General features: G+C 69.6%; 51 protein-coding genes (1 of these 51 running past the window's edge). 28 read left to right on the plus strand and 23 right to left on the minus strand.

The features are described from left to right. Window positions 1-255 precede the first annotated feature (255 nt). A complete protein-coding gene (locus ACFV2O_RS35705; protein ID WP_379256130.1) occupies window positions 256-765 on the minus strand; it encodes a DUF3558 domain-containing protein in 510 nt (169 codons plus the stop codon). 394 nt (window positions 766-1,159) lie between these two features. Between ACFV2O_RS35705 and ACFV2O_RS35710 the strand changes: the two genes are divergently transcribed. The 7 genes from ACFV2O_RS35710 (at window position 1,160) to ACFV2O_RS35740 (ending at window position 9,627) form a co-directional block, all read left to right on the plus strand. Further along, window positions 1,160-3,583 carry a nitrate- and nitrite sensing domain-containing protein gene (locus ACFV2O_RS35710; protein ID WP_379256131.1) on the plus strand — a complete coding sequence of 808 codons (2,424 nt, stop codon included), beginning with the start codon at window positions 1,160-1,162 and terminating at the stop codon, window positions 3,581-3,583. 41 nt (window positions 3,584-3,624) lie between these two features. Continuing rightward, on the plus strand, window positions 3,625-4,008 hold the full coding sequence (locus tag ACFV2O_RS35715) for a roadblock/LC7 domain-containing protein (RefSeq protein ID WP_355080712.1): 384 nt from the start codon (window positions 3,625-3,627) through the stop codon (window positions 4,006-4,008). Then, entirely contained in the window at window positions 4,005-4,349 is a 345-nt protein-coding gene (locus tag ACFV2O_RS35720; RefSeq protein WP_355080657.1) for a DUF742 domain-containing protein, read from the plus strand. The genes ACFV2O_RS35715 and ACFV2O_RS35720 overlap by 4 nt, the downstream gene beginning before the upstream one ends. A 37-nt stretch (window positions 4,350-4,386) precedes the next feature. Beyond that, window positions 4,387-4,935 (plus strand): ATP/GTP-binding protein, encoded by a 549-nt coding sequence (locus ACFV2O_RS35725; RefSeq protein ID WP_379256207.1) that lies wholly within the window; start codon window positions 4,387-4,389, stop codon window positions 4,933-4,935. A gap of 94 nt (window positions 4,936-5,029) precedes the next feature. Further along, window positions 5,030-5,449 (plus strand): VOC family protein, encoded by a 420-nt coding sequence (locus tag ACFV2O_RS35730; RefSeq protein WP_356968964.1) that lies wholly within the window; start codon window positions 5,030-5,032, stop codon window positions 5,447-5,449. A 66-nt stretch (window positions 5,450-5,515) separates the two neighbouring features. After that, window positions 5,516-8,287, plus strand: a complete 2,772-nt coding sequence (ppc, locus tag ACFV2O_RS35735; protein ID WP_379256133.1) for a phosphoenolpyruvate carboxylase — start codon at window positions 5,516-5,518, stop codon at window positions 8,285-8,287. A 35-nt stretch (window positions 8,288-8,322) separates the two neighbouring features. Beyond that, window positions 8,323-9,627, plus strand: a complete 1,305-nt coding sequence (locus tag ACFV2O_RS35740; protein ID WP_379256135.1) for an amino acid deaminase — start codon at window positions 8,323-8,325, stop codon at window positions 9,625-9,627. A 34-nt stretch (window positions 9,628-9,661) separates the two neighbouring features. Here ACFV2O_RS35740 and ACFV2O_RS35745 read toward each other — a convergent pair whose 3' ends face one another. Beyond that, window positions 9,662-10,219 carry a TetR/AcrR family transcriptional regulator gene (locus ACFV2O_RS35745; RefSeq protein WP_379256137.1) on the minus strand — a complete coding sequence of 186 codons (558 nt, stop codon included), beginning with the start codon at window positions 10,217-10,219 and terminating at the stop codon, window positions 9,662-9,664. Between the two features lie 104 nt (window positions 10,220-10,323). Here ACFV2O_RS35745 and ACFV2O_RS35750 point away from each other — a divergent pair, with 104 nt between their 5' ends. Then, complete coding sequence (locus tag ACFV2O_RS35750; RefSeq protein WP_379256138.1) at window positions 10,324-11,424, plus strand: FAD-dependent monooxygenase; 1,101 nt, start codon at window positions 10,324-10,326, stop codon at window positions 11,422-11,424. Between the two features lie 4 nt (window positions 11,425-11,428). Here ACFV2O_RS35750 and ACFV2O_RS35755 read toward each other — a convergent pair whose 3' ends face one another. After that, window positions 11,429-12,385 (minus strand): helix-turn-helix transcriptional regulator, encoded by a 957-nt coding sequence (locus ACFV2O_RS35755; RefSeq protein WP_379256139.1) that lies wholly within the window; start codon window positions 12,383-12,385, stop codon window positions 11,429-11,431. A 62-nt stretch (window positions 12,386-12,447) separates the two neighbouring features. On the opposite strand from ACFV2O_RS35755, the gene ACFV2O_RS35760 reads away from it, so the two are divergent. Beyond that, window positions 12,448-13,635 (plus strand): epoxide hydrolase family protein, encoded by a 1,188-nt coding sequence (locus ACFV2O_RS35760; RefSeq protein WP_379256141.1) that lies wholly within the window; start codon window positions 12,448-12,450, stop codon window positions 13,633-13,635. Window positions 13,636-13,795: 160 nt separating this feature from the next. On the opposite strand, the gene ACFV2O_RS35765 is transcribed toward ACFV2O_RS35760, so the two are convergent. Together ACFV2O_RS35765 and ACFV2O_RS35770 are read right to left on the minus strand one after the other, a co-directional pair. After that, complete coding sequence (locus ACFV2O_RS35765; RefSeq protein ID WP_379256143.1) at window positions 13,796-14,542, minus strand: phosphotransferase; 747 nt, start codon at window positions 14,540-14,542, stop codon at window positions 13,796-13,798. Between the two features lie 5 nt (window positions 14,543-14,547). Then, window positions 14,548-15,519, minus strand: a complete 972-nt coding sequence (locus ACFV2O_RS35770) for a helix-turn-helix transcriptional regulator (protein ID WP_379256144.1) — start codon at window positions 15,517-15,519, stop codon at window positions 14,548-14,550. A gap of 62 nt (window positions 15,520-15,581) precedes the next feature. Here ACFV2O_RS35770 and ACFV2O_RS35775 point away from each other — a divergent pair, with 62 nt between their 5' ends. Further along, window positions 15,582-16,073 (plus strand): pyridoxamine 5'-phosphate oxidase family protein, encoded by a 492-nt coding sequence (locus tag ACFV2O_RS35775; RefSeq protein ID WP_379256145.1) that lies wholly within the window; start codon window positions 15,582-15,584, stop codon window positions 16,071-16,073. A 15-nt stretch (window positions 16,074-16,088) separates the two neighbouring features. Here ACFV2O_RS35775 and ACFV2O_RS35780 read toward each other — a convergent pair whose 3' ends face one another. Beyond that, window positions 16,089-16,997: a LysR substrate-binding domain-containing protein gene (locus ACFV2O_RS35780; protein WP_379256146.1), complete on the minus strand. Its 909-nt coding sequence runs from the start codon at window positions 16,995-16,997 to the stop codon at window positions 16,089-16,091. A gap of 107 nt (window positions 16,998-17,104) precedes the next feature. Here ACFV2O_RS35780 and ACFV2O_RS35785 point away from each other — a divergent pair, with 107 nt between their 5' ends. After that, window positions 17,105-17,842, plus strand: coding sequence for an SDR family oxidoreductase (locus ACFV2O_RS35785; protein ID WP_379256147.1), 738 nt, complete (start codon window positions 17,105-17,107; stop codon window positions 17,840-17,842). A gap of 10 nt (window positions 17,843-17,852) precedes the next feature. On the opposite strand, the gene ACFV2O_RS35790 is transcribed toward ACFV2O_RS35785, so the two are convergent. The 4 genes from ACFV2O_RS35790 to ACFV2O_RS35805 all read right to left on the minus strand — a co-directional run bounded on the left by ACFV2O_RS35790 (window position 17,853) and on the right by ACFV2O_RS35805 (window position 20,969). Then, window positions 17,853-19,097, minus strand: coding sequence for an RNA polymerase sigma factor (locus ACFV2O_RS35790; RefSeq protein WP_379256149.1), 1,245 nt, complete (start codon window positions 19,095-19,097; stop codon window positions 17,853-17,855). Then, window positions 19,098-19,436 carry a YciI family protein gene (locus ACFV2O_RS35795; protein WP_379256151.1) on the minus strand — a complete coding sequence of 113 codons (339 nt, stop codon included), beginning with the start codon at window positions 19,434-19,436 and terminating at the stop codon, window positions 19,098-19,100. A gap of 14 nt (window positions 19,437-19,450) precedes the next feature. Beyond that, window positions 19,451-20,035, minus strand: a complete 585-nt coding sequence (locus ACFV2O_RS35800) for a dihydrofolate reductase family protein (protein ID WP_379256153.1) — start codon at window positions 20,033-20,035, stop codon at window positions 19,451-19,453. A gap of 124 nt (window positions 20,036-20,159) precedes the next feature. Then, complete coding sequence (locus ACFV2O_RS35805; RefSeq protein WP_356968986.1) at window positions 20,160-20,969, minus strand: isocitrate lyase/phosphoenolpyruvate mutase family protein; 810 nt, start codon at window positions 20,967-20,969, stop codon at window positions 20,160-20,162. A 64-nt stretch (window positions 20,970-21,033) separates the two neighbouring features. Here ACFV2O_RS35805 and ACFV2O_RS35810 point away from each other — a divergent pair, with 64 nt between their 5' ends. From ACFV2O_RS35810 to ACFV2O_RS35840, 7 genes are all read left to right on the plus strand, one after another. Further along, complete coding sequence (locus tag ACFV2O_RS35810; protein WP_379256155.1) at window positions 21,034-21,741, plus strand: ArsR/SmtB family transcription factor; 708 nt, start codon at window positions 21,034-21,036, stop codon at window positions 21,739-21,741. Window positions 21,742-21,889: 148 nt separating this feature from the next. Beyond that, on the plus strand, window positions 21,890-22,948 hold the full coding sequence (gene argC / locus ACFV2O_RS35815) for an N-acetyl-gamma-glutamyl-phosphate reductase (RefSeq protein ID WP_379256157.1): 1,059 nt from the start codon (window positions 21,890-21,892) through the stop codon (window positions 22,946-22,948). Continuing rightward, entirely contained in the window at window positions 22,945-24,162 is a 1,218-nt protein-coding gene (gene argJ / locus ACFV2O_RS35820; protein WP_355080694.1) for a bifunctional glutamate N-acetyltransferase/amino-acid acetyltransferase ArgJ, read from the plus strand. Before argC ends, argJ begins: the two co-directional genes overlap by 4 nt. Beyond that, a complete protein-coding gene (gene argB, locus ACFV2O_RS35825; protein ID WP_355080696.1) occupies window positions 24,159-25,094 on the plus strand; it encodes an acetylglutamate kinase in 936 nt (311 codons plus the stop codon). Before argJ ends, argB begins: the two co-directional genes overlap by 4 nt. Beyond that, window positions 25,091-26,293: an acetylornithine transaminase gene (locus tag ACFV2O_RS35830; RefSeq protein ID WP_356968995.1), complete on the plus strand. Its 1,203-nt coding sequence runs from the start codon at window positions 25,091-25,093 to the stop codon at window positions 26,291-26,293. The genes argB and ACFV2O_RS35830 overlap by 4 nt, the downstream gene beginning before the upstream one ends. Continuing rightward, a complete protein-coding gene (gene argF / locus ACFV2O_RS35835; RefSeq protein WP_379256160.1) occupies window positions 26,290-27,234 on the plus strand; it encodes an ornithine carbamoyltransferase in 945 nt (314 codons plus the stop codon). The genes ACFV2O_RS35830 and argF overlap by 4 nt, the downstream gene beginning before the upstream one ends. A 213-nt stretch (window positions 27,235-27,447) precedes the next feature. Then, on the plus strand, window positions 27,448-27,963 hold the full coding sequence (locus tag ACFV2O_RS35840; RefSeq protein WP_379256161.1) for an arginine repressor: 516 nt from the start codon (window positions 27,448-27,450) through the stop codon (window positions 27,961-27,963). A gap of 106 nt (window positions 27,964-28,069) precedes the next feature. On the opposite strand, the gene ACFV2O_RS35845 is transcribed toward ACFV2O_RS35840, so the two are convergent. Beyond that, window positions 28,070-29,983 carry a glycoside hydrolase family 15 protein gene (locus tag ACFV2O_RS35845; protein ID WP_379256163.1) on the minus strand — a complete coding sequence of 638 codons (1,914 nt, stop codon included), beginning with the start codon at window positions 29,981-29,983 and terminating at the stop codon, window positions 28,070-28,072. Between the two features lie 207 nt (window positions 29,984-30,190). Next, window positions 30,191-30,622: a hypothetical protein gene (locus ACFV2O_RS35850; protein ID WP_379256164.1), complete on the minus strand. Its 432-nt coding sequence runs from the start codon at window positions 30,620-30,622 to the stop codon at window positions 30,191-30,193. A gap of 453 nt (window positions 30,623-31,075) precedes the next feature. On the opposite strand from ACFV2O_RS35850, the gene ACFV2O_RS35855 reads away from it, so the two are divergent. Next, the gene (locus ACFV2O_RS35855; RefSeq protein ID WP_379256165.1) at window positions 31,076-31,996 is read left to right on the plus strand and encodes a diacylglycerol/lipid kinase family protein; all 921 of its coding nucleotides are present in this window, start codon (window positions 31,076-31,078) and stop codon (window positions 31,994-31,996) included. On the opposite strand, the gene ACFV2O_RS35860 is transcribed toward ACFV2O_RS35855, so the two are convergent. Beyond that, entirely contained in the window at window positions 31,964-32,659 is a 696-nt protein-coding gene (locus tag ACFV2O_RS35860; RefSeq protein ID WP_379256166.1) for a phosphatase PAP2 family protein, read from the minus strand. The two genes, ACFV2O_RS35855 and ACFV2O_RS35860, sit on opposite strands and share 33 nt — an antisense overlap. Window positions 32,660-33,386: 727 nt before the next feature. On the opposite strand from ACFV2O_RS35860, the gene ACFV2O_RS35865 reads away from it, so the two are divergent. Together ACFV2O_RS35865 and argH are read left to right on the plus strand one after the other, a co-directional pair. Then, window positions 33,387-34,589 carry an argininosuccinate synthase gene (locus ACFV2O_RS35865; protein ID WP_355080705.1) on the plus strand — a complete coding sequence of 401 codons (1,203 nt, stop codon included), beginning with the start codon at window positions 33,387-33,389 and terminating at the stop codon, window positions 34,587-34,589. A gap of 459 nt (window positions 34,590-35,048) precedes the next feature. Then, on the plus strand, window positions 35,049-36,458 hold the full coding sequence (gene argH, locus ACFV2O_RS35870; protein WP_355080707.1) for an argininosuccinate lyase: 1,410 nt from the start codon (window positions 35,049-35,051) through the stop codon (window positions 36,456-36,458). A gap of 39 nt (window positions 36,459-36,497) precedes the next feature. Here the strand turns inward: argH and ACFV2O_RS35875 are convergent, their stop codons facing one another. Next, entirely contained in the window at window positions 36,498-37,763 is a 1,266-nt protein-coding gene (locus ACFV2O_RS35875; protein WP_379256168.1) for a hypothetical protein, read from the minus strand. 119 nt (window positions 37,764-37,882) lie between these two features. On the opposite strand from ACFV2O_RS35875, the gene ACFV2O_RS35880 reads away from it, so the two are divergent. Further along, on the plus strand, window positions 37,883-38,206 hold the full coding sequence (locus tag ACFV2O_RS35880; RefSeq protein ID WP_355080710.1) for a multidrug efflux SMR transporter: 324 nt from the start codon (window positions 37,883-37,885) through the stop codon (window positions 38,204-38,206). Window positions 38,207-38,241: 35 nt separating this feature from the next. On the opposite strand, the gene ilvA is transcribed toward ACFV2O_RS35880, so the two are convergent. Together ilvA and ACFV2O_RS35890 are read right to left on the minus strand one after the other, a co-directional pair. After that, window positions 38,242-39,462: a threonine ammonia-lyase gene (gene ilvA, locus ACFV2O_RS35885; RefSeq protein ID WP_379256170.1), complete on the minus strand. Its 1,221-nt coding sequence runs from the start codon at window positions 39,460-39,462 to the stop codon at window positions 38,242-38,244. Window positions 39,463-39,492: 30 nt separating this feature from the next. Then, window positions 39,493-40,662 carry a serine hydrolase domain-containing protein gene (locus tag ACFV2O_RS35890; RefSeq protein WP_379256171.1) on the minus strand — a complete coding sequence of 390 codons (1,170 nt, stop codon included), beginning with the start codon at window positions 40,660-40,662 and terminating at the stop codon, window positions 39,493-39,495. A gap of 187 nt (window positions 40,663-40,849) precedes the next feature. Here ACFV2O_RS35890 and ACFV2O_RS35895 point away from each other — a divergent pair, with 187 nt between their 5' ends. The 3 genes from ACFV2O_RS35895 to ACFV2O_RS35905 all read left to right on the plus strand — a co-directional run bounded on the left by ACFV2O_RS35895 (window position 40,850) and on the right by ACFV2O_RS35905 (window position 43,874). After that, window positions 40,850-41,572, plus strand: a complete 723-nt coding sequence (locus ACFV2O_RS35895; protein ID WP_379256173.1) for a GntR family transcriptional regulator — start codon at window positions 40,850-40,852, stop codon at window positions 41,570-41,572. Between the two features lie 86 nt (window positions 41,573-41,658). After that, the gene (locus ACFV2O_RS35900; RefSeq protein WP_379256175.1) at window positions 41,659-43,146 is read left to right on the plus strand and encodes an NCS1 family nucleobase:cation symporter-1; all 1,488 of its coding nucleotides are present in this window, start codon (window positions 41,659-41,661) and stop codon (window positions 43,144-43,146) included. Next, entirely contained in the window at window positions 43,146-43,874 is a 729-nt protein-coding gene (locus ACFV2O_RS35905; protein WP_379256177.1) for an aspartate/glutamate racemase family protein, read from the plus strand. Before ACFV2O_RS35900 ends, ACFV2O_RS35905 begins: the two co-directional genes overlap by 1 nt. Before the next feature lie 7 nt (window positions 43,875-43,881). Here the strand turns inward: ACFV2O_RS35905 and ACFV2O_RS35910 are convergent, their stop codons facing one another. The 5 genes from ACFV2O_RS35910 to ACFV2O_RS35930 all read right to left on the minus strand — a co-directional run bounded on the left by ACFV2O_RS35910 (window position 43,882) and on the right by ACFV2O_RS35930 (window position 49,005). Next, a complete protein-coding gene (locus ACFV2O_RS35910; RefSeq protein ID WP_355080795.1) occupies window positions 43,882-44,232 on the minus strand; it encodes a hypothetical protein in 351 nt (116 codons plus the stop codon). 295 nt (window positions 44,233-44,527) lie between these two features. Then, window positions 44,528-45,103 (minus strand): isopentenyl-diphosphate Delta-isomerase, encoded by a 576-nt coding sequence (idi, locus tag ACFV2O_RS35915; protein WP_355080797.1) that lies wholly within the window; start codon window positions 45,101-45,103, stop codon window positions 44,528-44,530. Continuing rightward, a complete protein-coding gene (locus ACFV2O_RS35920; RefSeq protein WP_379256179.1) occupies window positions 45,100-45,972 on the minus strand; it encodes a geranyl diphosphate 2-C-methyltransferase in 873 nt (290 codons plus the stop codon). The genes idi and ACFV2O_RS35920 overlap by 4 nt, the downstream gene beginning before the upstream one ends. Window positions 45,973-46,015: 43 nt before the next feature. Then, window positions 46,016-47,584: a family 2 encapsulin nanocompartment cargo protein terpene cyclase gene (locus ACFV2O_RS35925; RefSeq protein ID WP_379256181.1), complete on the minus strand. Its 1,569-nt coding sequence runs from the start codon at window positions 47,582-47,584 to the stop codon at window positions 46,016-46,018. A 14-nt stretch (window positions 47,585-47,598) separates the two neighbouring features. Beyond that, window positions 47,599-49,005, minus strand: coding sequence for a family 2B encapsulin nanocompartment shell protein (locus tag ACFV2O_RS35930; protein WP_355080802.1), 1,407 nt, complete (start codon window positions 49,003-49,005; stop codon window positions 47,599-47,601). 805 nt (window positions 49,006-49,810) lie between these two features. Here ACFV2O_RS35930 and ACFV2O_RS35935 point away from each other — a divergent pair. Both ACFV2O_RS35935 and ACFV2O_RS35940 read left to right on the plus strand, forming a co-directional pair. Beyond that, entirely contained in the window at window positions 49,811-52,762 is a 2,952-nt protein-coding gene (locus ACFV2O_RS35935) for an acyl-CoA synthetase (protein WP_379256183.1), read from the plus strand. A 56-nt stretch (window positions 52,763-52,818) separates the two neighbouring features. After that, window positions 52,819-53,418, plus strand: coding sequence for a class I SAM-dependent methyltransferase (locus ACFV2O_RS35940; protein ID WP_355080806.1), 600 nt, complete (start codon window positions 52,819-52,821; stop codon window positions 53,416-53,418). An 18-nt stretch (window positions 53,419-53,436) separates the two neighbouring features. Here ACFV2O_RS35940 and rffA read toward each other — a convergent pair whose 3' ends face one another. Together rffA and ACFV2O_RS35950 are read right to left on the minus strand one after the other, a co-directional pair. Next, on the minus strand, window positions 53,437-54,576 hold the full coding sequence (gene rffA, locus ACFV2O_RS35945) for a dTDP-4-amino-4,6-dideoxygalactose transaminase (RefSeq protein WP_379256185.1): 1,140 nt from the start codon (window positions 54,574-54,576) through the stop codon (window positions 53,437-53,439). Then, entirely contained in the window at window positions 54,566-55,666 is a 1,101-nt protein-coding gene (locus ACFV2O_RS35950; RefSeq protein WP_379256187.1) for a glycosyltransferase family 2 protein, read from the minus strand. Before ACFV2O_RS35950 ends, rffA begins: the two co-directional genes overlap by 11 nt. 269 nt (window positions 55,667-55,935) lie before the next feature. Here ACFV2O_RS35950 and ACFV2O_RS35955 point away from each other — a divergent pair, with 269 nt between their 5' ends. Then, window positions 55,936-56,375: the 5' end (the start) of a hypothetical protein gene (locus ACFV2O_RS35955; protein ID WP_379256209.1), read on the plus strand. The gene runs 1,732 nt beyond the window's last position; 440 of the gene's 2,172 nt are visible here — the first part of the coding sequence; its start codon is at window positions 55,936-55,938; its stop codon lies beyond the right edge, outside the window.

Raw genomic sequence — 56,375 nt, forward strand, 5'->3', positions numbered from 1 at the left:
GTTCGCGGCCCCTTCATGGCTCGCGTCCGAGCGACCGCCGCTTGCTCCTTCGTCGCGGACGCGACGGCCACTCGGACGCGAGCCGGGCCGCGAACGGCGCATGCTCGGTCTCGCTTCGCTCGAAACCGGTGGTTGAGCTGGTGTGGTTGCGTGCGCGAGTAACCGTCTGAGTTTGCCGATGCCGCCGCGAGATGGTCGTGGTTGTCGGGTGCGCCAGGCGAATGCGTACCCGGTCCTGCGCCGAGGGGGGCGGTGCTATTTCGGCAGCGCCGGGACGATCGCTTCGCCGATGGTCGCGAGGCGATCGCAGGGGTTCTGGTCCGCGGTCTTGTTGACCAGGGTCAGTTGCAGCAGGCCCTGCCGGGCGGGGAAGAGTACGTCGCACATTTGGTCTTTGGCGGCGTCGTCCACGCGGAACTGGCGTCCGGTGCGTCCGGCGATGGTGACGTCCTGGAAGTCGACATTGCCCGGCTTCCGCTCGAACTCGGCCACGGACATGTTGTTGGAGAACACGCCGAGGGTGAAGTCGGCGCCCTTCCATCCGCAGATCTCCCAACCGGGCTGCTTCACCCCGCCGACGCCGACCTGCTTGCTCGCCGGGTCGAGTCCGGCGCTCGTCAGCGCGGCGTCGGGGATGCCGGTGCAGGGATCGAACAGCTGGGTGGCCGTGCCCGCGGCGCTCGCGGTCTGCGTGGTGGTCGTCGCGGGGGACCCGCCGGACTCGTCGCCGCAGGCGGCCAGTCCTAACGCGAGTGCGATCGCCAAGGGAACCAACGTAATTCGGTGCGCCATCCAGCCCTCTTGCCATCCGGTTTGTCGCGCCGGACTGTATCAGAGTCGGGCCGCGAGGTTTCGCGGCGGGCGAAGGTGGGTAGGACACAACGAGTCTCGGCATTCGTTCGCGGATGCCGGTTTTGTCGCGCTCGTAACTCTTCGTTGCCAGTGTGTTTAGAAGTCCGCACAGTGTCCGTTTTGCCCGATTCTCGCGTTGACGACGGGTAGGCCGTGTGACAGTTTCCCCTTGATTTCCGCGTGCTCGCTGTGGAGCAGGCGCGGCGGCTGATCGGAGGAGCAGAGGGTGGTGCGGTCACCTGGACGACCGGAGAATTCCGGCGGCACACCGGTTGTCCCCCTCCGCATTTCCGATGGTGAACGCCAGGTGTCCGGCAGCGGAATTGTGCGCCCGCGAACCATCCGCGGGCAGCTGGCCCGCATCCTGGTGGTGTCGCTCGTGCTGGTGCTCGCGCTGTTGGGCACGCTGGTGGCGCGCGAAGTGGACGCGTACCGGAAGAGCCGGGACACAGTCGCCGCGGTGACGCTCGCGCTGGCGGTGCAGGACCTGGTGCACGAGACGCAGCGCGAGCGCGGCCTGACCAATGGCCTGCTCGGCGGCGACCAGCGCTTGCGCCAGCCGGTCGACGACCAGCGCGGTGCGGTCGACCGCGCCTTGCGCGCCCTGCGGCAGGCGGTGGCGGACGGTCCGCCCGGCGCGGAGCGGGTGCGGGAGGCCGCCCGGCCGCTGGCCGATCTGGACGCGACCCGATCCACGATCGACCAGCGGCGAGAACCCCGGCAGGCGGCGTTCCAGTACTACACCGACGCGATCGACGCCCTGAACCACCTGTCCCTCGGTCTGGATCAGGCCGCCGACCCGGTGGTCCGGCACGGGCTGCAAGCGCTGTACGCGCTGGGTGAGGCGAAGGAGCAGACGGCTCGCGAGCGCGGCTTCCTCAACGGCGTCTTCGCCGCGGATGCCTTCGGGCCGGGCGAGTACGTGCAATTCCTCGACATCCGCGCGGCCAAACTGGCCGGACTGGCCGCGTTCGCCCGCGACGCGACCGGCGCTCAGCAGGCGCGCTTGGACGCCGTGCTGGACGGCGCGGACGCGGACGCGGCCGCGGAGTCGGAGAACGTCGCGATCGCCGCGGGCGGCGGACCGCTGGCGCGCCCGGTCGATCCGATCGCCTGGTGGACCAGGATGACCGCGGTCATCGACGAGCAGCGCACCGTGCAGCAGACGGTCGGCGCCGACGTGCGGCAGCGGGCAGAGGTGTTGCGCGGCGACGCCGCGCTGGCCCTCGGCGCGTTCGTGCTCGCCGCGCTGGCGGCGATCGCGCTGGAGGTGGCGCTGGTCGTCGCCGCGGTGCGCGCGATCGTCCGGCCGCTGGCCACGCTGGCCGCGGACGCCGACGACGTATCCGGTCGGCGGCTGCCCGACGTGATCTCGGCCTGGCGCACCGGCGACGACACCCGGCCGCCCGACCCGCCCGCCCCGGTGCGACCACCGCCGGGGGCGGGCGTCGAGATCGTCGCCGTGGCCCGAGCGCTGGATCGGGTGCAGTCCACCGCCTTCGACCTCGCGTCGGAGCAGGCGCTGGTGCGCCGCAACACCACCGAGTCGATGGTCAGCCTGGCCCGCCGCAACCAGAACCTCGTGCGCCGCCAGCTCGGCCTGATCAGCGAATTCGAACGCGAGGAGCTCGATCCCAAGGCGCTGTCGAACCTCTTCGAGCTCGACCATCTCGCCACCCGCATGCGCCGCAACGCCGAAAGCCTGCTCGTGCTGGTCGGCGAGGCGAGCCCGCGCCGCTGGGCCGAGCCGATCCCGCTGAGCGACGTGATCCGCGCGGGCCTGTCCGAGGTCGACGACTACCGCAGGGTGGTGCTGCGCCGGATGGACGACGTGCTCATCGCCGGCGCGGCGGCCAGCGAACTCGCGCACATACTCGCGGAGCTGATCGAGAACGGGCTGGCGTTCTCCCCACCGGATGTCGAGGTGGAGATCTACGGGCGCGCCGGGCCCAACGGGTACCTGCTCGCGGTGGTCGACCACGGCGTCGGCATGCCCGCCGACCAATTGGCCCAGGCCAACGCACGATTGCGCGGCGAACAGGACTTCGTCGTCGCACCGACCCGCCACCTCGGCCACTACGTGGTCGGCAGGCTCGCCGAGCGGCTCGGCATCACGGTCGAACTGAGCGTCTCGCCGGTGAGCGGCATCGTCGCGCGCCTGACGCTGCCGCCCGGCATGGTCGAGACCGAGCCGGATCGGCGCGACGATCCCGCCACCTCCCACACCGCCACGGTGGGCGATACCGCTGGGTCTCCGAGCGGTTCGAGGCCACAATCGCGCGCTACCGCTACCGCTACCGCTACGACCGCCGACGGCCCACCGGCGCACGCGGTGAACGCCGGGTCGTCGCCCTACACGCAGTTCGTTTCCGCACGGACCGAGCCGACAGCGAGCGCCGGTCTCATCGAATCCCGCCGCGCACAAGAGCCATCCGGCCCGGCGCCGAGCGAACCCGCGGCGCGGCACACCAAGAACGGCTTGGTGAAACGGAACAAGAAGGCCCGCGCTGCCGCCACCGGCGCGCGGCCCGACGCGCCGCCCCGCATGGAGCCCGCCCCCGCGGTCGAGCGCTCACCCGAGGAGATCCGCAGCATGCTGTCCTCCTTCCGGACGGGACATCAGCGTGGCGCGCCCGCACGGCACGCCGCCGCGCGGGACGACCGCGTCCGCGCCGCCGACGCGGCGCCCGAATTCCAGCCCGCCGCGACCATGGCAGAGGAGATCCGGTGACCACCCACATATCGAGCGCCGACCCGCACACGTTCAATTGGATGCTGGCCAACTTCGTTCGCGAGACCGACGGTGTGCGCGAGGCGGTCGCGGTGTCCTCGGACGGCCTGCTCATCGCCATGTCCGAAGGATTGGACCGCGCCTCCGCCGACCGGCTCGCCGCCATGGTGTCCGGGCTGGTCGGGCTGGCCCGCAGCGCCTCGCGCAGCTACTCCTTCGACGGCCTGAAACTGATCATGATCGAGATGAGGCGCGGGTTCCTGCTCGTCTCCGCCATGGGCGACGGCAGCTGTCTCGGCGTGATCGCCGACAGCGGTTGCGACGTCGGTCTGGTCGGCTACGAGATGGCGGTGCTCGCCGACCGCGCTGGTGCGCTGCTCGATCCCGCGCTCATCGCCGAACTGCGTGAGTCGCTGCGGCGATGAGACACGAATTCGCCTCCGGCGAGGACCGATTCGTGCGGCCCTTCGTGGTCACCGCGGGACGCACCAGGCCGCTGCTGGACGGACTGCGCATCGAGACGTTGGTGCGGGCCGAGCCCGCAGCGCTGTCCGCGCCGCTGCGTTTCGAGCAGCGCACCCTCGTGCGGTTGTGCCAGCGGCCGCACTCCATCGCCGAGATCGGCGCCGCGCTCGGCGTGCCGGTCGGGGTCGCCAAGGTCGTGGTCAGCGACCTGGCCGCCACCGGACACGTGACCGTGCGCTCGGCCGACCAGCTCACCGCCGCCGCCATCGAGAGGATCAGGGACCTTGTCCGGGCACTCTGACATGCGAACGCCTACCATGCCGTCCTCGGTGAAAATCGTGGTCAGCGGTGGTTTCGGCGTCGGGAAGACGACATTCATCGGAGCCATCTCCGAAATCGAGCCGCTGGTGACCGAGGCGGCGATGACCGAGATGGCCGTCGGCGTGGACGACGCGGGGCATCGGGCCGACAAGACGCAGACCACGGTCGCCCTCGACTTCGGGCGCATCACCCTGGACAGCTCGCTGCTGCTGTACCTGTTCGGCACGCCGGGCCAGGACCGTTTCGTCTTCCTGTGGGACGACCTGGTCGACGGTGCGCTCGGCGCGGTGATCGTGGTGGACACCGGCCGCGTCGACGACTGCTATCCGGTACTGGACTATTTCGAGGCACGCGGCACGCCGTTCGTCATCGCGGTCAACCGCTTCGACGGCAGCACGCGTTTCGACCTCGACGAGGTCCGCGAGGCGCTCGAACTGGAGGATTGGATCCCGGTGCTGGAATGCGATGCCAGGCAGCGCGATTCGGTCAAGGAGGTGCTGGTCTCGCTACTCGAACAGGTCCTGTTGCACCGGACGGATCACCTGACCGCAAGGGACGCGGGCTGAGAATCGCCGCGAGATTGCGCCGCGACCGATGAATTCGCCGCGCGTGCGTCGTCCGTACTGTTGCCCGGCCCTGACGAACAGAAGGAGCATCATCATGAGCAACGGCGCGGACCTCGGCCTCACCCACATCGGCGTGCTGGTCGGTGACCAGGACAAGGCCTTGGAGTTCTATCGCGACGTGATCGGTCTGGAAGTGCGTGCGGACCTGCCGTTCGCCGGTGGGCGCTGGCTGACCGTCGGGCCGGCGAAGCAGCCGGGCATCGAGTTCATTCTGGAGACCCCCGAGATGGTGCCGGACGAGGCGGCCGCCGCGGCGGCGCGGGCCCGGCTGGCCAACGGGGCGCAGGGCACGTTGATCTTCACCACCGATGCCGTGGACGCCACGTTCGCCCGGCTGCGCGACGCCGGGGTGGAGGTGACGCAGGAGCCGATCTCGCAGCCGTACGGCGTCCGCGACTGCGGGTTCCGTGACCCGTGGGGCAACCACCTGCGCTTCTCCGAACTCCCCGGCTGAGCCGGGCGCGGCCGGTGTGGGCCGCGTCGCATTTCCCGGCGGGCCGGAGGACAATACTGTCTGATCATGGGTGAAACGACGAGCGAGACCCAACAGGACGCCATCCGGCCGCTGCGCGACGACATCCGGTTCCTCGGTGGCGTGCTCGGCGACACCATTCGCGACCACGAGGGGCCGGAGGTCTTCGACCTCATCGAGCGCGTGCGCATCGAAGCGTTCCGGGTGCGCCGCGAGGAGGTCGGGCGCAGCGCCGTCGCGGAGATGCTCGACGGAGTGGACATCGCGGTGGCCCTTCCGCTCATCCGCGCGTTCAGCTACTTCGTGCTGCTGGCCAATCTGGCCGAGGACATCCAGCGCGACCGCCGCCGCGCCGCGCACGAGACTGCGGGCGAACCGCCGCAGGACTCGTCACTGGCGGCAACCTACCGCAAGCTGGACGCGGCGGCGCTGGACGGAACCCGGGTCGCGGATCTGCTGGCTGACGCGCTGGTGTCGCCGGTGATCACCGCGCACCCGACCGAGACGCGCCGCCGCACCGTCTTCGACGCGCAGGCCCGGATCACCGAGCTGATGCGCCTGCGCCAGCGCTACGCCGAGAACGAGCGCGAGCGCGCCGACCTCGAGCGGCGGATCCGCCGCCAGGTGTTGAGCCTGTGGCGCACCGCGCTGATCCGCTTGGCGCGCTTGCGCATCCAGGACGAGATCTCGGTGGGTCTGCGCTACTACGACCTGACCCTGTTCGACGTGATCCCGGCGATCAACGCGGAGGTGCGCGCCGCGCTGCGCTCGCGCTGGCCCGGCGTCGAGCTGCTGCCGCGCCCGATGCTGCGTCCCGGTTCGTGGATCGGCGGCGACCGCGACGGCAACCCGTACGTCACCGCCGAGGTGGTGCGGCAGGCCGCCTCCCGCGCCGCGGGCGTCGCGTTCGAGCGCTACCTGCGCGATCTGGTGGAACTGGAGAAGACGCTGTCGTTGTCGGCCCGGTTGGTCGCCGTGACGCCCGAGGTCGCCGCGCTCGCCGAGACCGGGTACCCCGATCCGGCGACGCACGCCGACGAGCCGTATCGCCGTGCGCTGCACCACGTCCGGGCCCGGCTGACCGCCACCGCGCTGGCGGCGCTCGAGCAGGTGCCGCCGAACGGCCTCGATGCCGGGGCGCGGCCCTACCCGACTCCGCAGGCCGTCCTGGACGACTTGGACGCGATCGACGCCTCGCTGCGGCGCAGTGGCGACGGCCTGCTCGCCGACGATCGCCTCGCCACGTTGCGCCACGCCCTGGAGACGTTCGGCTTCCATTTGCAGAGCCTGGACATGCGCCAGAACTCGGAGGTGCACGAGCAGGTCGTCGCCGAACTGCTGGCCTGGGCCGGGGTGCACTCCGACTACGCGAGCCTGCCGGAGTCGCGCCGGGTGGAACTGCTCGCCGCCGAGCTGCGCACTCGCCGCCCGCTGCTCGGTCCGCACGCCCGGCTGAGCGAACTGGCCGTCAAGGAACTCGGCATCGTCCGCGCCGCCCGCGACGTGGTGGACACGCTCGGCGCGGCGGCGGTGCCGAACTACATCATCAGCATGTGCACGTCGGTCAGTGACCTGCTCGAAGCCGCCCTGCTACTGAAGGAGGGCGGTCTGCTCGACCCGGGGGAGCCGGACGGGCCGCCGAGTTGCCCGGTGGGCATCGTCCCGCTGTTCGAGACCATCGAGGACCTCGGCGCTGGTGCGGCCACGCTGTCGGCGGCGCTGGAGGTGCCGGTCTATCGCGAGCTGGTGGCCGCGCAGGGCATGCGTCAAGAAGTGATGCTCGGCTACTCCGACTCCAACAAGGACGGCGGGTATCTGGCCGCCAACTGGGCGCTGTACCGGGCGGAGCTGGATCTGGTCGAGGTCGCCCGCAAGACCGGCATCCGGTTGCGGCTGTTCCACGGCCGCGGCGGCACGGTCGGTCGCGGCGGCGGCCGCAGCTACGACGCGATCCTCGCCCAGCCGGCCGGAGCGGTGCGCGGCTCGCTGCGGCTCACCGAGCAGGGCGAGGTGATCGCCGCGAAATACGCCGAACCCGGTGCGGCGCATCGCAATCTGGAGTCGCTGATCGCGGGCACCCTGGAGTCGACGCTGCTGGACGTGGAGGGTCTCGGCGCCGACGCCGAGCCGTCCTACGGCATCATGGACGACCTGGCGGCCCGCGCCCGAGCCGCGTACGCGCGGCTGGTGCACGAGACACCCGGATTCGTCGAGTACTTCCGGCAGTCCACGCCGGTCGCCGAGGTGGGCGATCTGAACATCGGCAGCAGGCCTGCCTCGCGCAAGCCGACGAATTCGGTCGCGGACCTGCGCGCCATCCCGTGGGTGATGTCGTGGAGTCAGGCGCGGGTGATGCTGCCGGGGTGGTACGGCACCGGTGCCGCGCTGGAGGAGTGGATCGGCGGCGACCCGGAACGTCTGGCGACCTTGGCGGATCTGTATCGCCGCTGGCCGTTCTTCCGCACGGTGCTGTCCAATCTGGCGCAGGTGATGGCCAAGAGCGATCTGGACATCGCCGCCCGCTACGCGGAACTCGTGGACGACGTGGCGTTGCGGGAGCAGATCTTCGGCATGATCCGCGACGAACACGCCCGGACCGTCCGCATGCACGCCGCGATCACCGGCAACGATCACCTGCTGGCCGACAACCCGTCGCTGGCCGAGTCGATCCACAACCGCTTCCCCTACCTGGAACCACTGAACCAGATGCAGGTGGAGCTGCTGCGCCGCCTCCGGGCCGGGGACGACTCCGAACTGGTGAAACGCGGCATCCTGCTGACGATGAACGGCCTGGCCACCGCCCTGCGCAACTCGGGATAGCAGCCGAAGGGCCCGCGTCCGGTAGGAAGGACGTCGTGTCGATCGACGAAGCAGCCGTGGCGGCGCTGGCGGACCGCCGGATCGGTCCCGAGCACAAGGGCATGCCACCCGCGTTCTGGGGGCGGACCGTGCGCGAACTCCGCGCTGCCGCACCGGCGCTCGATCAGCTGGAGACGCCGGTGCTCACGGTCGATCGCGCGGCCCTCGCGGAGAACATCACGGTCATGGCCGAGTGGGTGCGCGCGGCAGGCGTTCGGCTGGCGCCGCACGGCAAGACGACGATGGCGCCGCAGGTGTGGGCCGATCAGCTGGCCGCGGGCTCATGGGGCATCACCCTCGCCACCATCTGGCAGACGCAGGTGGCGCGGTCCTTCGGTGTCGCGCGGGTGCTGCTGGCCAACGCGCTGGTTGACCCGGTCGGATTGCGGTGGGTCGCGGCGGAATCGGCGCGCGATCCGTCTTTCGAGTTCTACTGCTGGGCCGACAGCGCCGAAACGGTCGCTTTGATGGACGCGCACCTGCGCACCGCCCCCGAGTCGGCGCGGATCCGGGTGCTGGTGGAACTCGGCGGCCCGCACGGCAGAACCGGCGCACGCACGGTGGAGCAGGCGCACGCCGTAGCTCGGGCGATCGCCGGCGCGTCCCGGCTGACGCTCGCCGGGGTGGGCGGTTACGAGGGCGCGCTCGCACACGACCGCACCCCGACCGGCATCCGCGCGGTGCGCGACTACCTCGGGGAACTCGCCCGGCTGCACCGGGAACTCGACGCGGCGGGGCGGTATCACGGTCCGGCCGTCGTCACCGCCGGTGGGAGCGCCTATCCCGAGCTGGCGCTCGAGTACCTCGCCCCGCTGTCCGACGAGCGGGGCAGGCAAGGTGTCGCGACGACGGTCGTGCTGCGCTCGGGCGCGTATGTCATCCACGATGACGGCTTCTACGCGAGCATGTCGCCACTGGCGGCTCCCGAGTGCGCGCGGCCGCTGCGCTCGGCGATGCACGGCTGGGCACGCGCACTCTCGCGCCCGGAGCCCGGCCTCGCATTGCTCGACGCGGGCAAACGTGATCTGCCTTTCGACGAGGGGATGCCGGTTCCGCAGCGCGTCGCGGGACTGCGGGGCGGTGCGCTCGACTCGGACGCGACGGTCTCCGCGCTCAACGACCAGCACGCCTTCCTCCGGTTACCGGGCGGCGCCGCCACCGAGTTGCCCATCGGGGCGGTCGTTCGGCTCGGTCTGTCGCACCCGTGCACGGCTTTCGACAAATGGCGGCTGATCCCGGTGATCGATGACGCCGACGCGCCCTCGCCGCGAGTGGTGGATCTCCTGCACACGTTCTTCTGACGGTGGCGGCGGGCTTCGGCCGCGACGCCCGGCGCTAGTCGTTCGAAGCGATCAGCGCGCGCACCAACCGGTCCAGCACCGGACGCGGATCGAAATCCGGCGTCGGATCGACCAATTGGTGCAGGATGATGCCCTCGAGCTGGCCGACCAGGATCTGCGTCGTCGCCCGGTCCCCGCCGACGTTCGCCAGCAGGCTCGCGGCCCATTCGGTCAGCCTGCGGTGGCCGCCCCGCACGGTCTCGCGCAGCGCGGGCGAGGTCCGCGCTTCTTGGAACAGCGCGTAGCGCGCCAATGTCCGTGCGCGGTCGGTCCGCACCGCGTGGACGACGAAGGCGGCCGTGCCGTCGACGAGTTCCTCGATGGTGGCGGGGGCGGGTCGCCGGTTGAGCGCCTCCCAATCCGCGTAGTCGCGAGCTTCGAGGCGCTCGGCGATGCCGGTCAGCAGCGCCGCACGGGTGCGGAAGTAGTTGGACGCCGATCCGGCGGGCATGCCCGCGACCTCGTCCACCGCGCGGTGGGTGAGCGCTCGGATCCCGCGGGACCCGAGCAGCTCGATCGCCGCGTCCAAGACGAGTTCGCGCTTACCGGACATTCCTCGATACTACAACGGTAGTGATACCGGTTACAGTCCGGCGCGCGACACTACATACGTAGTAATGTTCCGGGAAGCCGAGTGGTCCGTAGAAAGGGGAAACGATGCCCGAGGTGGTCATCGTGGGCGGTGGCATCGGTGGTCTGGCGACCGCGGTCGCCTTCCTCCGGCAGGGCCTGCGCGTCGAAGTGCTCGAGCGGAGTGCCGAGATCACCGAGGTCGGGGCGGGGTTGTCCTTGTGGCCCAACGCCCTGCGTGCTCTCGATGTACTCGGCCTGGGCGACGCGGTGCGGGCACGGGCCGTCGAGGAGGGCGCTGCGGGTATTCGCGACCGCACCGGGCGGTGGCTGACCAGGATCGACGCCGAGAAGCTCCGGGCGGCGTACGGCAGCCCGATCATGCTGCACCGCGCCGATCTGGTGGACATTCTGCGGTCGGCCATCCCGGCGGAGGCGCTGCGCACCGGTGTCACCGTGGCCGAGGCGAGGGTGGACGGCACGGTGGTGCACTCGGTCGGGACGTCCAGCGGAGACTTCGTCGTCGGCGCCGACGGCATCCGCAGTGTGGTGCGCCGCGCCGTCTGCGGCGAGATTCGGCCCCGCTACGGCGGATACACCGCATGGCGTCTGGTCGTCACGCCGCACCAGCCGGTCACCGATATGGGCGAAAGCTGGGGGCGCGGTGAGCGTTTCGGGTACGCGCCGCTCGCGGACGGCCGGGTCTACTGCTTCGCCACCGCGAGCATGCCCGCGGGCACGGCGAGCGGCGGGCTCGCCGAGTTGCGCGCGCGGTTCGGCGGCTGGCACGAGCCGATTCCCGCCCTGCTCGCCGCGGCCGGGGACGCCGAGGTACTGCGGCACGATCTCTACGACCTGCCCGCGCTGAAAACTTTTGTGGCAGGACGGATCGCGCTCGTCGGCGACGCCGCGCACGCGATGATGCCCAACCTCGGGCAAGGCGCCTGCCAGGCGCTGGAGGACGCCGTGGTGCTGGCCAGGGTCGTGACCCGCGACGGTGACCTGACCGCCTACGACCGGGAACGCGGGCCGCGTACCCGGATGATCGCGTCTCGCTCGCGCCGGATCGGCGCGGTGGCGCAACTGTCGTTCCCGCCCGGCGTCGCGCTGCGGAACGCCTTGCTGCGGGCGATCCCCGATTCGGTGCAACTCAGGTCGTTCGCGCCGGTCCTGGATTGGCGCTGCTAGCTCGCTACGATCCGAAGTCGCGTACCGCGCGCTCGCAGCGGGCGGCCTGGGCGCGGAGCGCGTCGAGGAGTTCCGGTGGGCCGGTGAGCACGGTGAAGTCGAGATCGACCGAGGTGATCATCCAGACCAGCTGTTCGGGCGTCTCGCTGCCGACGTGCAGGCGGCAGCTGTGCTCGTCGACGGCTTCCACGACGCCCGCACCGGGCCAGACGCGCCCGGCGGCGTCGTCGGCCGATCGGTGCAGCAGCACCGTCGCCTGATATGGCCACGAGTGGGCCGACAGCCGCATCGAAAGATATGCCACGACATCGCCTTCCGGCGGCTCCCGGGGCGTGAAGCGCGGCCCGGTCGGAATCCGCGGGGTCATCCGGTCCACCCGGAAGGTGCGCCAGTCGGCGCGGTCGACATCCCAGGCGACCAGGTACCAATGCCTGCTGAAGTGCACGAGGGTGTGCGGCTCGACGGTGCGCGGGCCGAGCGCGCCGTTGTGCGCGCGGTAGTCGAACCGGAGCCGTTCGTGGCGCTGGCACGTTTCGGCGATGGCCATGAGCGTGTCCGGATCGACCTGCGGCGCCGGTGCGCCGACGCGCACGGTGGCGCCGCGCAGGGTGCGGATCCGGTGCCGCAAGCGCGGCGGGAGCACCTGCTCCAGTTTGGTCAGCGCGCGCAGCGATGCCTCTTCGAGCCCGGTCACGGTGCCGCCGCGCAGCCCCACCGCCACCGCGACCGCTTCGTCGTCGTCGAGCAGCAGCGGCGGCAGCGCTGTCCCCGCGCCTAGCCGGTAGCCCGCGGCGCCGCGGGCGGCATGGATCGGGTAGCCCAGCTCGCGCAGCCGGTCGACGTCGCGGCGAAGGGTGCGGCCGGTGACGCCGAGCCGTTCGGCCAGTTCGGCGCCCGTCCGGTCCGGACGGGTCTGCAGCAAAGTCAGCAGGGCGAGCAGGCGGGCCGACGTTTCCAGCATGACGCCAGCATGCCCGGAAGTTAGGAACGCTCCCGTCCTAAGCGCTTCCTACCGTGGCCGATATGACTACCGAACCGGACATTCGCCCCTTCCGCATCGCCATCCCGCAGGAGCGGATCGACGATCTGCACCGGCGCCTCGCAGGCACGTCGTGGCCGAGCGACCTGCCCGGCGCCGGATGGGACAAGGGCATGCGAGTGTCCTACCTGCGACCGCTGGCCGAGTACTGGCGTACCGAATTCGATTGGCGCGCAGTGGAAGCGGAGCTGAACGAGCTGCCGCAGTTCGTCACCGACATCGAGGGGCGGCAGGTGCACTTCTTGCACCTGCGCTCTCCGGAGCCGAATGCCATGCCGCTGGTGCTCGGGCACGGCTGGCCCGCGTCGTTCGTCGAGTTCCTGGAGTTGCTCGGACCGCTGAGCGATCCGCGCGCACACGGCGGCGACCCGGCCGACGCGTTCCACGTGGTTGTGCCCTCGCTGCCGGGTTTCGCGTTCTCCACGGTGGCCCCGGACCCGGGCGCGGGCTCGACCGAGCGGTTCGCGGAGGTGGTCGCGGCACTCATGGCGCGTCTGGGCTACCACCGCTACGGCGTGCAGGGCGGCGACGCGGGGTACTTCGTCGCCGCCCAGCTGGGCCATATCGACTCCGAGCATTTGGTAGGCCTGCACGTGAACGGCCCGATCACGATTCCGTCCTGGGACGGCGACGCCGAAAACTCCGGCAGCCCGGACGAATACGTGGCTCAGGCGGAATGGTCCGCGGCGGATCAGGCGAAGCTGGACACGATGACCGGTCCGGACAGCTACGCCCGCTACGACTACGCGACCGTGCAGGCGAACCGTCCGCAGACGCTCGCGATCGGCCTCCAGGACTCACCCGCCGGGCTGCTGGCTTGGATCGCCGACCTGTTCCGGCAGTACACCGACCCGGCGATCGAGCTGCCCGACGACGCGGTGGGCCGGGACGCGCTGCTGACCAACGTCAGCCTGTACTGGTTCACCGGAACCTTCGCCTCCTCGCTGCGGCTCTACAGCGAATCCGCGGTCTGGGGCGCGCCGACGCGGAAGTCCGATGTGCCGACCGCGGCGGCGATCTTCCCCGGCGACATGTCCGTCCGCAAACTCGCCGAAGACGCGCACAACATCGTCCGGTGGACCGAGTTCGACCGCGGCGGGCATTTCGCGGCGATGGAGGCGCCGGATCTGCTGATCGCGGACGTGCGCGAGTTCTTTCGCACGCTGCGCTGATCCGGCCCACTCGTCCACAGAGCTGACCGGGCCGGACATCACCCGGCGGCCGCGCACGGCCGGTGAGTGGTCCATCCGCCGATGGACCTCGGCGGATCCGCTTGTTTCGCCGGGCTTTCCCGGGCCGAATGTCGGTACGGCGGCACGCTCGAGACCCGGATCATCCGTCGTGCCGGAGTGTCGCTTCGAAGGCGACGCGGTGGGCGCTGGTGTAGGCGTGCTCCCGTTCGGACCAGGCGATGCGGGAGGCGATCTGCTCGGGGCTGGTGTCGCGATGGCCGGGTTCGGTCAGCTGTGCTGTCCACCAGTGGGCGTTGCGAATCTGGCGGTCGAGCATCGCGTCGACGACGTGGGCTCGCTCTGCGGTGGTGAGGCCGTAGGCGTCGGCGAGGATTCGCACCTGGGCTGCTTGGGCGGGGGCGGGTGGTGCGTCGGGCTTCGAGGAGACGCACCACGTCCAGGCCAGATACCCGAAGTCTTCGAGCGGATCGCCGGGGGCGGCGGTGTCGAAATCGATGAAGGCGACCGGTCGGGCGTTCCGGAAGACGGTGTTGTTGGGGCCGGGGTCGTGGTGGCAGACGACCGGTCGGCCTGCCGTGAGGCCGCTGTCGCGGGTCGCGTCGTGGAGCGAACGGAGCAGGGCCCCTGCTGCGGCGACCTGGGTGTCCGTCCAGCGCTGGAACCTGGCGGGCACCCATCCGGGCAGGTAGGTGAAGGTATCGCGGCCGGTGTCGTCGAGTCCGAGATAACGCGGTGCGCTGGCGAAACGGACTTGCTCGAGGTGCGTGAGCAGCTCGGCGACGAAGGCCGACGAGGCGGTGGTTGGTCGTCGCACCGTGTCGCCGACGCGGACCACGCCGGGGGTGATTCGTCCTCCGGTCAGGGGGACTTCAGCATCAGGTGGCATAGGAACTACTTCCCGGAGTAGCGCGCGTGCATGGCGGCTGCGGTCGCCGCGAGTCGCGCGCGCAACTGCGGTGGGTCGAGAACCTCGACGTGCTCGCCGAGCGGCAGCAGGCCGTGGGCGAGCACGTCGTAGGACTCCGACGGAACCACCACCTCGACCCAGCCTTCGGCATCGGGCGGTCCCGCCGAGGCCAGTGCCTCCGCGACCGCCGCCGGATCGTTCGTCAGCCGCAGCAGGCGCAGGTGGGTGGCGGCGATCCGGCAGCGCGCCCGCACGCGCAGCATCGAGCGCGCGAATTCGTCGGCGGCCTCGGACCAATGTGTGCGCAGATCGAATTGTGCTGGGCGGGAGAAGGTTTCGCCGGTCGGCTCGGCGGCGAGTATCCGGCCGACCCGGTACGAGCGCGGTGTGGACCCGCTGCGCGCCACCAGATACCAGGTGCCCGCCTTGAGCACCAGACCGAGCGGGTCGAGCAGGCGCTCGACCACCTTGTCGTTGCGGCGGTAGCGCACCCGCAGCCTGCGGTCGTGCCAGAGCGCGTCGGCGATCGTCGCGAGCATCGGCGTCTCGTCCGGCCGGTGGAACCAGCCCGGCGCGTCGACGAGCACCCGCTCGGCGATGCGCGTCGCCCGCCCGCGCAGTTCCGGCGGCAGCGCGGCGAGCACCTTCAACTGCGCGGTGGCCAGCACGGTCCCGAGCCCGAGATCGGCGGCGGCGCCGGGCAGACCGGTCAGCAGCACCGCGTCGGCTTCGTCGGTGGTGAGGCCGGTGAGCCGGGTGCGGTAGCCGTCGACCAGCCGCACGCCGCCGGCCCGGCCCGGCTCGCTGTAGACCGGGACACCGGCCGCCGAGAGTGCCTCGACGTCGCGGTAGACGGTGCGCACCGACACCTCCAGTTCCCTGGCCAGTTCGGGCGCCGTGAGCCTGCCCCGCGTCTGCAACAGCAAGAGCAGCTGCACCAGTCGACTCGCCCGCACGTAGGCGACACTAGCCGGAAACCGGACAGGAGATGGCAAGTATTCGCCGTACCGTCGCCGGTATGACCACTTGGAGCCGGTTCACCGAAGAAGCGCCGCACATCGCCGAGATCTTCCTGCGCAGGCACCGCGCGGCGGGCAATCTCTGCATGCTCGGCACCATCCGTTCCGACGGATATCCACGGATCAGTCCGATCGAGCCGCGCGTCTTCGATGAACTCCTGGTGATCGCGGGGATGCCGGGCACGACCAAGTTCCGCGATCTGGCGCGCGATCCGCGCTTCTGCCTGCACACCGCCACGGTGGACACGAACGTGTCCGACGGCGACGCCAAACTCTTCGGCACGGTCGTCGAGCTTCCAGACCGCGACGTGCACGTTCGCTTCGCTCAGCACCTGTTCGACGAGACCGGTTTCGACATCAGGGGCCAACAGTTCGACCACTTCTACGTCGCCGATCTCACCGGCGCGTCGACAGTGGAGGTCGCGGGCGACCACCTCGACATCACCATCTGGAAGCCGGGCGAAGGCGAACGCGTGGTGCGCAAGCACTGACCCGGCGCCGCCGCCTCACTCCGGTCCCGTCAACTGGGCGGCGATCGGGCTCGGGACCGGGACACCGCGACGGCGCAGGTCTTCCAGGAATCGGCGGACGAGAGGATCGCCCGGGGTGGCGGTGAGGCAGACGACCTCGCGCACCAAGGGCGGACGCAGGCTGCGGACGGCGCCGGAGAACGTGGCCGTCAGCGCGCTGGTCGGCACGAGTGCGGTGCCGAGTCCGGCGGCGGCCAGCTGGGCGGCGGTGGTGGCCTGCCGGGTCCGGGTGGACGCGGTCAGCGCCACGCCCCTGCCTGCCGCGATTTCGTCGAGCCAGGCGCCGAGACCGTTGTCGGAGTGGTAGTGCACCACCGGTCGCGCGGCGATGTCGGCGAAAGTGACCGTGGCCGTGGGCTCTCCGGCTGCCTGCGGCGATACCGCGACGATCTCCTCGGTTCCGATCACCACGAGGTGGCCCTCCCAGCGGGACGGCCGCGGCCCGAGGGCGAGGTCGGCCGTCCCGGCGGACACCATCTCGGCCATGGCGTCCGCGCTGGACAACTCGGCCAGGACGAGGTGTACCTCGGGGCGGCGGCGGTGCCAGGCGCGCAGCACAGGCGCGAGCAGGCTCGCGGACATGCTGTCCGCGCAAGCGATCCGCAGCTGTCCTCGCGCGCCCGCGGCGACGGCGCGGCCTGCCGTGACCACCCGTTCGGCGGCGGCCACGGCGGCACGCGCGTCCGCGGCGATCGCGCGGCCCGCCGCGGTGGCCCGCACACCGCGCGGCAGCCGCTCCAGCACCGGCGTGCCGAGTTCGCGTTCCAGCGCGGCGATCTGATGCGACAGCGCGGGCTGCGACAGATGCAGCCGGCCGGCGGCTTCGGTCACCGATCCGGAGTCCAGCACGGCGACCAGGCACTCCAGCGCGCGCAAAGTAGGCATTCGAGAATTTTATGGCAAAGCGAGAAAATATCGATCTCACGACGGGATGGCCGATGGTCTCCCTGCTTGTTCCTTCTCGGTGGGGGCGACTACCGAGGAGGCAACTCATGACAGGCACGATGCATGGCAAGAAACTCGTCATCGTCGGCGGCGCGTCGGGCATCGCGCGACAGATCGCGCGAGACGGCGCCGCCGAGGGCGCGGACGTGGTGCTCGCGGGCCGGGACGAGAATGCCGTCGCCGCCGCGCGGCGGCAGGTGGCGGCCGAGACACGTGGTCGCGCGGCGATCCATGCCCTGCGCATCGATCTCGGCGACGAGGACTCCGTCGTCCGGGCGGCCGAGGAAATCGGTGAACTGGACTATCTGGTGTCAGTGGCGGCGGCGCACGCGAACGGTCCCGTGGCCGAGCTGGACCGCGCGGCGGTCGTGCGGTCCTTCGACGCGAAGGTGATCGGCCCGATCCTGCTCGGCAAGCACTTCGCCGCCCGGATCAGGCCGGGCGGTGCACTGCTGCTGTTCTCCGGGGTCGCCGCATGGCGGCCGGCGCCGGGCCGGACGGTGATGGCCGCGACCAACGGCGCGGTGCGTTTTCTCGCCGAGGCGCTGGCGGTCGAGCTGGCGCCGGTCCGGGTGAACGCGCTGTCGCCGGGCATCGTCGACTCGGGCGCCTGGGACGGTCTGGGCGAGCGGAAAGAGCAATTCTTCGAGGAGGTGGCGGCTCGCAATCCGGCGCGCCGGGTCGGAAGCACCGCCGACATCTCCGCCGCGGCGCTGTCGGCACTGACCAATCCGTTCATGACCGGGACGACCCTCCACGTCGATGGCGGTGGCCGCCTGGCGTGAGCGCGGGCCGTCAATCGCTCCGGCGTGGTTGCCCACCGAGTTCGGCGCGCCGACGCGCCAGGAAACTGCGCTCGGCGGCGTTCTCGGTGCGGGCGATGGCGGCGTCGTAGGCGGCGGTGGCCTCCTCGGTGCGGCCGAGCCGGGTCAACAGGTCGGCGCGGATGGCATGGAACAGGTGGTACCCCGCCAGGGGCAGGGCGTCCACCTGTGTCAAGGCCGTTGCCGGACCGTGTATTTCGGCGACCGCGACCGCGCGATTGAGCGCGACGATCGGACTCGGCGTGAGTGCGGCGAGCTGGTCGTAGAGCCGCAGGATCTGGGTCCAGTCGGTGGCCGCGGCGGTGGCCGCGTCGGCATGCACGGCGTTGATCGCCGCCTGCAGCTGGTACTGCCCCGGCCGGTTGCGGCGCAGGCACTGCCGGACGAGTGCGTGTCCTTCGGCGACGAGGTCGCGGTCCCACCGGCTGCGATCCTGCTCCGCGAGCGGGACGAGAGAGCCGTCGGCACCCGTGCGGGCGGCCCGGCGGGACTCGCTCAGCAGCATCAACGCGAGCAGTCCGGTCACCTCGGGCTCGTCCGGCATCAGCCCTGCCAGCAAGCGCCCGAGGCGGATCGCCTCGGCGCAGAGGTCGGCCCGGACCAGCCGCGCGCCGGAGGAGGCGGTGTGCCCCTCGGTGAAGATCAGATACACGACGGCGAGTACCGCGCGCAGCCGGGCGGGCAGCTCGGCGTCGGCGGGCACCCGGTAGGGAATGCGGGCATCCCGGATCTTGCCTTTGGCGCGCACCAAGCGTTGCGCCATGGTCGCTTCCGAGACCAGGAAGGCGTGGGCGATCTCGGCGGTGCCCAACCCGCCGAGCAGCCGGAGGGTCAGTGCCACCCGCGCCTGCTGCGCGAGGGCGGGGTGGCAGCAGGTGAAGATCAACCGGAGGCGGTCGTCGCGCACGGCGCTCACGGGCTCCAACGGTTCGTCCTCGGCATGCAGGAGTGCGGCCTGCGCGTGCCGGTCCGCCCGGCAGGCGTCGCGGCGCAGGCGGTCGATCGCCCGGTTGCGCGCGGTGGTGATGATCCAGCCGGGCGGGCTCGGCGGGACACCGTCGGCGGGCCAGCGCTGGACGGCGGCGGCGAACGCGTCCTGCACCGCGTCCTCGGCGACGCCGATGTCTCCTAACACGCGGATCAAGCTCGCCACCGCACGGCCGTAGTGCTCGGCGAACACCGCTTCGATCACCGAGCCGGTCACGGCCTCGCTCATCTATTCGTCTCGGATCGGACGGACTTCGATGGGCAGAGCGACGACGGCGGCGAGCCTGCGGCCCCACTCCAGAGCCTCGTCGAGATCGGCGGCGCGGATGACGGTGAACCCGCCGATGTGCTCCTTACCCTCGACATACGGGCCGTCGGTGATCAGTATGTCGTCGCCTTCGGCGCGCAGCACGGTGGCGGTGCTCGGCGCGTGCAGGCCCGCCGCGAACACCCAGGCTCCCGCCGCCCGCATCTCGTCGTTCAGCGCCGCGAGATCGCGCATGATCTCGTCCAGATTGTCCGGCGCGCCTTCGTCGGGCTGGTAGATGCAGAGCAGATAGTTTTTCATTCCGTCGTCCTCCCTCACGCACGCCGGTAGGTGGTGATGACGACACCGGTGCCGGTCACCACGGTGTCGACCGACCGCAGGCCGACCGGCCCCACGCCGTCGAACAGGCGGCGACCGGTGCCGAGCACCAGCGGGTGGGTCAGCAATAGGTACTCGTCCACGAGATCGTGACGCATCAGAGAGCGCAACAGGTCACCGCTGCCGAGTACCACCAGGTTCCGGTCCGGCTGCCGCCGCTGTATTCCGGGCACCGCCGTCGCCGCGTCGCCGCCGAGCCAGGTCGAATTCTGCCAGGCCAGCGGCCCGCTTCCGGTGCGAGAGGCGACGATCTTCTCGGTCTTGTCCAGCGCCTCGGCCATCGGATCGCCGACCTGTCGCGGCCAGTATCCCGCGAAATCCTCGTAGGTGCGCCTGCCGAGCAGCAGCGCGCCGCGGTTGGCCGCCATATGCCTGCCCATGACCTCTGCCTGCACCGGGTCGTCGTGCCGGTGTGCCCAGCCGCCGTGGGCGAACCCGTCCCTGCTGTCCTCATCCGCCCGGCCGGGCGCCTGCATGACGCCGTCCAAGCTCAGATGCTCCACCGCGATGATCTTGCTCATCTCCGCTCCTTCCGCGACCGGCGCGGCGCCGGTCTCACCACGTACACGAACGGACGACCGGCGTATCGACAGCGAGCGCGGAATATTTTCCGCCCAATTTCCGGCACCGCGGCATCGCGCGGACTCACTTGTCAGGCAGCAGGCGTTGGATGTCGGAATAGCTGACGATGCCCGGCGCGACGGGAGCGTCGTGCCGCACGGCGCGGGCCACGTCCACCGCGGCCGACAGCGCCGCGCGGTAGAGCAGCGATCCGGTGCTGATCCGGCGGACGCCCAGGTCTGCCAGCGTCGCGATCCCGGGGCCGGTGGCCGAATAGAGGACGTTCACCGGCAGCTCGGTCGCCGCGACGATCCGCTCGACGCGGGCCGGGTCGGCCACGCCGGGCACGAACACGCCGTCGGCTCCGGCCGCGGCGTAGCGCCGCGCACGCTCGTGTGTGGAGCCGTGGTCGAGGCCGAGCCAGTAGGTGTCGACGCGGGCATTGACGAACAGCTGCGGTGTGCGGTCCTTGATCGCGCCGATCAGCGCTGCTTGGTGCCGTGGGTCGGCCAGAGCGGAACCCGCGCGGCCGTCTTCGAGGTTGATACCTGCGATCCCGCAGGCGGCGAGCTGTCCGGCGAAATCGGCGACCGCTTCGGGCCGCTCGTCGAACCCGCCCTCGATGTCGACGGTGATCGGGATGGGCAGCCGGCCCAGGCGCCGGGCGGCGTCGAAGGTCTCCGCCTTCGTGACGCCCGCACCGTCGGCGAGCCCCGCCGCGGCGGCCACGCCCAGGCTGGTGGTGCCGATCGCCGGGAATCCCTCGGTCGCCAGCAACGCCGCCGAGGCGAAATCCCAGGCGTTCGGCAGCACCAGGGGCAGGTCGCGGTGGTGCAAAGCGCGGAAGATCTCGAACTTGGTCGGCGCGGGCGCCGCCGGAGAAGACGAAGTCATGCCGCGACCGTAGCCACGGGACGTTTCGGCGCCCGCCGAAACGACGACGCGCCATGATGAGGTGATGTCCGATCGAGGAGCCGAACTGGCGGGCCTGGCCGCTCTGCTCGCCGACCGCACCCGCGCCGACATCTGCCTCGCGCTGCTGGACGGACGGGCCTGGACCGCGGGCGAACTCGCGCGCCATACCGGTGTCGCGCCGTCCACCGCGACGCAACACCTGGACCGGCTGCGCGACGGCGGGTTGGTGCTCGAGCATCGGCAAGGCAGGCACCGCTACTTGCGGCTGGCCGGGCCACGGGTCGCGGGCCTGCTCGAGGCCATGGTCGCCCATCTCGGCCCGCCCGCCGCCCCGGCGACCGGGCTGCGCACCGCGACCGCCGCTGCCGCGCTGGCCCGTGGCCGCACCTGTTACGACCATCTCGCGGGTCGGTTGGGTGTGGCGGTCACCGACGCCATGACCGCGCAGGGCCTGTTGCGCGGCGACAGCGGATTCGCGCTGACGGAGTCCGGCTCGGCGTGGCTCACCGGGCCGATGGGCGTCGACCCCGCCGCGCTGCGCGCCACGCGACGGCCGATCGTCCGTCCGTGTCTGGACTGGACCGAGCGCCGCGTTCATCTGGGCGGCGCGGCGGGCGCGCAACTCTGCCGCCGCATGATCGAGCTGGCGTGGATCAAGCGGATCGGTAGCGGGCGCGCCGTGCGCGTGACGGCGCGAGGCGAGGCCGGGCTGGCGGATACGCTGGGCATCGCGCCCGAACTACTGCGCTGACCTGCGGCGGAACAATGCGCCGTTGCTCGCGGGACCGATACCGCGAGCTCGCCGTTTCGCCTGACGACGCGGCGGGTATCTGGTGGTCGTGAACCGCTCCCGGCGACCAGGCTGTGAATGAGCTTGCATAGTCATGCATAATCATCACATGGTTGATTCCTCGGGCGGACCCGCCGTGCGGGTCGCGGTAGCCGGTGCCAGCGGGTACGCGGGCGGCGAAGTGTTGCGTCTGCTGCTGGGGCATCCGGCCTACCGAACCGGGCGCCTCGTCATCGGGGCGCTGACCGCGGGCTCCAATGCGGGTACCCCGCTGGGGGAGCTGCAGCCGCATCTGCTGCCGCTGGCCGATCGGGTGCTCGCGCCGACCACGGCCGCCGAACTGGCCGGACACGACGTGGTCTTCCTCGGCCTGCCGCACGGTCAGTCCGCGGCCATCGCCGCCGAGTTGCCCGAGTCCACCGTGATCGTCGACTGCGGCGCCGACTTCCGGCTCACCGACCCCGAGGCCTGGGAGAAATACTACGGCAGCCCGCACGCGGGCAGCTGGCCCTACGGGTTGCCCGAGCTGCCCGGCGGCCGGGAGAAGCTGCGGGGCGCGACGCGGATCGCGGTCCCCGGCTGCTATCCGACCGTCGCCAGCCTCGCGCTGGCTCCCGCCGTCGCCGCGGGCATCGTCGAGCCCACCGTGCACGTGGTCGCGGTGAGCGGCACCTCCGGAGCGGGCCGCAAGCTGGACATCGGGCTGTTGGGGTCGGAGGTGATGGGTTCGGCGCGGGCCTACGGGATCGCGGGCGCGCACCGGCACACCCCCGAGATCGCGCAGAACCTCACGGCGGCAGGCGGCACGGACGTCACGGTGTCCTTCACGCCGGTACTCGCGCCGATGCCACGCGGCATCCTGGCCACCTGCACCGCACCGATTCGCGTCGACGCGGCGCAGGCGCGCACGGTCTACGAAAAAGCCTATGCCGACGAGCCTTTCGTGCACCTGCTGCCGGAGGGCGTGCTGCCGCAGACCGGGTCGGTGCTCGGCTCCAACGCCGTCACCCTGCAGGTGGCCGTGGACGCCGACGCGGGCGTGCTCGTGGTGATCGGCGCGATCGACAACTTGACCAAGGGCACCGCGGGCGCCGCGGTGCAATCGATGAACCTGGCCCTCGGCTTCGAGGAGACCGAAGGACTTTCCACCGTAGGAGTGGCACCGTGACATCGACCGACACCGCCAGCGGCAAGCTGGTCCGCACCCAGGGCGTGACCGCACCGCTCGGCTTCCGCGCGGCGGGCATCGCCGCGGGCATCAAGGTCAGCGGCAAGCCGGACCTGGCGCTGGTGTTCAACGAGGGGCCGGAGTACCCGGCCGCGGGCGTGTTCACCCGCAACAAGGTGAAGGCCGCTCCGGTGCTGTGGTCGCAGCAGGTGCTGACCGGCAAGCGGCTGCGCGCGGTGATCCTGAACTCCGGCGGCGCCAACGCCTGCACCGGCCCCGGCGGGTTCCAGGACACGCACAAGACCGCCGAGGAACTCGCCGCCGCGCTGAGCAACTGGGGCACCGAGACCGGGGCGGGGGAGATCGCGGTCTGCTCCACCGGGCTCATCGGCGACCGGCTTCCGATGGACAAACTGATCCCCGCCGTCACCGAGATCGTGCACGAGATGGGCGGCGGCCTGTCCGGCGGCGCTGATGCCGCGTGGGCCATCATGACCACCGACACGGTGCCCAAGGAGGCGGCGTTCCACCACCGCGACAAGTGGAACGTCGGCGGCATGGCGAAGGGCGCGGGCATGCTGGCCCCGTCGCTGGCGACCATGCTGGTCGTGCTCACCACCGACGCGGCGGTGACCGCCGATCAGCTCGACCGCGCGCTGCGCAACGCCACCGCGCGCACCTTCGACCGGCTCGACGTGGACGGCTCCTGCTCCACCAACGACACCGTCCTGCTGCTGGCCAACGGCGCCAGCGAGGTCAGCCCGAGCCAGGAGGAGTTGGACGCCGCCGTGCTCGCGGTCTGCGACGATCTGGCCGCCCAGCTGATGGCCGACGCCGAGGGCGTCACCAAGCGGGTGCTGGTCACCGTCGCCGGCGCGGTCACCGAGGACGAGGCCGTGGCCGCGGCGCGCACCGTCGCCCGCGACAGCCTGGTCAAGACGGCGCTGTTCGGATCCGACCCGAACTGGGGCCGGGTGCTCGCGGCGGTCGGCATGGCGCCGGTGACGTTGGACCCGAACCGGATCTCGGTGTCGTTCAACGGCAAACCGGTGTGCATCGATGGCGTCGGCGCGCCCGGCGCACGCGAGGTCGATCTGTCCGGCGCCGACATCGAGGTGCTGATCGACCTGAACGTCGGCTCCGCGCGCGCGACCATCCGCACCACCGACCTCTCGCACGGTTACGTCGAAGAGAACTCGGCCTACAGCTCATGACCAGCGATGTGTTGCACACGCTTTCGGCGTTGGACAAGGCGCACGTCCTGGCCGACGCCCTGCCGTGGTTGCAGAAGTTCCGGGACAAGATCGTCGTCGTGAAGTACGGCGGCAACGCCATGGTCGACGACGACCTCAAGCGGGCTTTCGCCGCCGACATGGCGTTCCTGCGCACGGTCGGCGTCCACCCGGTGGTGGTGCACGGCGGCGGCCCGCAGATCAGCGCGATGCTGAAGAAGCTCGGGCTGCAAGGGGAATTCCGCGGCGGCTTCCGGGTGACCACACCCGAGGTGATGGACGTGGTGCGGATGGTCCTGTTCGGTCAGGTCGGCCGCGAGCTGGTCGGCCTGATCAACTCGCACGGCCCGTACGCGGTCGGCATCTCCGGTGAGGACGCCCGGCTGTTCACCGCGACCCGCCGCACGGTCGAGGTCGACGGCGAGCCCACCGACATCGGGCTGGTCGGCGACGTCACCGAAGTGAACCCGGATGCCGTGCTGGATCTGATCGGGGCGGGCCGAATTCCCGTGGTGTCGACCATCGCCCCGGACGCCGACGGCGTGGTGCACAACATCAACGCCGACACCGCCGCCGCGGCGCTCGCCGAGGGCATCGGCGCCGAGAAGCTGGTGATGCTCACCGACGTCGAAGGCCTGTACACGAACTGGCCGGACCGGTCGTCGCTCACCTCCAGCATCGATACGAAAGCGTTGGCCGAGTTGCTCCCACGCCTCGATGCGGGCATGGTGCCCAAGATGGAAGCCTGCCTGCGCGCCGTGACGGCCGGGGTGCCGACCGCGCATGTCATCGACGGCCGGGTCCCGCACGCCGTGCTGCTGGAACTGTTCACCGGAGAAGGAATCGGAACGATGGTGACGCCCGCCCCGCTCATCCCGAACGGGTCCGGCGCGCCGAACGGAACGAAACAATGAGCACAGCTGAACTGCAGCAGCGGTGGTCCGCCGCGCTGATGAACAACTACGGCACACCGAAGGTCGCGCTGGTCCGCGGCGCGGGAGCCGTGGTCTACGACGCGGACGGCAAGCGCTACGTCGATTTCCTCGGCGGCATCGCGGTCAACAGCCTCGGGCACGCGCACCCGGCGATTCTGGAGGCGGTCACCCAGCAGCTCGGCACGCTCGGACACGTGTCGAATCTGTATGCCAGCGAGCCGGTCGTCGAGCTGGCCGAGCGGCTGCTCGCGCACTTCGGCGACGGCGAAGGCCGGGCGTTCTTCTGCAACTCCGGCACCGAGGCCGTCGAAGCGGCGTTCAAGATCGCCCGGCTGACCGGGCGGCCCAAGCTCGTCGCCTGCGAGGAGGCGTTCCACGGCCGCACCATGGGCGCGCTCGCCCTCACCGGGCAGCCGTCCAAGCGCACCCCGTTCGAACCGATGCCGCCCGGCGTCGTGCACGTGCCCTACGGCGACGCCGCGGCGCTGGAGGCCGCGGTCGACGAGGACACCGCCGCGGTGTTCCTCGAGCCGATGATGGGGGAGAGCGGCGTGGTGGTACCGCCGTTCGACTACCTGGCCAAGGCGCGGGAGATCACCGCGCGCAAGGGTGCGCTGCTGGTGCTGGACGAGGTGCAGACCGGCATCGGCCGGACCGGGAAGTTCTACGCCCACCAGGCCGTCGGCATCGTCCCGGACGTGATCACCCTGGCCAAGGGCCTCGGCGGCGGACTGCCGATCGGCGCGGTGCTGGCCACCGGGCGGGCGGCCGATCTGCTCACCCCCGGCATGCACGGCACCACCTTCGGCGGCAATCCCGTGTGCGCCGCGGCGGCGCTCGCGGTGCTGCGCACGATCGATGAGACCGACCTGCTCTCGCACGTCGAGTCGGTCGGCAAGCGGCTCAGCGACGGCATCGAACTGCTCGAGCATCCGCTCATCGATCAGGTGCGCGGTGCGGGCCTGTTGCTGGGCATCGTGCTCACCGACGAGGTGTCCGCACAGGTCGAGGCGCGGGCGCGGGAAGCGGGCTACCTGGTCAACCCGGCCAAGCCCGACGTGATCCGGCTGGCGCCGCCGCTGGTGCTCACCGAGACCCAGGCCGACAATTTCGTCGCCGACCTGCCCGGGATCCTCGACGCCGCGCTCGCTGACGCGAAAGGAGCTGCGGCGCAATGACTTCCGTGCGGCATTTCCTGCGTGACGACGATGTCAGCCCGGCCGAGCAGGCCGAGATCCTCGCCCTCGCGGCCGAACTCAAGAAGTCGCCGTTCGCGCGGCGCCCGCTGGAGGGTCCGCGCGGCGTCGGCGTGATCTTCGAGAAGAACTCCACCCGCACCCGGTTCTCCTTCGAGATGGGCATCGCCCAGCTCGGCGGGCACGCGGTGGTCGTCGACGGCCGCGACACCCAGCTGGGCCGGGAGGAGACGCTCGGCGACACCGGCCGGGTGCTGTCCCGGTACGTGGACGCCATCGTGTGGCGCACCTTCGAGCAGTCCCGGCTGGACGAGATGGCCGCCACCGCGACGGTGCCGGTGGTCAACGCGCTGTCCGACGAGTTCCATCCCTGCCAGGTGCTCGCGGACCTGCAGACGCTCGCCGAGCACAAGGGCGACCTGACCGGCCGCGAACTGGCCTACTTCGGCGACGGCGCCAACAACATGGCGCACTCGCTGCTGCTGGGCGGCGTCACAGCGGGTCTGAACGTGACCATCGCCGCGCCCGCCGGGTTCGAGCCGCAGCCGTGGGTGGTGGAGGCCGCGCGCAAGCGTGCCGCCGAAACCGGCGCGACCGTCACGGTGACCGGCGATCCGGTCGCCGCCGCGTGGGGAGCCGACGCGCTGGTCACCGACACGTGGACGTCCATGGGGCAGGAGAACGACGGCCTGGACCGGGTGGGTCCGTTCCGCCCGTTCCAGCTCAACGCCGAGCTGCTCGCGCACGCGAAGCCGGACGCGGTCGTGCTGCACTGCCTGCCCGCGCACCGTGGCGAAGAGGTCACCGACGAGGTGCTCGACGGGCCGCACAGCGTGGTGTGGGACGAGGCCGAGAACCGCCTGCACGCGCAGAAGGCGCTGCTGGTCTGGCTGCTGGAGCGACGATCAGGGGGCTCGGCGTGAGCGGTCGGGTCAAGAGGCAGCGGAGCGGGACCGGCTCCGCTCGTGCCGGATGGGCACAGCGTGAGCGAGGGCGTGCGTATCACCGGCATGGCTCGTGCTCACCGTGCCCAGCGGGCGAATCCGTCCTCAGCGAGGTGCGGCGGTGAGGGCGTGTCAGCGCGTGCACCCCGCTCAGCCGCGTACGCCGATCCGGCGCCCCAGCGAGGTGCGGTCGTGAGCCTTTCGCAGTCCGAATCGGGACGAAGCAGCCCGGCCATCGCACGCACCCGCGCCGGGCGGCAGTCGCGCATCGTCGAATTGTTGTCGGCGCACGCGGTACGCAGCCAGACCGAACTCGCGGCGCTACTCGCGGCCGAGGGCATCGAGACCACGCAGGCGACGCTGTCGCGCGACCTGGACGAACTGGGTGCGGTGAAACTGCGTGCCGCCGACGGCGGCGCGGGCGTCTACGTGGTGCCCGAGGACGGCAGTCCCGTCCGCGGCGTCACCGGCGGCACCGACCGGCTGTCCAAGCTGCTCGGCGACCTGCTGGTCTCCACCGACGCCAGCGGAAACATCGCGGTCCTGCGCACCCCGCCCGGCGCGGCTCACTACCTGGCCAGCGCTCTCGACCGCGCGGCACTGCCGTACATCGTCGGCACCATCGCGGGCGACGACACCATCGCCGTCATCGCCCGCGAACCCCTGACCGGTGCGGAAGTAGCCGCGAAGATCGAACAACTAGCCTGATCCGTCCCCGCCTCATCGAACCGCAACGACCTTCCCCGCGGGCGTCGCCGCATCGAACGGTCGGTCCGGCCGGTGCCGCGTCCGGCGAGGTCGATGCGGAAACGCTTCATGTTGCTCGCTGCCTGAACTGATCCCCGGGTTGGCGCAGCTGTCCGGCCGCCAGATCGAGGACAGTCGTCGGACGCAGCCCGCCCGGGAGTTGGAAGACCGCTCCAGGCCCGAAGTTGAGGGCGGCGTCGAGGTCGAGGGCCGCGTGGATGAGGGCGAGGTGGGTAAAGGCCTGGGGGAAGTTGCCGATCTGGCGTCCGCTCGGGTCGATCTCCTCGGAGTACAGCCCCAGGTGGTTGGCATACGTCAGCATCTTCTCGAAGGCGTACTGGGCCTCATCCAGGCGGCCTGCGCGGGTCAGGGCGGCGACGTAGAAGAACGAGCACAGCGAGAAGGTCCCTTCCGATCCCCGGAGGCCGTCGGGCGAGGCGCTCGGGTTGTAGCGGTAGACCAGGCTGTCGGTGACCAGTTCTTCGTTCATCGCGTCCAGTGTGGACAGCCAGAGCGGGTCCTTGGGAGCGACGAAGCCGACCAGGGGCATCAGGAGGTTCGAGGCGTCGAGGACCTGGGTGCCCGGGTGCTGGGTGAAGGCGCGTCGCGAGGAGTTCCAGCACTTGCTCATGACCTGGTGGGAGATGGCGTCACGCGTGGATGCCCACCGCCGCACGTCGCCCGGCCGTCCTCGGGACTCCGCCATGCGAATGCCCCGGTCCAGGGCCACCCAGCACATCACCCGGCCGTAGGTGAAGTCCTGTCGTCCGCCGCGTGTCTCCCACACGCCCTCGTCGGGCTGGTCCCAGTTCTCGCACAACCAGTCGAGGATCTTGGTGAGCTCGAGCCAATCGTGGTAGCCGACCGCCTCGTACGGCTCGGCCAGGGCTATCGCCTCCATCACCTCGCCGTAGATGTCGAGCTGGAGCTGGCCGGCCGCCCCATTCCCGATACGTACCGGGCTGGACCCCCGGTAGCCTTCGAAATGGTGCAGCGTCTCCTCGGCCAGATCCGAGGACCCGTCCACTCGGTACATGATCCTCAGCGGCCCGGAGTCAGCGCCGACCTGCTCCGAGACGCGATCGGAAACCCATTTCAGGAACGCCGTCGCCTCGTCGATGTAGCCGAGGCCCAGCAGCGCGTAGACCGATGCCGAGGCATCCCGGATCCAGGTGTAGCGGTAGTCCCAGTTCCGCTCACCGCCGAGCTGTTCGGGAAGACCGACGGTCGGAGAAGCAACGAGCGCACCTGTCGGCGCGTAGGTCATGAGCTTGAGCGACATGGCTGAGCGATGAACCATCTCCCGCCACCGACCCTGGTAGGTGCACTTGCCGAGCCAGCCGCGCCAAAACCTGACGGTGTCGTCGAACAGCGTCATCGCCTCACCAGGGGATACCGGCTGTGGTGCTCGGCTTGCCGCGGTCTCCAGCACGAACCCCCTGATCTCACCGGCCACGAGGCTGAAGTCGAGTCGGACACCGTCGTCACGCGCGCGCTCCACGCCTGCGGCGCCGTGCAGAACGACGTCCTGCCCGTTCGCGCGGAAGACGGCGCCTTCGCTCGTGAGCGACACCTCGTGGAGCTGCCGGGCGAAGTCGAAGCGCGGCTCGCACTCCAACCGGAAGGTCATTTCACCCCGCAAGCACCGCACTGCCCGGACGATTTTGTGGTTCTGGGTTACTTTCGACGGGTTGTCGACGGGCATGAAGTCGACGAGTTCCGCGATCCCGGCGTCGCTCGTGAACCGGGTGATCAGGCACGCCGACTGCGGGAAGTACATCTGATTGGTCATGGTGTCGTCACGTGCCGACGTGATCCGGAACCGTCCTCCCTTTCGCGCGTCCAGGAGCGAGGCGAAGATGCTCGGAGAGTCGAAGCGCGGAGCGCAGAAGAAATCGATCGTCCCGTCTTTCGCGACGAGGGCGGCCGTCTGCAGGTCTCCGATGAGGCCGTGATCGCTGATGAGGGCGTAGTCGCTCACGTCGAGCTCCTTTGTCGGCTTGATGACGACAGGTTGTGTGCCGACCCCCACTCCGGGCGCCCGGCCTGACGGGCGCCCGGCGCGGTCCGCCCACCAGCAGGGCTCGAAAGACCTGCAACGACAGGGCAGTTCGTCTGTCGGCCCTCCGGGCCCGGTCGTCCCACTGGCCACTCGGACAGCTGCCGATGGCGGATCGCGCATCCGTGTCTAGGGGTTTCGGGAGGCCGCTTTCGCGCGCTCGCCGGCGTACTTGCGGGCATCCAGAGCATCCAGGACCGCGAGCCGCGCGTTGTCGACGACCCATCCGGCGTAGGCGATCGCGTCGGACGCATCGGCCTCTGCGAACTCGGCCTCCGCCGCGGCCATATTCGCGTCGATCTGGTCGTTACGTTTGTCGATCTTGGCCTTGACGTCCTCCATCTTCGCGCTGGCGTCGGCTCTTATCTGGGCCCACTTACCCTGCCTCTTGCCTGTAGCCTCACCTTCCTTTCGCTCGGCCGCCGTTCCTTCGAGATCGACCTGCGCCTGCCCGATGCGTTGCTCCAGGTTCTGCCGCGACTCGTTGGCCGCGACCCGCACCTGCGCGAGATCGGCTGAGGTTCGCTTCTCCAGGCTCTCGAACTGCGTGAGTAGATCCATTGGTCCTCCCTCTCGAGGTGGTGGTACGTCGGCCAGCTTCCGGGCGACTGCTCGACGACTCCTTCCAGCAACTCACACAGATACGAGCAGCGCATCACCCTCGCCGGATGAGACTGACGAGGTTCGTCCACGAGGTGCACACATGAGCTGAGGTATCCGCTGGTCAAAGGCGCAGTTCTTCCGTCGTCGTACCGGGTCGCCATGGACCGAGACGTAAGATACGGAAGTGTCAGGGTCAGCAACCCGCCAATGGGGGCATGACGTGTCAGTCCGATGCCGACGAGCGGACAACGATCCTCCGCGGAACCCGACCAGTGGGGTCTGCGAAGGCGATCCGAGGTCGCCATCGGCAGCTGGTGGCAGCCGGGGGAAAGGGTCATGACCTTCCCCCCGGTACCCCGGCCGAGCAGCGGCTCGGCCGAGCAGAGATCGGCCCGTTGTGGCTGGAGTGCCGTGGACCCGCCGCTACGGCCGGTGTTGTTTGTCAACCCGAAGTCGGGCGATGGGGCGGCCGGCCGCGCGAGGGTTGCTGAACGGGCACAGGATCTCGGCATAAAGGTGGTCGTTCTCGATGCCGGCCAGAGCCTCACCGAGCGCGTCGAGGAGGCGGTGAGGCAGGGCGCGGACGCGCTGGGGATGGCTGGTGGCGACGGCTCCCTCGCGGTCGTGGCAGCGGCCGCCGCCGCGCAGGGTGTGCCGTTCGTCTGCGTCCCAGCCGGGACACGTAACCACTTCGCGCTCGACCTGGGAGTGAACCGGCAGGACGTGGCAGGCGCGCTCGACGCGTTCACCGATGGGGTCGAGCGCCGGATCGACCTGGCAGAAGTGAACGGCCGCGCATTCGTGAACAACGTCTCACTCGGGATCTACGGTGAGGCGGTCCGCCATCCGGCCTATCGCGACGCCAAGGTGCGCACTCTTGTGGAGACGGCCGATCGGGTGGCCGGCCCCGGTGGAAGGGCACCGGCGCTGCACCTCGTCGACGACGTAGGCCGCCAGCACACTCAGCTCGCCGTCGTGCTGGTTTCGAACAACCCCTACGCCTTGGGCCCTCCCGTCCTGGGCAGTCGCCCGTCGCTCGAGAGCGGCCTACTTGGCATCGTCGTTCTCGACGCACCGAATGCCAGGCGGCATCCTCCAGGGCGCGCTTGGAGCGCCCCGGACTTCGAGGTCTTCGCCCCCGCGCCCGTGCACGCGGGTATCGACGGCGAGTCAGTGGTGCTGAACGCGCCGCTCAGGTTCGCCATTCGCCCGGCAGTGCTCCGCGTGCGCATCTCGTCCCGGCATCCTGGCGCCTCGCCCTCCGCTCGCCCGCGACCCGCAAAGTTTCCGAGGAGCGCTTCACCGTCCGTCCGCCGGCAGGCGTCGGAGTAGGCGGCCGGGTACGACGCCTCTCCGCCTCGACGACCGATGCCTGCGGCCGCGTACGCCCGCCACCATGGCCGACGTTCCGGCTCCGAGGACCGAGCCGAGCACGACGTCACCGGGGTAGTGCACGCCGGTGTGCACCCTCGAATAGGCCACCCCACTGGCGAGCAACCGGATCGGCACTGCCAGCGCCGGGTAGTGCCGGCCCACCGTATAGGCGAACGCAAAAGCCGAGGCCGCGTGACCGGACGGGAAAGACGCGGACTCCGGCATCGGAACGAGACGGGCTTCGAACGGGTCCGGGTCGGGTCGCTCCGGACGCCGCCGGTGGGCAAGAGGCTTGATGCCGAGATTCACGGTCGCTGACGTCGCACCGATCGCGAGCACACCCTCGAGCGCCACCTGGCGTCCACGTCCACCTCCGAGGGCGGCGATCACCACAGCGATGCCGAGCCACAGACGTGAGTAGTTCGCCGCCTTCGAAAGCCGGCGAAAGGCATCGTCCAACTGAGGCGTGGGAGTCACCGCCACGGCTCGGTACGCCGCTCGGTCGACCGCTCCCAGTTCGCGCAACGCTTCCGCCCACGGGGACCTCGCACCCCGCTGGTCCTCGACCTTCCTTGCGATGGCGTCCCCGACCGTCTGCTGCTTGTCGATCCGCTCCGACATAGGGTGATCGTAGGTCGAGGGCTGCTACCGCCGATCGACCAGTGCGCGCGAGGCGCGACCCGATTGTGATGGGTCGAGCGCGCCGAGTTCGACGGCGCCACCGCCTTGAACGACAGGACCCGTTCGGCACGCGTCGGCGGCATCCGGCGGAAGACCGAAGGCGGCGCGATCCGGCTCGACCCGGAGATGACCTAGCCGTACGCGTTCTGCGCTCGAGGAGGCCACCCGGGATCGGCCGCCCGACGGGCGGCCCAGCGCGCACTCGACGAGGACGTCACCGCCCTGGTTCACGGTGCGGAAACGATGCAGCGCGTGCGTGCGGCCGGCTGGCCATGCGCTGGTCGACGGCGACTGCACGCACCATCGAATCCCACACCCGGTGTGTCAGGTTGACCCCGGCGCAGCCCAGTGCGAAGGAGGCGAGTCGAGGCGTCGGGAGCGGTTGAGCATGGGGAGGCCGACAGTGATTTCGATCCAGCTCACTTGTCGGTCGAGCTGAAGATCCTGCGGCTGTACATGGGCACGGCTGATGGGTGCCGGCTCTCCAGCGGAGCGCGGAACCCGACCCCGATTATGAATGAGCTTGCATCATCGTGCATAATCATTTGCAGAACGACGCAGGGCCGTTAAGACTGGTCGCGAGGCGTCGGGGCCGGGCCCTTCCCACCGCTCGGACACCCGCCATACTGCTGATACACCTACCGAACCATCGAGGAGCACACAGAACATGTCCGAGCGCGTCGTACTCGCCTACTCCGGTGGGCTGGACACCTCCGTCGCGATCAGCTGGATCGGCAAGGAGACCGGCGCCGAAGTGGTGGCCGTGGCCATCGACCTCGGCCAGGGTGGCGAGGACATGAACGTGGTGCGCCAGCGCGCCCTGGACTGCGGCGCGGTCGAGGCGATCGTGGTCGACGCGCGCGACGAGTTCGCCGACCAGTACTGCCTGCCCACCATCCAGGCCAACGCGATGTACATGGGCCAGTACCCGCTGGTGTCGGCGATCAGCCGCCCGCTCATCGTCAAGCACCTGGTCGAGGCCGCCAAGTTCCACGGCGCGAGCACCGTCGCGCACGGCTGCACCGGCAAGGGCAACGACCAGGTCCGCTTCGAGGTCGGCATCGGCGCGCTCGCGCCCGACCTGAACGTGATCGCCCCGGTTCGCGACTACGCCTGGACCAGGGAGAAGGCCATCGCCTTCGCCGAGGAGAACGCGCTGCCGATCAACGTCACCAAGAAGTCGCCGTTCTCCATCGACCAGAACGTCTGGGGCCGCGCGGTGGAGACCGGGTTCCTCGAGGACCTGTGGAACGCCCCGACCAAGGACGTCTACGACTACACCTCCGACCCGACCGTCAACTTCGAGGCTCCCGACGAACTCATCGTCACCTTCGACAAGGGTGTTCCGGTGGCCATCGACGGCCGCCAGGTCAGCGTGCTGGAAGCGATCATCGAGCTGAACCACCGCGCCGGCCGCCAGGGCGTCGGCCGCCTGGACATGGTCGAGGACCGCCTGGTCGGCATCAAGAGCCGGGAGATCTACGAGGCTCCTGGCGCCATCGCGCTGATCACCGCGCACCAGGCCCTGGAGAACGTCACCATCGAGCGCGAGCTGGGCCGGTACAAGCGGCAGGTCGAGCAGCGCTGGGGCGAGCTGGCCTACGACGGCCTGTGGTTCTCCCCGCTCAAGCGCGCGCTGGACGCCTTCATCCTGGACACCCAGCAGCACGTCTCCGGCGACATCCGGATGGTGCTGCACGGCGGCTCCGCCGTGGTCAACGGCCGCCGCTCGGAGCAGTCGCTCTACGACTTCAACCTGGCCACCTACGACGAGGGCGACACCTTCGACCAGTCCCTGGCCAAGGGCTTCGTCCAGATCCACGGCCTGTCCTCCAAGGTCGCCGCCCGCCGCGACCTGAACCAGAAGTAAGCCTCAGGCGTGCCGGTGCCCGACCGAGCACCGGCACGCCGACGCGTCCCGCGAGGTCGTAGTCTCGAATCGGCGTTCGGAGTGCGCTGACCAGGGCAGCAGTGCAGCCGAAAGGCAACTTCCGAGCACCTCGGCCCCGGCGCGCGTGGCCGCTCCCGGCAGATAATGTCGAGCAACCACCGAATGGCCCGGCTGCGTCGAGCAGGAACGCACCACTCGACCTCGCGCGCCGACGCGACAACTCGTTTCTCGAGCCAACGGAACGAGTGAGTCGCAAGCCAACGACACCAACCCACCGCACAACTGATCTCGCGCATCAACGCACCAACTGATCTCGCAAGAACATGGGTAACTCACCGGGTACGCCCAAACCCCGACCGACACCCAACGCAAGACCTGAACGCAAACCAACCACTTACTCAACTAGTACGGCCTAAAGACCCGGAGAGGCGGACGAGCATGAGCACGAACCAAGGTGCGCTCTGGGGCGGGCGATTCGCCTCCGGACCGGCCGAGGCCATGGCCGCGCTGAGCAAGTCGACGCACTTCGACTGGGCGCTGGCCCCCTACGACATCCGCGCGTCGAAGGCGCACGCGCGTGTGCTGCACAAGGCCGGGCTGCTCTCCGACACCGACCTGTCCGGCATGCTCGACGGGCTGGATCGCCTCGCTGCGGACGTAGCGTCCGGCGCGTTCGGCCCCGCCGAGTCGGACGAGGACGTACACGGCGCATTGGAACGCGGCCTGATCGAACGGGTGGGCGCCGAACTCGGTGGCCGGTTGCGGGCGGGGCGTTCGCGCAACGACCAGGTGGCCACGCTGTTCCGGATGTGGCTGCGCGACGGCGTGCGCCGGGTGGCCGCGGGCGTGCTCGCGGTGGTCGACGCGCTGGTGGAGCAGGCGGCCGCGCATCCGGACGCCGTGATGCCGGGTAAGACCCATTTGCAGGCGGCGCAGCCGGTGCTGCTGGCCCATCACCTGCTCGCGCACGCGCACCCGCTGCTGCGCGACCTCGACCGGCTGCGCGACTTCGATCGCCGCGCGGCGGTGTCGCCCTACGGTTCCGGCGCGCTGGCGGGCTCCTCCCTGGGACTCGACCCGGAGGCCATCGCCGCGGATCTGGATTTCGACGCGGCCGCCGCCAACTCGATCGACGCCACCTCGGCGCGGGACTTCGCCGCCGAGGCCGCGTTCGTGCTCGCCATGATCGGCGTCGACCTGAGTCGGATGGCCGAAGAGGTGATCCTCTGGAGCACACCGGAATTCGGCTATGTCACGCTGGCCGACGCCTGGTCGACCGGCTCGTCGATCATGCCGCAGAAGAAGAACCCGGACGTCTCCGAGCTGACCCGAGGCAAGGCGGGCAGGCTGATCGGCAATCTCACCGGCCTGCTGGCCACCCTCAAGGCGCAGCCGCTGGCCTACAACCGCGACCTCCAAGAGGACAAGGAACCTCTCTTCGACTCGGTCGCGCAACTCGAACTGCTGCTCCCGGCCATCGCGGGCTTGGTCTCGACGCTGACCTTCCACACCGATCGCATGGCCGAACTCGCGCCCGCGGGTTTCACGCTGGCCACCGATATCGCCGAATGGCTGGTCCGCCAGGGTGTTCCGTTCCGGGTCGCGCACGAGGCGGCGGGTGCGTGCGTGCGTGCCGCCGAGTCCCGCGGCGTCGGCTTGGACGAGCTCACCGACGAGGAGTTCGCCGCGATCGACCCGGCGCTGACCGGGAAGGTGCGCGAGGTGCTCACCGTGCAGGGCTCCATCGCGTCCCGCAACGCCCGGGGCGGTACGGCCGGTGTCCAGGTCGCGGCGCAGCTCGCGGAGGTGCGCGAGGCGGCGGCCGCGGCGCGAGCCTGGCTGGACTGAACCCGGGCTCCGCCCGCTGTCCGCGATCCGCGACCCGGCCTATCCGACGACGGTGATGTCGGCTCCGCTGAACAGCAGATCGCTGCGGCGCCGGGGACCCACGCCGAACCGTTGCGCCGGTTCGGCCTCCGGCGTCAGCTCGCGCAACTGCCGGAGAAATACCTCGACCGCCAGCGTGGCCATGCTCTTGCCGGGACAGACATGCCTGCCGAATCCGAAGGTCAACGGCAACTTGCCGGTCCGGTCCAGCGCCAGGCAGTCGGGAAACGCCTCCGGGTCGCGGTTCGCCGCGGCGAACATCACGAGCAACGGTCCGGCGGGCAGCCGGGTGCCGCTGGAGAGTACGACCGGCGTCCTGGCCCGACGCTTCCATGCCACCAGTCCCGGATCGAGTTGCAGGATCTTCGCCGCGACCCGTGCGCCGCCGTTCGGCTCGGCGAGCAGATCCCACCAGACGCGGTCCGGATCGCCGAGCAGTCGCTGGACGCCTTGCTGAATGCTGCCGCTCACCGTGTGCACGCCTGCGGCCAGTGAATTCGCCATGGCGGATACCGCGATCCGATGGGACAGCCCGGCGTCGCGCAGTGTGCGGGCGAACCCGGTCGCCTCGCTGCCGCGGCCCGCGCGGACCGCTCTGCCGCTGACGGTGAACAGCCAGCCGAGCGCGCTCACCGCGTCGGCCAGTTCGCGTCCGCGCATCACCCGGCCGAGCAGTCCCGATTGCGCTCCGCTCCAAGCGGCCACGTTCGGCCAGTCCGATGCGGGCAAGCCGACCGCCGCACCGACGGTCCTGGCGGCATAACCGATCGACAACGCAGTCACGTCCAACGGCGAGCCGGGCCGGAATCCCGCGTCCCGCACCGCCGCGTGGAAGTGCTCGGCCATCTCGGCGGCCCGGGCGGGCCGATCGGCGGGGGAGATGGTGAAATGCCCGGAAGGCCCGGCCATGGTATTCCACACCCGCTTGTGCAACAGGTCGTCGGACAGGTTGGCGGTCGCCTTCGCGGGTGGCGGAACCAGGTGCCGGACGAAATGCGGGATGGCGCGGGGCGTCGCCGCGATGCGCGCGTAACCGACGAGGGGATCCAGCGAATTCGCGTTGGAGATGCCCGGCGTCGTCGCGTCCAGCACTTCGCGCACGTCGTCGTACTTCCAGATCATGCGCAGCCCGGACCGATGCGCGTAACTCGGTTCCGGCCACTCGTGCAAACGCCGGTACCTCTCGTCGCGTTCGGCATACGGCAACTCGTTGCAGGTCACTTCGTCGAGGGGGAAACCGGTCACCGCAACGTTCGAGCTACGCATCGGCCGAGCGTATCGGCACGTCGGCAACGGTCGCCGGTCCGCGAATCCCCGGCACTGGGAGGGCCGGCGCCAACTGCTGCCGGGCCGAGCCGGGTCGCGGCTGTGACTAGGCTGCGAAAATGACCTTGTTGCTGCTCGCCTTGGCCATCGCCTCCGAGGTGACCGCGACCGTTTCACTGAAACTGTCCGACGGATTCACCAAGCTCGTCCCTTCGATCGTCGTGGTCGTCGGCTATTGCACGGCGTTCTTCTTCCTCGCCCAGGCGCTGAAGCGAGGGATGCCGATCGGGGTGGCTTACGGCATCTGGTCGGCGATCGGCGTCGCCGCGATCGCGCTGATCGGCGTGCTGTTCCTCGACGAGCGGCTGACCCTCGTGCAGGTCGGCGGCATCGGGCTCGTGATACTCGGCGTGCTCGCCTTGGAACTCGGCGGCGCGCACTGACTTCGGTTGCGAGGCATCCCGCGAGTTGTCGCGGGTCAATCCGATACGTGGACCCCGTATCCCGCGTTCCCGAGGGCGGTGAGCACGTCGTCGCGATGAGCGGTACCTCGTGTCTCCAGCGTGAGCGCCACTTCCACCTCGTCCACGGCCAGCCACGTCCCGGTGCGCGAGTGTGCCACGTCGACCACGCTTGCGCCCGTCTTGCCCACCACCGCCAGCAGCGATCCCAGCGCGCCGGGGCGATCGGAAATCGTCACGCGCACGGCGAGATAGCGACCTGCCGCGCTCAGGCCGTGACCTATCACGCGGGTCAGCAGCAACGGGTCGATATTGCCGCCGGACAGGATCGCGCAGACCGGCCCCCGCAGGCCGAGTTCCTCGGGCGAAATACTCATCAGAGCGGCGACCGCCGCGGCGCCCGCCGGTTCGACGATCAGCTTCGCGCGTTCCAGGCACAGCAGCAGCGCCTGCGACAGCGCTTCCTCGTCCACCGTCACGATTCGTGAAACATGCCGGGCCACATGGCCGAACGGCACTTTGCCGGGCTGTCCGACCGCGATGCCGTCGGCCATCGTCGACATCCGCTCGACGCGGATCGGGCGGCCCGCCGCCAGCGAGCCCGGCCAGGCGGCCGCTTCCGCCGCCTGCACCCCGATGACGCGGACGTTCGGCGCCAGATGCCGCAGCGCGACCGCGACTCCCGCCAAGAGCCCGCCGCCGCCGGTGGGCACGAGCACCGTGCCGACCTGCGGCAGCTGCTCCGCGATCTCCACGCCGACGGTGGCCTGACCGGCCACGATATCGGGATGGTCGAACGGATGGATCAGCGTCGCGCCGGACCGGTCGGCGAAATCCAGTGCGGCGTCCAGCGACTCGTCGATGGTCTCGCCCACCTGGCGGACTTGCGCACCGTATGCCTTGGTCGCCGTCACCTTCGGCAGTGATGCCCCGACCGGCATGAACACCGTCGACTCGATGCCCAGCGAGGCCGCCGACCACGCGACGCCTTGCGCGTGGTTACCGGCGCTCGCGGCCACGACGCCGCGCTCCCGAACCTCCTGCGGCAAATTCGCGATTCGGTTGTAGGCCCCGCGCGGCTTGAACGACCCGGTGCGCTGCAAATTCTCGCATTTCAGCCACACTTCGGCGCCCACGCGCTCGGACAACACTCGCGAGGCCAGCAGCGGCGTGCGCCGGATCACCGGGTCCAGCAGCCGCGCGGCAGCCGCGATCCGCGGCATGTCGACCGTCTCCATAGCGCCATGCTGCCACTCGGGCAGACGAGATCAGGCGGCTCTGGCGAGGTTGTGCGCCAGCGTCCCCAAGCGCGCCAAGCGCGCGTCGCCGAGCGGAGTGATCCGGCTGCCCAGGCGATTGGTGACGAAGCCGAGCGACATCCCGGTCGCCGGGTCGGCGAAACCGCCGGAGCCGCCGAGGCCGAAATGGCCGAAAGCCGAGATGGGTTCGGCTTTGGACGGCTTCATCGGCACGCCGTGGTAACCCAGCGCCCAGGGAATACGGAAGGCCAGCACGTAGTCGGGGGTGAACACCTGCCGCCGGGTGATCTGCTCGATGGTGTCCGGGCGCAGCAGCTGATGCCCGTCCAGTTGCCCGCCGTTGGCGAGCGCGCCGTACACGCGGGCCAGCGCGCGGGCGGAGAAGACGCCGTTGAGGCCGGGCATCACCGAGTCGTGCAGGCGCGGATCGGCTACCAGCTCGGCGAAACCCACGGGGGTGGTGTCGGCGGCGGCCGCGAAGCGGGTGCGGGCGAGCATCCGCGAGCCACGCTCCCAGCTCATGCCCGCGACCGTCAGGCGCGGGAAATTGGTGGCGATACGCCCGCGCTCGGCTGCCGGGACCCGGAACCACAGTTCCTCGGCCGCGAGCGGTCGCGCGATCTCGGTGCGCAGCGCGTCGGTGAATTCCGTTCCGGTCACCCGGCGCACCAGCTCCGCGGCGAGGTGTCCGTAGGTGATGCCGTGATAGCCGCTGGTCACCTTGTGCCGCGGATCGGGCGCGGCGGCCGCGAGCGCCGCGGTGACCGCGGCGTCGTCGAAGAATCGCTCGACCGGTCCGGGCAGCAGCCCGCGCAGCCGGTGCAGCCCGGCCCGGTGGGTCAGCATTGCCCGAACGCTGATGCGCTCCTTGCCCGCCGCCGCGAACTCCGGCCAGTAGGTCGCGAGCGGCTCGTCGTAGTCGATCAGGCCGCGCTCGGCCAGGCGATGCACCAGCGTGCTGGCGATCCCTTTGCCGGTGGAGAACGCCATCGCGACGGTGTCGTGCGCCCACGGGACATCCGGATGCGCGTAACCGGCCCAGACGTCGACCACCGGCTCGCCGTGCAAGTAGACCGCCAGCGCTCCGCCGCCGTCGGACGGACGCCGGAACAGCCGGTCGAACTCCGCCACCAATCGCGCGAAGCGGCGATCTACGAATTGTCCTGCCGAAACTGTCATCGAAACCTGTGCCTGTCTTTCAGCGCCTGCGGCGTCGCGAACAATCCAATGCTAGGTGTCTCGTTTCGCTCCAGACCGGTGGCCGGGACCCGCACCCACCACGCGACCGGTCGGTACTGTGAGAAGACGTTTCCTGACCGTCACACGGGTGACCGGGAACGCAACACGCTGCCCCTAGCGTGTTGTCATGCCCCCGAGACGACGTTCGGCGCTGCTCGCGAGGTTGGTCGTCGACACACCCGGCCGCCCGCAGATCATCCTCGGCGAACTGCGCCGGGTGATCCTCGACGGGGCGGTGCCGCCCCGCACCGTCATCCCGCTGCGCGAGGTGGCGGAACTGTTCGGCGTGAGCCATATTCCGGTGCGCGAGGCGCTCAAGACGCTGATCGGGGAGGGGCTGGTCACCCACGAGCCGCACGCCGGATACACGGTGGCGCAACTGACCGCCGCCGAGTTGCGCGAGATGTACATCGTGCGGCAGACCTTGGAGACGGCCTCGCTCGCCGCGGCCGCCATGAACCACTCCGCCGCCGACCGCGCCGAACTGCTGGATGTGAACGAGGCCCTGGAACAGGCGATACGCGACGACGACCCGGCCGCCTACCACCGTGGGTCGCGCACCTTCCATGTGGCGCTGACCCGGCCGTCACGCATGTTCCGGTTGCTGCACATGCTCGAAGCGGCGTGGAACGTCACCGAGCCGGTGCAGTCGATGGTGCACATCGGCCGGGCCGACCGAGTGCGGCTGCACACCGACCACGCGTTGATGCTGGACGCGTTCCTGGCCAGGGACGTCGAGCGCCTGCTGCTCGTCGCCGAACATCACCATCGCAGGCTGGAGTCCGTGATCGCGACCTTGCCCACCGATACCGGTCTGCTCGCCCCGGAAGATATATCTGCCGCGCAATAGCCGGGCAATAACCGCGCAATGGACGGGCAATAGCCGATTCCTACTGTCGTTTCGATCACAGTTTCACCCTTCGGATGGGAAACACCATGACCGAAACCATCGCCGCGGCACCCGCTCCCGAGCGGATCGCCCCCGCAGGCTACGACCCACGGCTGACCAACGACGATCTCGCGCCGCTGCGCAAGCAGAACTGGGGCTCTTACAACATCTTCGCGTTCTGGATGTCGGACGTGCACAGCGTCGGCGGCTATGTCACCGCGGGCAGCTTGTTCGCGCTCGGCTTGGCCAGCTGGCAGGTACTGGTGGCCCTGTTGATCGGGATCACCCTGGTGTATTTCTTCTGCAATCTGGTCGCCAAGCCGAGTCAGGCGACCGGCGTGCCGTACCCGGTCATCTGCCGCAGTGCCTTCGGCGTGCTCGGCGCCAATATCCCCGCGATCATCCGCGGGCTGATCGCGGTGGCCTGGTACGGCATTCAGACATTCCTCGCTTCGGCGGCACTGGATGTCGTACTGGTGAAGCTGTTTCCGTCCCTCGCGCCGTACGCGGTGGCAGGCGACTACGGATTCCTCGGTCTGTCGCTGCTCGGCTGGGGCAGCTACCTGACGCTGTGGGTGGTGCAGGCCTGCGTTTTCTGGCAGGGCATGGAGTCCATTCGCCGGTTCATCGACTTCTGCGGGCCCGCGGTGTACGTGGTGATGTTCCTGTTGTGCGGTTACCTGATCGCGAAGGCCGGCTGGGGCGCGATCGATCTGAACCTGGGCGCGGTGCGGTACACCGGATGGGATTCGGTGCCCGTGATGCTGGGCGCCATCGCGCTCGTGGTCTCCTACTTCTCCGGGCCGATGTTGAACTTCGGCGACTTCTCCCGGTACGGCAAGTCCTTCGCCGTGGTCCGCCGGGGCAACCTGCTCGGTCTCCCGCTGAACTTCCTGCTGTTCTCGTTGCTGGTGGTGATCACCGCCTCGCTGACGGTGCCGGTCTACGGCGAGCTGATCACCGACCCGGTCGCCACGGTGGCGCGCATCGACAGCACCTTCGCGATCGTGCTCGGCGCACTGACCTTCACTGTCGCCACCATCGGCATCAACATCGTCGCGAACTTCATCTCGCCCGCCTTCGACTTCTCGCACGTGAGTCCGCAGCGCGTCAGCTGGCGCGCGGGCGGCATGATCGCCGCGGTGGGCTCGGTGCTGATCACGCCGTGGAATCTCTACAACAACCCGGAGGTCATCCACTACACGCTGGAGGTGCTCGGCGCCTTCATCGGCCCACTGTTCGGGGTGCTCATCGCCGATTACTACCTGGTACGCAAGCAACGCGTGGCGGTGGACGACCTGTTCACGATGTCCAGCAGCGGACGCTATTGGTATCGCGGCGGATACAACCCGGCCGCGGTGATCGCGACGGTGGTCGGCGCGCTGGCCGCGGTGATGCCGGTGCTGGCCAAGGATGTCACCGGTATGTACACCGCGGCACAGTACAGCTGGTTCATCGGTTGCGGCCTCGGCTTCGTGGCCTACTACGTCCTGGCCACGCGCACCCGGCCGGCGATGCGGGAGAGCGTGGCCTGATGCATATCCGTGTGGTCAACCCCAATACCTCCCGGGCGATGACCGACACGATCGAGCGGTGTGCCAGGGCCGTCGCTGGTCCTGGCACCCTGCTCGACGCGGTGACCTCGGAGATGGGACCGGCCTCGATCGAAAGTCACTACGACGAAGCGCTCAGCGTTCCCGGCCTGCTCGCCGCGATCCGGGGCGGGGAGGCCGAGGGGGTCGACGGCTACGTGCTGGCCTGCTTCGGCGACCCCGGTCTCGACGCCGCGCGCGAGCTGGCCGGGGGACCGGTGATCGGGATCGCCGAGGCCGCTATGCGTACCGCCGCTCATCTCGGTCGCGGGTTCAGCGTGGTCACCACCCTGGGCCGGACCGTCGGCCGGGCGGCCGATCTGGCGGAGCGCTACGGGATGCGGCACTTCTGCCGCGGTATCCACGCCTGCGAGATTCCCGTGCTCGCCCTCGACACCGATCCGGACGCGCGCAAGATCGTCACCGAAGCGTGCCGGGAAGCGGTCGAGGCGGACCGGTCCGACGCGATCGTCCTCGGCTGCGCGGGGATGGCCGATCTGTCCGCACACGTGCGCGCCGAGGTCGGCGTGCCGGTGGTGGACGGTGTGGCGGCGGCGACCCTGACCGTCCAATCGCTGCTCACGCTCGGTCTGCGCAAGTCCGGCCGGGGCGAATTCGCCGCGCCGCCGCCGAAGCCTTACACCGGCTCGCTGCGATCGTTCGGCGCCTGAGCGAGGCTCAGGCGGCTACCGCGATGGCGAGCTTGCGCAGTTCGGCGTCCGGGTCGGCCACGTCGACCACGAGCCGTGTGACGTCCGCGCCCGCCAAGTCGATACGGATGGCGTGTCCGTCGAATCGGGTGTCCCAGAATTCCTTGCGGCCCTTGCCGCGGAAGGTCCCGGCCGCGATCACGCCGGGGAAGAAAGTGCCGGGCGTGCGCACCCACGGCGGGCGGCGGTCGACCCCGGCCATGCCGAGCGCGGTGACGGCGGACAGGTCGAAACTCAGCTGGTCGCGCAGCGCCAGCAGCTGATGCGCACCGAGCACGTGCACCGTCACCGTCGTTCCGGTGACCTCGAATTCCACCATCACGCACCTCACTTCACCGAGAACTCGTACCTCTCAACGATGCAGAACGGTCCTGGTCACAGCCTGTGCCGTTCCTATGAGTTCTCTCAGTTTCACTCCATGTTGTTACATGGATATGCGCATCAATCGATGTCACGCACCGTGCCGAGTGTGTCGACCAGCGCGAATGTCGAGCTACAACCGGCTCGGGAGGGAAAGCCGTCGTGAATTCGCGGGCTGGATCGAGGCAGCCGCGCCTGCGCAGTCGGCGAGATGTGTTCGGCTGCCTCGGACCAGGAGAAAACGATACGACGAATCAGTGCGCAGAGGTTCCTGTGACGTGCGCGTGTTCCGCGACGTCGAGGACACCGGCCAGCCATGGGGTGTAGGCGTCCGGGTTGTCGGCCAGCGCGTCGCGTAGCGCGTCCGGCTGAATCCACGCGAAGTCGGCGACCTCGGCCGGATCCGGTCGAGGGTTGCCGATGTCGAGGCGCCCGATCAGAACGTGATCCCACTCGGATTCGACGCGGCCGGTGCGCAGGTCCGCCGCGTGGTAGCGGTAGATCCCGGCCTCGGTGAGCGCGATCGTCAGGCCCATTTCCTCGGCCAGCCGCAGCCCCGCCGCGGCAGCGACCGGTTCGCCGGGTGCGGGGTGGCCACAGCAGGTGTTGGCCCACAGCGACGGGAACCTGGTCTTGACCGCCGCACGCTGCTGCAAGAGCACCCGGCCCGCCGAGTCGAACAGCAAGACGGAGAACGCGCGGTGCAGTCGTCCCGGGGCCAGGTGTGCCTCGGCGACCGTGCACGCGCCGACCGCGCGGCCCGCGTCGTCGACGAGTTCGACGGGCAGGGCCTCGCGGTCGGTGTACGGCTGGGCGAGGGCGTCGGTCACCTACCCACCTTATCGGCGGCGATGAGCAGGTAGTGGAAGCTCCCCTCCTGGTACGCGGTCAGGAACGGCTTCTCGACGCCGGTGGCGAGCTCGGAATGCGTGCGCAGCTCCCAGTACGGGATGGTCGCCGCGGTGAGTTCGGTCACGGAGATGGGCACCAGGTTGTTCGCGGCCAGGGCGCGGAAGTACTCGCCGCGCGGATGGATCATGCAGCCGTAGTGCGCGTCGATCCAGCTGACCGAGGACGCGCGACCGCCGGTCACGTCGTTGGAGCAGCCGGTGATGCACACGTAGCGTCCGCCCGGCTCCAGCAGGCGGGAGAACTCGCTGAACAAATCGAAGAGGTCCACGTACATCGTGGTCTCGTTGGTCCAGATCCCGCGCATGGAACCGGTCTCGAAGCCGGTGTCGAGCATGTTGCGGAAGTGGAACCGCACCTTCTCCGCGACGCCGCGGTGAACAGCCTGGTCGTTGGCGAAGCCGACCTGATATTCGGAGATGGTCACGCCGTCGACCTGGCAGCCGAAGCGCTGGTTGGCCATGAAGCTGGTGCCACCGCGGCCCGAGCCGCCGTCCAGCAGCCGGTCGCCGGGCCGGACGTCGCCGAGGTGGTCGAGCAGGAAGTCCGCCTGCGCGGTCTCCAGCCGGTGCAGTTCGGCGACGATGCGTTCCTCGCGGGTGTCCGCCGGGCCGGTCAGCACGGACAGGTCCGGCTCGCCGATGCCGTAGTGGTGGTGGTAGAGCCCGTCGACCTCACCGAGTTTGGTGTTGACCCGGTCGTCGTTCGGGTTGTTGTTCCAGTACGCGGCGACGGATTTCTGGTAGCTGGTACGCAGAACGGTCCCGGTCTCCGGGTTGAGCATGGTCATGCGCGATCATCCTCTCTCGGTGCGGTACTGCTTCGTTGCTCTCTTACAGGTGGCTCTGGTGCGGGTCGCGATAGCGCTTGCTGTCGGCGTGCCAGGCGCGGTTGCCTCCCATCCAGGCCCACAGGCCTGCGAGGAAACGGCGTAGTTCCGGCGAGCCGAGCGCGGCCAGGGGCGCCGCTTCCCGTTCGAACCGGTGCACGAGTTCGTCGTGCACCTCGGCGGTGCGCAGCACGGCCTCGCGGCGCGAGCAGCGCTCCTCGGCGGCCAGGACGGTCGGCAGGTTGAACTCCCTGCCGTTGGAGAGATCCTCGCGCGCCATCGAATACAGGTCGTTCACCATCTGGCTGGCCAGCGCGGCGGTGGTGACCACGCGGCGCACCGCGGGGTCGGTGTACTCGGCGGCCGGTAACTCGTAGCCGCCGACCACATCGGTCGGCGCCATGCACGGCAGGAAGCTGTGCGGTTGCCGATTGGCGAGGTACTCCCACACCGGCGGCATCCGCCCCGCCGAGCGCCAGCCCGCTTCCGCTCCGAGCGCGATGAACCAGCCCGCGATCTCGGTGCGCAGCCGGGCCAGTTGCGCAGGACGTGCGTAGCGTGCGAGGTGCTCGAAGGACGTGCGAAACGCGCGCAGGATCGGATCGGCTTCGAGAGCGGCCTCGAGCTGGGCGACGTAACGCGCGGGAAGATGGACCGGGTCCATGGCGGCGGCCGCCAATTCGAGCCGGGGACCCAACTCCGCCTCGGCGCTGGAGGGGGTGCCGTCCGGTGCCCGGTCGTCGGCATCCTCCTCGCAGTAGTAGTCGTCCACGGACCATTCCGAGACCGCGCATTTCGCCGCCGCCAGCAGCCGGTCGGCATCGTCGCAGTCCGGGTGGGCGAGCATGATCAGCCGGCCGAAATCGGCGTCGCGCAACTCCTCCAGCCGTCCCTCGTACAACCCGATGTCCCTGGCCCAGTCGACGATGCCGGTGTTGACGGCCTCGGCGAGAGCCGGATCGTCACGCAGCGGCGGCGGGCAGTACAGCGGTGGAATCGGATCCTGCCGATCGCGGCACACCGCGGCGGTGCCGGATCCGGTCGGTGCGCGTGGCACCCGTGCGGGACCGCCCGCGGCCACCGACCCGATGCTCGGTTGCGTCCGCGTGCCCGTGCGAGGTGGCCCCGCGAGGCCGTGTAGCAGCGCCGACGGCGTGCCGAGCCCGGTGGGTCCGGTGGGAATGCGTGGCGCCGCGGGCAACGGAGTTCCTCCCGTCACCGGGGGCGGCCCCGGTGCGGTGGCGAGAACTGCGGCTGCCCCTTCGATGGCTGCTCCCGGCGTGCCGGCGCGGACAGCGGTAGGGGAGGTCGCCGCCACGGCGGGCGTCGTGGCAGCGTCCGCGCCGGTACGGGGAAGCAAAAGCGCGGCGGCGCCCAGGCCGGACGGACCGAGCAGAGCGCGCGGTGTGACCCCCGCCTGTCCGGCTCCCAACGAAACATCAGGCGGATCAGCCGCTTTCGTCGACAACAGGTCAGCCGGAGCGGTCGTGCTGGTATCAGTGAGTAGCGCGACGACGGTGGCGGCCGCCTCATCGGTGGCGTGCGCCGCCGCGGCGCGGGAGAGCACCGACATGCCCATCACCCCGGTCAGTCGGCTTGCCTGGCGACCGAGACGTTGTCGAGCACGCCGAGGGCGTCGGGCACCAGCACGGCCGCCGAGTAATAGCAGCTGATCAGGTAGGAGATGATCGACTGGTCGTCGATGCCCTTGAAGCGCACGTTGAGGCTCGGCTCGTATTCGTCCGGAATCCCGGTCTGGTGCAGACCGATCACGCCCTGGTCCTTCTCGCCGGTGCGCATGGCCAGGATCGAGGTGGTCTGGGTGTCGCTGATCGGGATCTTGCCGCACGGGAAGATCGGTACGCCTCGCCACGCCGGAACCCGGTGCCCGTCCACCTCGACCGGATCCGGGTAGAGCCCGCGCTTGGTGCATTCGCGTCCGAACGCGGCGATCGCCTTCGGATGGGCGAGAAACAATTTCGTGCTGCGGCGCATGCTGAGCAGTTCGTCGAAGTCGTCCGGGGTGGGCGCGCCGGTCTCGGTGTAGATGCGCTGCTTCAGATCGCAGTTGTGCAGCAGCCCGAAGTCGGGGTTGTTGACCAGGTCGTATTCGCGGCGTTCGTAGAGCGCTTCGATGGTCAGGCGCAGCTGCTGCTCGACCTGATTCATCGGGTCGTTGAACAGGTCGGCGACTCGGGTATGCACTCGCAGCACGCTCTGCGCCAGGCTGAGTTCGTATTGGCGTGGGGCGGCGTCGTAATCGACGAACGTGCCCTCCAACAGCGGCTCGCCCGCGTGGCCCGAGGCGATCGCGATGTCCGCCTCGCCTTTGTTGTTCTGCGGATGGGTGGGTGCGGAAGCCACGCGAGAAAGTTGCTCGCGCAATGCCGAAGTTCTGTCGATGAACTCTGTGAGCGATCGTCGCGGAAGGACCAACATGGTTGTTCGCGTGACCGTCTTGATGGTGACCGGCCAGATCGCCGAAGGCTCGGTCAATATCGTGTCGCCGAAGAAGTCGCCGCCGCCGAGGATGCCGAGCTTCGTCTGCTCGCCGTACTCACCCGACCCGATTTTGCTCAATTTGCCGTGCACGATCAGCAGAATTTGATCCATCGGATTGCCGAATTCCGCTACCACAATGCCCGGTTCGAGATCGCGCTGTTCGAAACGGTCCGCGAGGGCGCGCAGCACGTCCTCGTCGTCGAATCCGCGCAGCGCCGGAAGTTCTTGCAATTCCAGGGGAATGACGCGTGCGGTGGAGCCGTCGATGACGAATTCCACTTCGCCGTTGCCCACGGTGTGGGTGAGGCGGCGGTTCACTCGGTATACACCGCCGTTGACCTGCGTCCACGGCAGCGCGCGAGTGAGCCATCGCGAGCTGATGCCCTGCATCTGCGGTTCGGATTTGGTGGTGTGCGCGAGCAGGCCCGCCGTACTGGTGCTCAGGCTCCTGCGCACGTTGTTTTCCGTTTGGACTGGCATTTCAATGGTCATGCGTGTCCTCACCTCGAGACGGCCACCGAGACGTGGTGACGGGTTGTGGAGCAGGGGATTCGAGATCGTCGATAGTTCAGAGTCGCCGGGTGTTCACATCAAACAGCAGCGGGCGGACCCGCGGAGAGCTCATCGATCGAATTTGCCTACGCGCCAGGGCGTTCCAGACGTGATCGATGGTAGACGCCGAAAGCGGCTGTGCACAGAAAAATTTCGAAGATCGTTCCGACGCGCGCCGGATGGTCACGACACGCGGTCGATTCCGGTAACGGCGGGTTGCGTCCCGAGGTTTGGTCCGAATTGCGTTCTGGTAGCGGCAGATCAGCTATGTGAGCGTTCGACTGCCTCGTCACACAAGCGGTGCCCGGCGCTCTCTCGATGTGGGCGAATCAGGCGGCCGGAGTGGCCATCGCGGCTATGCCGTGGCATCCAACGGTCGCGAGCGATGTCCCTACCCGCTGTGCTGCCGGACGTAAGCCATGTCCGAGTCGGGGGCGTGGGTGCCGCCGGGATACGGTCGAGTAGGTGACCCCTCGATCGATGTGCGCCCGTATTCCGGCGCGGCGCGAAAACGGTGGCGGGCGCCCGGCCACACCGATGGCGCTGAACTATCCGGGTTGCCGGTGGCCGGGGCTGCCGCGATGGAATGTTTCCGCGTCGATACGTGACTGTCGGGGAGCCGACTGCGGCAACCTGGCATGTGACGTGTCACAGCGGACACATAATGGACAAGTGGTGTGGGAAGCTCGTCTGAACACGCCGCCGTGTGTGATGCGGGTCACGTTCTAGGGTAGGGCCAGGAGCGATGGTGAAGTTGAATGCGAAGGTTGTGGTGGGCTCGGTACAGCGGTTGATGGCGACCGCGCAGAACGGCCTGGAGGTCATCCGCTTCGGCGGGCTGACCCCTGACGTCGCGTCCTCGCCGTTCGAGGTCGTGGAACGCAGACGCATGTACCGGCTGCGGCATTACTTCCCCGACGATACGACGCCGGGACGCCCGGTGGCCGTGCTGGTCCCGCCGCTCATGGTGAACGCCGACATCTGGGATGTGAACGCAGAAGAGGGCGCCGTCGGGATCCTGCACCGCGGCGGCATCGACTGCTGGGTGGTGGACTTCGGCTCGCCCGCCAGCGAGGAGGGCGGCTGGCAGCGCGATCTCGCCGACCACGTGCTGGCCGTCAACAGCGCGATCGACACCGTCAACGAGGCCACCGGCAGCGGCGTGCACCTGATGGGCTACTCGCAGGGCGGCATGTTCGCCTACCAGACCGCCGCCTATCGGTACGGCAAGGGCGTGGACAGCATCGTCACCTTCGGCAGCCCGGTCGACATCGTCGCGGGCATGCCGTTCGGGCTGCCCTACGGCATGGTCTCCGACGTCGCGGACTTCCTGGCCGATCATGTGGTCACCCGGTTGCCGATCACCGACTCCATGGTGCGCATCGGCTTCCAGTTGCTCGATCCGGTGAAAACGGCCAAGTCGAGGATCGACTTCCTGCTTCAGCTGCACGACCGCGAGGCGTTGTTGCCGAAGGAGCGCCAGCGCCGATTCCTCAACAGCGAAGGCTGGGTCGGTTACGCGGGCCCGGCCGCGGCGGATCTGCTCAAGCAATTCGTCGCGCACAACCGGCTGATGCTCGGCGGTTTCGTGATCCGCGATCACCCGATCTCGCTGGCCGAGCTGAAATGCCCGATCCTGGCGTTCGTCGGCGAGGTCGACGACATCGGACAGCCCGCCGCGGTGCGCGGCATCGTGCGGGCCGCGCCGAACGCGGAGGTCTACGAGGCGACATTGGTCGCGGGCCACTTCGGCCTGGTGGCCGGAAGCATGGCCAGCAAACACACCTGGCCGCTGGTGCGGCAGTGGGTGGAATGGATGAACGGCGACAAGCCGCTGCCCCCTGAGATCGTGCCGATGACCGAGCACGTGCCGAGCAATCGCCCCCGCTCGGCGGCCACCCGGGTGGTGCACACCGCCGCGACGCTGGCCGAGGCGGGCACCGGCGTCGGCAAGGCCCTCGAAGGCATCGCCAACAGCACAGTGCGCGGATCGATCGAACTGGCGGGCGAGGCTGCGCGGGCTCTGCCCAGGCTGACCCGCCTCGGCATGATCCAGCCGCATACCCGGATATCGCTCGGCCGTTTGCTGACCGAGCAGACGCGCCGCGCGCCGCAGCGGGACCTCTTCCTGTTCGACGACCGCGTGCACACCAACGCGGCGGTCAACGAGCGCATCGACAACGTGGTGCGCGGCCTGATCTCGGTGGGCGTGCGCCCGGCCATGCGGGTCGGCGTGGTGATGGAGACCCGGCCCAGCGCGCTGGCCTCGGTCGCGGCGCTGTCGCGGCTGGGCGCGGTGGCGGTGCTGCTCGCCCCGCACAGCGACCTGCGCCGCGCGATCGAGCTCACCGGCGTCGAGACGCTGATCTCCGATCCGGAGAATCTGCGGCAGGCCGCCGCGACCGACGCCAGGGTGCTGGTGCTCGGCGGTGGTAGCACGCGCGAGCTGGCGCTGCCCACGACCGACCGCCTGATCGACCTCGAGCAGATCGACCCGGCGCGGGTGCGGGTGCCCGCCTGGTACCGGCCGGACCCCGGTCTGGCGCGCGAGCTGGCTTTCGTGCTCGTCACCGGCACCGGTGATCGGCTGGAGACGAAGTACATCACCAACCACCGCTGGGCGCTGTCGGCGTTCGGCACCGCGACCACGGCCGATCTGAATCGCAGGGACACGGTGTACTGCCTTGCGCCGCTGCATCATTCGTCCGGGCTGCTGGTCAGTCTCGGCGGGGCGATCGCGGGTGGTAGCCGGGTCTCGCTGGCCCGGTCGCTCGACCCGGCGCGCTTCGCCGAGGAGGTGCACCGCTACGGCGTCACCGTGGTGACCTACACCTGGACCATGCTGCGCGACATCCTCGACGCGGAGGTTTTCCCGGACGGCCACAGCCACCCGATCCGTTTGTTCATCGGCTCCGGAATGCCCGCCGGACTGTGGCGGCGCACAGTGGAGCAATTCGAACCCGCCCGCGTGCTCGAGTACTACGCCTCGATCGAGGGTGACGTGGTGCTGGCCAACGTGGCCGGGGTGAAACGCGGATGCAAGGGCAGGCCGGTTCCCGGCACCGCGAAGGTGGAACTGGTCGCCTACGACCCGCTCACCGAACGCATCCTGGTCGACGGATCCGGCTACGCCCGCCGTTGCGCGGACAACGAGGTGGGTCTGCTGATCGGCAAGGCGTCCGACGGCGTCGACATCTCCGCGGGCGGCTTGCGCGGGGTATTCACGGCGGGCGACTCCTGGATGCCGACGGAGAATCTGTTCCGCCGCGACAGCGACGGCGACTACTGGCTGATGGACCGCACGGACACGGTGATCCACACCCGGCGCGGGCCGGTCTTCGGTCAGCCGATCGTCGACGTGCTCAACGACATCACCGCCGTGGACATGGAAGTCACCTACGGACTCAATGTCGACGACCATTGCATCGCGGTGGCCGCGGTGAGCGTGCGCGAGGGTTTCCACCTTGACCCGAAGGATGTCACCGAGGCGTTGCGGGTGCTGGACCCGGACCAGCGGCCCGACCTGGTGTACGTGGTGGACGACATCCCGCGCAGCCCGTCGTTCCGTCCGTCCGCCCGCGCCGTGCAGGAGGCGGGCAGGCCGGAGCCGGGACCGGATACCTGGTGGTACAACCGGGCATCGGACGCCTACGAGATCCTCACCGACGACCAAGCGCGCGCGCTGCTCGGTGACTGACGCGATACATATTGCCGAAGAGCCGGATTCATCGACCGATGGCATAGTGAGTGCCTGTGGGAACGAGCCTCATTTACCGCAACGGGACCGTCTACGAGGTCCTGATGCGCGGGTTGTACGGCAAGCACTACACGGCTCGGTATCGCGCTATCGCGGAGCTCGTCCCGGAAGGGGCGAGCGTGGTCGATCTGTGCTGCGGACCCGCGACGCTCTACACCCGCTACTTGCGCCACAAGTCGGTCGACTACACCGGGCTCGATCTGAACGAGCGCTTCGTCGCGCGCGTGAACGAAGCGGGCGGGCGGGGCAAGGTGTGGAATTTGCATTCCGGCGACGCGCTGCCCACGGCCGATTACGTCATCATGCAGGCCAGCCTCTACCACTTCCTGCCCGAGCCGCGCCCGCTGCTCGATCGGATGCTCGCTGCGGCCACCGACCGGGTGATCGTCGCCGAACCGGTCCGCAACCTGGCCACCAGCGACAATCCGGTCCTCGCCACGATCGGCAAGCGGTTCACCGACGCGGGCGACGGCGAGCAGGCGCACCGCTTCACCGAGCGAACGCTGGACGAGTTCTTCACGGCGTACGGCCCGCGGGTGGCGCGGCAGTCCCTCATCGCGGGCGGGCGGGAGAAGCTCTACATACTCACCGCGTGAGCCGGCGTGCGGGCCGGTTCACACGGTGAACGCGGTGACCGCGTCCACGACGCGGGCCACCTGCGCGTCGGTGAGATCCGGCCAGAGCGGCAGACGCACGACGGTTCCGGAGAACTCCGCGCTGCGGGCGCAGGCCCGCGGCGTGCGGCCGAGCTTGAACCCGGCCGGGCTGGAATCCAACGGGATGTAGTGGAACGGTGCGGAGATACCCTGCGCCGCGAGGTGCGCGATCAGGTCGTCGCGGCGGCGCTCGTTCGGGGTCCGCAGGTAGTACAGATGCGCGGTGTGCCCGCGATCGGCGGGCACGGACATCAGACGGACGTCGTTGCGCTCGGCCCAATCCGGCAGGGCGGCGGCGTAGGCGTCCCACACCCGGTGGCGTCCGGCCTGGATGGTGTCGAACTCGTCCAACTGCGCGTCGAGCACGGCCGCGTTCAGCTCGCTGGGCAAGTAGCTGGAGCCGATGTCCTGCCAGGAGTACTTGTCCACCGCGCCGCGCAGGAACCGGGCCCGGTCGGTGCCCTTCTCCCGGATGATCTCGGCGCGCGCCATCAGGATCTCGTCGGTGAGCAGCAGCGCGCCGCCCTCACCGCAGTGCACGTTCTTGGTGTCGTGGAAGCTCAGCGTGCCCATCGTGCCGATGGTGCCGAGCTTCCGGTCACGCCAGGTGCCGCCGAGTCCGTGCGCGTTGTCCTCCACGACGGCGAAGCCGTGCGTGTTCGCCAGGTCGAGCAGTCCGGCCATGTCGGCGGCGACGCCACCGTAGTGGATGACCACCACGGCCTTCGTCCGCTCGGTGACCACGGCCGCCACCGACTCAGGGTCCAGGTTCCCGGTGGCCGGATCGATGTCGGCGAAGACGCACGTGGCGCCACGCAGCGCCATCGAGGTGGCGGTGGAGGTGAAGGCGAAGCTGGGCACGATCACTTCGTCGTCGGGCCCCAACTCCAGCAGCAGGCCCGCCATTTCCAGCGCGGATGTGCAGGAGGTGGTGAGCAGGGCGTGCGGAGCGCCCGTGATCGCCTTCAGCTTCGCGGTGGCCGACGCGGTGAACTGTCCGTCGCCGTGGCTGTGGTCGGAGGCCAGCACGGCCTCCAGATTCGCTAATTCCCGGCGCGCCCGGTACGGACGGCTGAAGATGACGCGGTCAGTGCTCAACCCGGTCGGTCCCCCTGCTGGCGGTGGTCGCGGTCATTTCCGAAGTGTCCGCCGGACGCGGTGTCGGCGTCTCGACGGTCAGATAGAGCGGTTTGCCCACCAGGATGTGTAGCGCCACGCCCAGGTACTCGGCGATGAGTCCGAGTGAGAACAGGATGGCGCCGGAGCACAGCAGCAGCACCACGATGGTGGATGCCCAGCCTTCCGGTGCCCAGCCGTCGGTGGTCAGCGCTTCGATCACGACGACCGCGGCCATCACGCCGCCGGCCAGCGCCAGGGTGACGCCGAGCAGGCTGACCAGCCGCAACCCGCGGGTCCCGCTGCACAGCACCATCTTCCAGAACAGCGAGAACAGGCGGCGGTAGTTGTAGCCGGACTCCTCCCTGCCCTCGGCGCGCAGCACCACCGGCGCCTGCGCGACGGCGCCGACCACCCAGGTCAGCGCGACGTCCAGGTAGACGCCGTTGGACGCGACCTCGGCCAGTTGCCTGCCGATGTCCCCGCGGATCAGCCGGTAGCTCTCGAACCGGGTGGAATCCGGGAACGCGAACAGCGTCGCGAGCACCAGCTTGGCTCCGCGCGAGGTCAGATTGCGCAGGAAGCCGTGCGGCCTGGTGTTGCTCGGCTTGGAGTAGACCAGATCGGCGCGCTGCGCCAGCGCCGTGTCCAGGAACGTGCTGATGAAGCGGGGATCGTGCTGGCCGTCCTCGTCCATGGTGACGATCCAGTCACCGGCCGCGGCCGACATCCCGGCGATCGTCGCGGCGTCCTGGCCGAAGTTGCGGCTGAGCCAGACGGTGCGCACGGTCGAATAGGTCCGTTGCAGTTCTTGCAGCACCACGTCGGAGCGGTCCGGGCCGTGGTCGTGCACCAGGATGATCTCGGAGACGACGAACGGGGTGCCGCCGGGAGTCTCGGTGGTGCGCGTGAGATCGTGCAGTTCGGCGACCAGACCGGCGATCGTGTCCTCGCCCCGGTACACCGGCACGACCACCGACACCGTGTGCGGCCGGTCCACGCCGGGCCGTGCCGAGTCACCGTTCGTCGCGGGGGCGCCGGAACGGAGTGTGCGGGCGGGTGGGATCGGCATCAGCTGGATCGACTTTCGATGACGGTGCGTGCCGGTACTCGTGGCAGAACTGCGGAGCCCGAACCGGTGTGGACTCTAGCACGGTGCGCCGGGTGGCCAGCGGAGCAGCTGATCATGCCCTCATCTTGGTGGCGTCCGCGACCGATGCCAAGCCGGGAGCCGCCCTGTAGGGTTTGGAACTCGTGACGGACAGTGCAGTGCTCGACTCGCCGCCGGACGCGTATTCGCGGCGAGATGTCTACCGGTGGGGGGTCATCACCGCGCTCGGAGTGGTCGCGGGTTACCTCGCTGTCCTGCTCGCCAACGCCCGGCATTTCTTCACCGACGACACCGAGTCCCAGTACACCTCGTTGTGGGTCGGCCTCGGCCGTGCGCTGCGCGCGGGCGATTTTCCGGTCATGGTGCCCGAGCACTGGATGGCGGGCAACAACACCATGGACGACGCGGGCCTGTTCAACCCGCCACAGCTGCTGATCGATCTGATCGCGCCCTCGGTGGACAACGTCGCGCTGTACGCCACCGTCGTGAAGCTGATCTTCTCGATCATCGCCGCCCTCGGCGTTTACCGCGTCTGCCTCGTCTACGGCGGGCGGCCCGCCTGGTCGGCGGTGGCGGGTATCGCGCTGCCGCTGTCGGGCTTCTTCCTGTTCTTCGACGAAGCCAGCTGGATGACCGCGCTCACCGGCACAGCGTGGATGGTGCACGCCTG

It is taken from the genome of Nocardia sp. NPDC059691 (assembly GCF_042733915.1).
GTDB classification, from domain to species: Bacteria; Actinomycetota; Actinomycetes; order Mycobacteriales; family Mycobacteriaceae; genus Nocardia; species Nocardia sichangensis.

Bases quoted from the DNA above. Each gene is read 5' to 3' on its own strand.
- ACFV2O_RS35715 (WP_355080712.1), top strand. From the start codon at position 3,625: ATGCTGGCCAACTTCGTTCGCGAGACCGACGGTGTGCGCGAGGCGGTC.
- ACFV2O_RS35795 (WP_379256151.1), bottom strand. From the start codon at position 19,436: ATGAAAAACTATCTGCTCTGCATCTACCAGCCCGACGAAGGCGCGCCG.
- ACFV2O_RS35880 (WP_355080710.1), top strand. From the start codon at position 37,883: ATGACCTTGTTGCTGCTCGCCTTGGCCATCGCCTCCGAGGTGACCGCG.
- ACFV2O_RS35775 (WP_379256145.1), top strand. From the start codon at position 15,582: ATGACCACTTGGAGCCGGTTCACCGAAGAAGCGCCGCACATCGCCGAG.
- ACFV2O_RS35800 (WP_379256153.1), bottom strand. From the start codon at position 20,035: ATGAGCAAGATCATCGCGGTGGAGCATCTGAGCTTGGACGGCGTCATG.
- argH (WP_355080707.1), top strand. From the start codon at position 35,049: ATGAGCACGAACCAAGGTGCGCTCTGGGGCGGGCGATTCGCCTCCGGA.
- ACFV2O_RS35790 (WP_379256149.1), bottom strand. From the start codon at position 19,097: ATGAGCGAGGCCGTGACCGGCTCGGTGATCGAAGCGGTGTTCGCCGAG.
- ACFV2O_RS35850 (WP_379256164.1), bottom strand. From the start codon at position 30,622: ATGGATCTACTCACGCAGTTCGAGAGCCTGGAGAAGCGAACCTCAGCC.
- ACFV2O_RS35765 (WP_379256143.1), bottom strand. From the start codon at position 14,542: ATGCCACCTGATGCTGAAGTCCCCCTGACCGGAGGACGAATCACCCCC.
- ACFV2O_RS35910 (WP_355080795.1), bottom strand. From the start codon at position 44,232: ATGGTGGAATTCGAGGTCACCGGAACGACGGTGACGGTGCACGTGCTC.
- ACFV2O_RS35935 (WP_379256183.1), top strand. From the start codon at position 49,811: ATGGTGAAGTTGAATGCGAAGGTTGTGGTGGGCTCGGTACAGCGGTTG.
- ACFV2O_RS35750 (WP_379256138.1), top strand. From the start codon at position 10,324: ATGCCCGAGGTGGTCATCGTGGGCGGTGGCATCGGTGGTCTGGCGACC.
- ACFV2O_RS35920 (WP_379256179.1), bottom strand. From the start codon at position 45,972: ATGACCATGCTCAACCCGGAGACCGGGACCGTTCTGCGTACCAGCTAC.
- ACFV2O_RS35890 (WP_379256171.1), bottom strand. From the start codon at position 40,662: ATGACAGTTTCGGCAGGACAATTCGTAGATCGCCGCTTCGCGCGATTG.
- ACFV2O_RS35875 (WP_379256168.1), bottom strand. From the start codon at position 37,763: ATGCGTAGCTCGAACGTTGCGGTGACCGGTTTCCCCCTCGACGAAGTG.
- ACFV2O_RS35730 (WP_356968964.1), top strand. From the start codon at position 5,030: ATGAGCAACGGCGCGGACCTCGGCCTCACCCACATCGGCGTGCTGGTC.
- ACFV2O_RS35895 (WP_379256173.1), top strand. From the start codon at position 40,850: ATGCCCCCGAGACGACGTTCGGCGCTGCTCGCGAGGTTGGTCGTCGAC.
- argF (WP_379256160.1), top strand. From the start codon at position 26,290: ATGACTTCCGTGCGGCATTTCCTGCGTGACGACGATGTCAGCCCGGCC.
- ACFV2O_RS35830 (WP_356968995.1), top strand. From the start codon at position 25,091: ATGAGCACAGCTGAACTGCAGCAGCGGTGGTCCGCCGCGCTGATGAAC.
- ACFV2O_RS35810 (WP_379256155.1), top strand. From the start codon at position 21,034: ATGTCCGATCGAGGAGCCGAACTGGCGGGCCTGGCCGCTCTGCTCGCC.
- ACFV2O_RS35950 (WP_379256187.1), bottom strand. From the start codon at position 55,666: ATGCCGATCCCACCCGCCCGCACACTCCGTTCCGGCGCCCCCGCGACG.
- ACFV2O_RS35900 (WP_379256175.1), top strand. From the start codon at position 41,659: ATGACCGAAACCATCGCCGCGGCACCCGCTCCCGAGCGGATCGCCCCC.
- ACFV2O_RS35780 (WP_379256146.1), bottom strand. From the start codon at position 16,997: ATGCCTACTTTGCGCGCGCTGGAGTGCCTGGTCGCCGTGCTGGACTCC.
- ACFV2O_RS35905 (WP_379256177.1), top strand. From the start codon at position 43,146: ATGCATATCCGTGTGGTCAACCCCAATACCTCCCGGGCGATGACCGAC.
- ACFV2O_RS35930 (WP_355080802.1), bottom strand. From the start codon at position 49,005: ATGACCATTGAAATGCCAGTCCAAACGGAAAACAACGTGCGCAGGAGC.
- ACFV2O_RS35860 (WP_379256166.1), bottom strand. From the start codon at position 32,659: ATGTCGGAGCGGATCGACAAGCAGCAGACGGTCGGGGACGCCATCGCA.
- ilvA (WP_379256170.1), bottom strand. From the start codon at position 39,462: ATGGAGACGGTCGACATGCCGCGGATCGCGGCTGCCGCGCGGCTGCTG.
- ACFV2O_RS35755 (WP_379256139.1), bottom strand. From the start codon at position 12,385: ATGCTGGAAACGTCGGCCCGCCTGCTCGCCCTGCTGACTTTGCTGCAG.
- ACFV2O_RS35805 (WP_356968986.1), bottom strand. From the start codon at position 20,969: ATGACTTCGTCTTCTCCGGCGGCGCCCGCGCCGACCAAGTTCGAGATC.
- argB (WP_355080696.1), top strand. From the start codon at position 24,159: ATGACCAGCGATGTGTTGCACACGCTTTCGGCGTTGGACAAGGCGCAC.
- ACFV2O_RS35745 (WP_379256137.1), bottom strand. From the start codon at position 10,219: ATGTCCGGTAAGCGCGAACTCGTCTTGGACGCGGCGATCGAGCTGCTC.
- ACFV2O_RS35760 (WP_379256141.1), top strand. From the start codon at position 12,448: ATGACTACCGAACCGGACATTCGCCCCTTCCGCATCGCCATCCCGCAG.
- ACFV2O_RS35785 (WP_379256147.1), top strand. From the start codon at position 17,105: ATGACAGGCACGATGCATGGCAAGAAACTCGTCATCGTCGGCGGCGCG.
- ACFV2O_RS35720 (WP_355080657.1), top strand. From the start codon at position 4,005: ATGAGACACGAATTCGCCTCCGGCGAGGACCGATTCGTGCGGCCCTTC.
- ACFV2O_RS35865 (WP_355080705.1), top strand. From the start codon at position 33,387: ATGTCCGAGCGCGTCGTACTCGCCTACTCCGGTGGGCTGGACACCTCC.
- argC (WP_379256157.1), top strand. From the start codon at position 21,890: ATGGTTGATTCCTCGGGCGGACCCGCCGTGCGGGTCGCGGTAGCCGGT.
- ppc (WP_379256133.1), top strand. From the start codon at position 5,516: ATGGGTGAAACGACGAGCGAGACCCAACAGGACGCCATCCGGCCGCTG.
- ACFV2O_RS35925 (WP_379256181.1), bottom strand. From the start codon at position 47,584: ATGTCGGTGCTCTCCCGCGCCGCGGCGGCGCACGCCACCGATGAGGCG.